General features: G+C 63.9%; 59 protein-coding genes, 4 tRNA genes and 2 pseudogenes (1 of these 65 cut by a window edge). 28 read left to right on the forward strand and 37 right to left on the reverse strand.

Annotated elements, in window-relative coordinates; translation table 11 throughout:
• From ABJ196_RS08090 to ABJ196_RS08135, 10 genes and pseudogenes are all read right to left on the reverse strand, one after another.
• Positions 1–465 (reverse strand): annotated as a pseudogene (locus ABJ196_RS08090) (magnesium transporter); the annotation flags it as partial.
• A gap of 57 nt (positions 466–522) precedes the next feature.
• Complete coding sequence (locus ABJ196_RS08095) at positions 523–711, reverse strand: hypothetical protein (RefSeq protein ID WP_066485986.1); 189 nt, start codon at positions 709–711, stop codon at positions 523–525.
• 258 nt (positions 712–969) lie between these two features.
• Positions 970–1042 (reverse strand) — tRNA-Arg (locus tag ABJ196_RS08100).
• A gap of 167 nt (positions 1043–1209) precedes the next feature.
• A complete protein-coding gene (locus ABJ196_RS08105; protein WP_347306060.1) occupies positions 1210–2784 on the reverse strand; it encodes a DASS family sodium-coupled anion symporter in 1575 nt (524 codons plus the stop codon).
• A 120-nt stretch (positions 2785–2904) separates the two neighbouring features.
• The gene (locus ABJ196_RS08110) at positions 2905–3978 is read right to left on the reverse strand and encodes a tartrate dehydrogenase (RefSeq protein WP_347306062.1); all 1074 of its coding nucleotides are present in this window, start codon (positions 3976–3978) and stop codon (positions 2905–2907) included.
• 9 nt (positions 3979–3987) lie between these two features.
• Positions 3988–4290 carry a DUF202 domain-containing protein gene (locus ABJ196_RS08115; protein ID WP_347306064.1) on the reverse strand — a complete coding sequence of 101 codons (303 nt, stop codon included), beginning with the start codon at positions 4288–4290 and terminating at the stop codon, positions 3988–3990.
• Complete coding sequence (locus ABJ196_RS08120; protein ID WP_347306066.1) at positions 4283–4651, reverse strand: DUF202 domain-containing protein; 369 nt, start codon at positions 4649–4651, stop codon at positions 4283–4285. Before ABJ196_RS08120 ends, ABJ196_RS08115 begins: the two co-directional genes overlap by 8 nt.
• A 192-nt stretch (positions 4652–4843) precedes the next feature.
• Positions 4844–5521: a TrkA family potassium uptake protein gene (locus tag ABJ196_RS08125; RefSeq protein WP_347306068.1), complete on the reverse strand. Its 678-nt coding sequence runs from the start codon at positions 5519–5521 to the stop codon at positions 4844–4846.
• Positions 5514–6866 carry a potassium transporter TrkG gene (locus ABJ196_RS08130; RefSeq protein ID WP_347306191.1) on the reverse strand — a complete coding sequence of 451 codons (1353 nt, stop codon included), beginning with the start codon at positions 6864–6866 and terminating at the stop codon, positions 5514–5516. Before ABJ196_RS08130 ends, ABJ196_RS08125 begins: the two co-directional genes overlap by 8 nt.
• Before the next feature lie 213 nt (positions 6867–7079).
• Positions 7080–7171, reverse strand: a tRNA-Ser gene (locus tag ABJ196_RS08135).
• A 124-nt stretch (positions 7172–7295) separates the two neighbouring features.
• On the opposite strand from ABJ196_RS08135, the gene ABJ196_RS08140 reads away from it, so the two are divergent.
• The 3 genes from ABJ196_RS08140 to ABJ196_RS08150 all read left to right on the forward strand — a co-directional run bounded on the left by ABJ196_RS08140 (position 7296) and on the right by ABJ196_RS08150 (position 10620).
• A complete protein-coding gene (locus ABJ196_RS08140; RefSeq protein WP_347306070.1) occupies positions 7296–8963 on the forward strand; it encodes a thiamine pyrophosphate-binding protein in 1668 nt (555 codons plus the stop codon).
• 27 nt (positions 8964–8990) lie between these two features.
• Positions 8991–10007, forward strand: coding sequence for a histidinol-phosphate transaminase (hisC, locus tag ABJ196_RS08145; protein WP_347306072.1), 1017 nt, complete (start codon positions 8991–8993; stop codon positions 10005–10007).
• 175 nt (positions 10008–10182) lie between these two features.
• Positions 10183–10620 (forward strand): phage holin family protein, encoded by a 438-nt coding sequence (locus ABJ196_RS08150; protein WP_347306074.1) that lies wholly within the window; start codon positions 10183–10185, stop codon positions 10618–10620.
• Here ABJ196_RS08150 and ABJ196_RS08155 read toward each other — a convergent pair.
• A complete protein-coding gene (locus ABJ196_RS08155) occupies positions 10617–10874 on the reverse strand; it encodes a MoaD/ThiS family protein (protein ID WP_347306076.1) in 258 nt (85 codons plus the stop codon). The genes ABJ196_RS08150 and ABJ196_RS08155 overlap by 4 nt on opposite strands.
• Positions 10875–10981: 107 nt before the next feature.
• On the opposite strand from ABJ196_RS08155, the gene glp reads away from it, so the two are divergent.
• From glp to ABJ196_RS08180, 5 genes are read left to right on the forward strand one after another with little or no spacing between them, the layout of a single operon-like run.
• Positions 10982–12145 (forward strand): gephyrin-like molybdotransferase Glp, encoded by a 1164-nt coding sequence (gene glp, locus ABJ196_RS08160; protein ID WP_347306078.1) that lies wholly within the window; start codon positions 10982–10984, stop codon positions 12143–12145.
• On the forward strand, positions 12145–12615 hold the full coding sequence (locus ABJ196_RS08165) for a MogA/MoaB family molybdenum cofactor biosynthesis protein (RefSeq protein WP_257045193.1): 471 nt from the start codon (positions 12145–12147) through the stop codon (positions 12613–12615). Before glp ends, ABJ196_RS08165 begins: the two co-directional genes overlap by 1 nt.
• Positions 12605–13063 (forward strand): molybdenum cofactor biosynthesis protein MoaE, encoded by a 459-nt coding sequence (locus ABJ196_RS08170; RefSeq protein WP_347306080.1) that lies wholly within the window; start codon positions 12605–12607, stop codon positions 13061–13063. The genes ABJ196_RS08165 and ABJ196_RS08170 overlap by 11 nt, the downstream gene beginning before the upstream one ends.
• The gene (locus ABJ196_RS08175) at positions 13060–14061 is read left to right on the forward strand and encodes a ThiF family adenylyltransferase (protein ID WP_347306082.1); all 1002 of its coding nucleotides are present in this window, start codon (positions 13060–13062) and stop codon (positions 14059–14061) included. Before ABJ196_RS08170 ends, ABJ196_RS08175 begins: the two co-directional genes overlap by 4 nt.
• A gap of 55 nt (positions 14062–14116) precedes the next feature.
• Entirely contained in the window at positions 14117–14317 is a 201-nt protein-coding gene (locus ABJ196_RS08180; RefSeq protein WP_347306084.1) for a hypothetical protein, read from the forward strand.
• Positions 14318–14564: 247 nt separating this feature from the next.
• Here ABJ196_RS08180 and ABJ196_RS08185 read toward each other — a convergent pair whose 3' ends face one another.
• The 7 genes from ABJ196_RS08185 to ABJ196_RS08215 all read right to left on the reverse strand — a co-directional run bounded on the left by ABJ196_RS08185 (position 14565) and on the right by ABJ196_RS08215 (position 18564).
• Entirely contained in the window at positions 14565–15179 is a 615-nt protein-coding gene (locus ABJ196_RS08185; RefSeq protein WP_347306086.1) for a CueP family metal-binding protein, read from the reverse strand.
• Positions 15180–15300: 121 nt separating this feature from the next.
• A complete protein-coding gene (locus ABJ196_RS08190) occupies positions 15301–16242 on the reverse strand; it encodes a cation diffusion facilitator family transporter (RefSeq protein ID WP_347306088.1) in 942 nt (313 codons plus the stop codon).
• A gap of 2 nt (positions 16243–16244) precedes the next feature.
• Positions 16245–16628: a metalloregulator ArsR/SmtB family transcription factor gene (locus tag ABJ196_RS08195; RefSeq protein WP_347306193.1), complete on the reverse strand. Its 384-nt coding sequence runs from the start codon at positions 16626–16628 to the stop codon at positions 16245–16247.
• Positions 16629–16774: 146 nt separating this feature from the next.
• Positions 16775–16848 (reverse strand) — tRNA-Cys (locus ABJ196_RS08200).
• Between the two features lie 517 nt (positions 16849–17365).
• A tRNA-Ser gene (locus ABJ196_RS08205) sits at positions 17366–17450 on the reverse strand.
• Positions 17451–17567: 117 nt separating this feature from the next.
• Positions 17568–18221 carry a nucleotidyl transferase AbiEii/AbiGii toxin family protein gene (locus ABJ196_RS08210; protein ID WP_257071632.1) on the reverse strand — a complete coding sequence of 218 codons (654 nt, stop codon included), beginning with the start codon at positions 18219–18221 and terminating at the stop codon, positions 17568–17570.
• Between the two features lie 13 nt (positions 18222–18234).
• The gene (locus ABJ196_RS08215) at positions 18235–18564 is read right to left on the reverse strand and encodes a hypothetical protein (protein WP_257054358.1); all 330 of its coding nucleotides are present in this window, start codon (positions 18562–18564) and stop codon (positions 18235–18237) included.
• Positions 18565–18688: 124 nt separating this feature from the next.
• Between ABJ196_RS08215 and ABJ196_RS08220 the strand changes: the two genes are divergently transcribed.
• Positions 18689–19651, forward strand: coding sequence for an NAD(P)H-quinone oxidoreductase (locus ABJ196_RS08220; RefSeq protein ID WP_257069470.1), 963 nt, complete (start codon positions 18689–18691; stop codon positions 19649–19651).
• Positions 19652–19661: 10 nt separating this feature from the next.
• Here ABJ196_RS08220 and ABJ196_RS08225 read toward each other — a convergent pair whose 3' ends face one another.
• Positions 19662–20909, reverse strand: coding sequence for an aminotransferase class V-fold PLP-dependent enzyme (locus tag ABJ196_RS08225; RefSeq protein ID WP_347306091.1), 1248 nt, complete (start codon positions 20907–20909; stop codon positions 19662–19664).
• A gap of 173 nt (positions 20910–21082) precedes the next feature.
• Here ABJ196_RS08225 and ABJ196_RS08230 point away from each other — a divergent pair, with 173 nt between their 5' ends.
• The 5 genes from ABJ196_RS08230 (at position 21083) to ABJ196_RS08250 (ending at position 25042) form a co-directional block, all read left to right on the forward strand.
• Positions 21083–21931, forward strand: coding sequence for an ABC transporter permease (locus tag ABJ196_RS08230; protein WP_347306195.1), 849 nt, complete (start codon positions 21083–21085; stop codon positions 21929–21931).
• Between the two features lie 12 nt (positions 21932–21943).
• The gene (locus ABJ196_RS08235) at positions 21944–22744 is read left to right on the forward strand and encodes an ABC transporter ATP-binding protein (protein WP_347306093.1); all 801 of its coding nucleotides are present in this window, start codon (positions 21944–21946) and stop codon (positions 22742–22744) included.
• A 302-nt stretch (positions 22745–23046) separates the two neighbouring features.
• Positions 23047–23412 carry a hypothetical protein gene (locus ABJ196_RS08240; protein WP_347306095.1) on the forward strand — a complete coding sequence of 122 codons (366 nt, stop codon included), beginning with the start codon at positions 23047–23049 and terminating at the stop codon, positions 23410–23412.
• A gap of 110 nt (positions 23413–23522) precedes the next feature.
• A complete protein-coding gene (locus tag ABJ196_RS08245) occupies positions 23523–23972 on the forward strand; it encodes a hypothetical protein (RefSeq protein ID WP_347306097.1) in 450 nt (149 codons plus the stop codon).
• A 155-nt stretch (positions 23973–24127) separates the two neighbouring features.
• A complete protein-coding gene (locus ABJ196_RS08250; protein ID WP_347306099.1) occupies positions 24128–25042 on the forward strand; it encodes a glycosyltransferase family 2 protein in 915 nt (304 codons plus the stop codon).
• Between the two features lie 64 nt (positions 25043–25106).
• Here ABJ196_RS08250 and ABJ196_RS08255 read toward each other — a convergent pair whose 3' ends face one another.
• The 5 genes from ABJ196_RS08255 to ABJ196_RS08275 form a co-directional block, all read right to left on the reverse strand.
• Positions 25107–28514, reverse strand: a complete 3408-nt coding sequence (locus tag ABJ196_RS08255; protein ID WP_347306197.1) for an arabinosyltransferase domain-containing protein — start codon at positions 28512–28514, stop codon at positions 25107–25109.
• Between the two features lie 413 nt (positions 28515–28927).
• Entirely contained in the window at positions 28928–30919 is a 1992-nt protein-coding gene (locus ABJ196_RS08260; protein WP_347306101.1) for a galactan 5-O-arabinofuranosyltransferase, read from the reverse strand.
• A gap of 98 nt (positions 30920–31017) precedes the next feature.
• Positions 31018–31779 (reverse strand): decaprenylphospho-beta-D-erythro-pentofuranosid-2-ulose 2-reductase, encoded by a 762-nt coding sequence (locus ABJ196_RS08265; protein ID WP_347306103.1) that lies wholly within the window; start codon positions 31777–31779, stop codon positions 31018–31020.
• Positions 31780–31808: 29 nt separating this feature from the next.
• A complete protein-coding gene (locus ABJ196_RS08270; RefSeq protein WP_066485871.1) occupies positions 31809–33224 on the reverse strand; it encodes an FAD-binding oxidoreductase in 1416 nt (471 codons plus the stop codon).
• Positions 33225–33348: 124 nt separating this feature from the next.
• A complete protein-coding gene (locus ABJ196_RS08275) occupies positions 33349–33627 on the reverse strand; it encodes a hypothetical protein (RefSeq protein ID WP_066485863.1) in 279 nt (92 codons plus the stop codon).
• Positions 33628–33646: 19 nt separating this feature from the next.
• Here ABJ196_RS08275 and ABJ196_RS08280 point away from each other — a divergent pair, with 19 nt between their 5' ends.
• The 8 genes and pseudogenes from ABJ196_RS08280 to ABJ196_RS08315 all read left to right on the forward strand — a co-directional run bounded on the left by ABJ196_RS08280 (position 33647) and on the right by ABJ196_RS08315 (position 40687).
• The gene (locus tag ABJ196_RS08280; protein WP_347306106.1) at positions 33647–34111 is read left to right on the forward strand and encodes a hypothetical protein; all 465 of its coding nucleotides are present in this window, start codon (positions 33647–33649) and stop codon (positions 34109–34111) included.
• 52 nt (positions 34112–34163) lie between these two features.
• On the forward strand, positions 34164–35039 hold the full coding sequence (locus ABJ196_RS08285; protein WP_347306108.1) for a hypothetical protein: 876 nt from the start codon (positions 34164–34166) through the stop codon (positions 35037–35039).
• A 134-nt stretch (positions 35040–35173) separates the two neighbouring features.
• On the forward strand, positions 35174–35563 hold the full coding sequence (locus ABJ196_RS08290; protein WP_347306199.1) for a GtrA family protein: 390 nt from the start codon (positions 35174–35176) through the stop codon (positions 35561–35563).
• 16 nt (positions 35564–35579) lie between these two features.
• Complete coding sequence (locus ABJ196_RS08295; protein ID WP_347306110.1) at positions 35580–36038, forward strand: GtrA family protein; 459 nt, start codon at positions 35580–35582, stop codon at positions 36036–36038.
• 244 nt (positions 36039–36282) lie between these two features.
• Positions 36283–38259, forward strand: coding sequence for a beta-glucoside-specific PTS transporter subunit IIABC (locus ABJ196_RS08300; RefSeq protein WP_347306112.1), 1977 nt, complete (start codon positions 36283–36285; stop codon positions 38257–38259).
• Between the two features lie 36 nt (positions 38260–38295).
• Positions 38296–39705 (forward strand): glycoside hydrolase family 1 protein, encoded by a 1410-nt coding sequence (locus tag ABJ196_RS08305; RefSeq protein WP_347306114.1) that lies wholly within the window; start codon positions 38296–38298, stop codon positions 39703–39705.
• Between the two features lie 74 nt (positions 39706–39779).
• Positions 39780–39893, forward strand: a pseudogene (locus ABJ196_RS08310) (CAT RNA binding domain-containing protein); the annotation flags it as partial.
• Between the two features lie 191 nt (positions 39894–40084).
• Entirely contained in the window at positions 40085–40687 is a 603-nt protein-coding gene (locus ABJ196_RS08315; RefSeq protein ID WP_347306116.1) for a PRD domain-containing protein, read from the forward strand.
• A 9-nt stretch (positions 40688–40696) separates the two neighbouring features.
• Here ABJ196_RS08315 and ABJ196_RS08320 read toward each other — a convergent pair whose 3' ends face one another.
• The gene (locus tag ABJ196_RS08320) at positions 40697–41383 is read right to left on the reverse strand and encodes a DUF6198 family protein (RefSeq protein WP_347306118.1); all 687 of its coding nucleotides are present in this window, start codon (positions 41381–41383) and stop codon (positions 40697–40699) included.
• A gap of 122 nt (positions 41384–41505) precedes the next feature.
• Positions 41506–42372 carry an alpha/beta hydrolase gene (locus tag ABJ196_RS08325; RefSeq protein ID WP_347306120.1) on the reverse strand — a complete coding sequence of 289 codons (867 nt, stop codon included), beginning with the start codon at positions 42370–42372 and terminating at the stop codon, positions 41506–41508.
• A 40-nt stretch (positions 42373–42412) separates the two neighbouring features.
• Between ABJ196_RS08325 and ABJ196_RS08330 the strand changes: the two genes are divergently transcribed.
• Positions 42413–42946 carry a hypothetical protein gene (locus ABJ196_RS08330; RefSeq protein WP_347306122.1) on the forward strand — a complete coding sequence of 178 codons (534 nt, stop codon included), beginning with the start codon at positions 42413–42415 and terminating at the stop codon, positions 42944–42946.
• Here ABJ196_RS08330 and ABJ196_RS08335 read toward each other — a convergent pair.
• Both ABJ196_RS08335 and ABJ196_RS08340 read right to left on the reverse strand, forming a co-directional pair.
• Positions 42943–44499 carry a CotH kinase family protein gene (locus ABJ196_RS08335; protein WP_347306124.1) on the reverse strand — a complete coding sequence of 519 codons (1557 nt, stop codon included), beginning with the start codon at positions 44497–44499 and terminating at the stop codon, positions 42943–42945. The genes ABJ196_RS08330 and ABJ196_RS08335 overlap by 4 nt on opposite strands.
• A 537-nt stretch (positions 44500–45036) precedes the next feature.
• Positions 45037–46968 carry a M13-type metalloendopeptidase gene (locus ABJ196_RS08340; RefSeq protein ID WP_347306126.1) on the reverse strand — a complete coding sequence of 644 codons (1932 nt, stop codon included), beginning with the start codon at positions 46966–46968 and terminating at the stop codon, positions 45037–45039.
• Between the two features lie 32 nt (positions 46969–47000).
• Between ABJ196_RS08340 and ABJ196_RS08345 the strand changes: the two genes are divergently transcribed.
• Genes ABJ196_RS08345 through ABJ196_RS08365 form a run of 5 tightly spaced genes read left to right on the forward strand, consistent with a single transcriptional unit; the run spans position 47001 to position 50339 of the window.
• Positions 47001–47585, forward strand: coding sequence for a hypothetical protein (locus tag ABJ196_RS08345; protein ID WP_347306128.1), 585 nt, complete (start codon positions 47001–47003; stop codon positions 47583–47585).
• Positions 47582–48427, forward strand: a complete 846-nt coding sequence (locus ABJ196_RS08350) for a PrsW family intramembrane metalloprotease (protein ID WP_347306130.1) — start codon at positions 47582–47584, stop codon at positions 48425–48427. Before ABJ196_RS08345 ends, ABJ196_RS08350 begins: the two co-directional genes overlap by 4 nt.
• Before the next feature lie 10 nt (positions 48428–48437).
• Positions 48438–49154 carry an acetolactate decarboxylase gene (gene budA, locus ABJ196_RS08355; protein ID WP_347306132.1) on the forward strand — a complete coding sequence of 239 codons (717 nt, stop codon included), beginning with the start codon at positions 48438–48440 and terminating at the stop codon, positions 49152–49154.
• Positions 49155–49196: 42 nt separating this feature from the next.
• Positions 49197–50072 carry a shikimate 5-dehydrogenase gene (locus tag ABJ196_RS08360; protein ID WP_347306134.1) on the forward strand — a complete coding sequence of 292 codons (876 nt, stop codon included), beginning with the start codon at positions 49197–49199 and terminating at the stop codon, positions 50070–50072.
• A gap of 15 nt (positions 50073–50087) precedes the next feature.
• Positions 50088–50339: a hypothetical protein gene (locus tag ABJ196_RS08365; RefSeq protein ID WP_347306136.1), complete on the forward strand. Its 252-nt coding sequence runs from the start codon at positions 50088–50090 to the stop codon at positions 50337–50339.
• Here the strand turns inward: ABJ196_RS08365 and ABJ196_RS08370 are convergent.
• The 9 genes from ABJ196_RS08370 to ABJ196_RS08410 all read right to left on the reverse strand — a co-directional run.
• Positions 50336–51223: a hypothetical protein gene (locus tag ABJ196_RS08370; protein WP_347306138.1), complete on the reverse strand. Its 888-nt coding sequence runs from the start codon at positions 51221–51223 to the stop codon at positions 50336–50338. The two genes, ABJ196_RS08365 and ABJ196_RS08370, sit on opposite strands and share 4 nt — an antisense overlap.
• Positions 51224–51233: 10 nt before the next feature.
• Positions 51234–51614 (reverse strand): MGMT family protein, encoded by a 381-nt coding sequence (locus ABJ196_RS08375; protein WP_347306140.1) that lies wholly within the window; start codon positions 51612–51614, stop codon positions 51234–51236.
• Positions 51604–52434, reverse strand: coding sequence for a VOC family protein (locus tag ABJ196_RS08380; protein ID WP_347306142.1), 831 nt, complete (start codon positions 52432–52434; stop codon positions 51604–51606). The genes ABJ196_RS08375 and ABJ196_RS08380 overlap by 11 nt, the downstream gene beginning before the upstream one ends.
• A complete protein-coding gene (locus ABJ196_RS08385) occupies positions 52434–52721 on the reverse strand; it encodes an RNA-binding S4 domain-containing protein (protein WP_257045216.1) in 288 nt (95 codons plus the stop codon). The genes ABJ196_RS08380 and ABJ196_RS08385 overlap by 1 nt, the downstream gene beginning before the upstream one ends.
• Before the next feature lie 157 nt (positions 52722–52878).
• A complete protein-coding gene (locus ABJ196_RS08390) occupies positions 52879–53208 on the reverse strand; it encodes a YbjQ family protein (protein ID WP_347306144.1) in 330 nt (109 codons plus the stop codon).
• Entirely contained in the window at positions 53205–53420 is a 216-nt protein-coding gene (locus ABJ196_RS08395) for a hypothetical protein (protein ID WP_347306146.1), read from the reverse strand. The genes ABJ196_RS08390 and ABJ196_RS08395 overlap by 4 nt, the downstream gene beginning before the upstream one ends.
• Positions 53420–54142, reverse strand: a complete 723-nt coding sequence (locus ABJ196_RS08400; RefSeq protein ID WP_257054394.1) for an SDR family oxidoreductase — start codon at positions 54140–54142, stop codon at positions 53420–53422. Before ABJ196_RS08400 ends, ABJ196_RS08395 begins: the two co-directional genes overlap by 1 nt.
• A gap of 78 nt (positions 54143–54220) precedes the next feature.
• Positions 54221–54913 carry an alpha-ketoglutarate-dependent dioxygenase AlkB gene (locus ABJ196_RS08405; RefSeq protein WP_257071604.1) on the reverse strand — a complete coding sequence of 231 codons (693 nt, stop codon included), beginning with the start codon at positions 54911–54913 and terminating at the stop codon, positions 54221–54223.
• Positions 54914–54940: 27 nt separating this feature from the next.
• On the reverse strand, positions 54941–55198 hold the end of the coding sequence (locus ABJ196_RS08410) for a DUF3800 domain-containing protein (RefSeq protein ID WP_347306149.1). The gene runs 480 nt beyond the window's last position; only the last 258 of its 738 coding nucleotides appear in the window; its start codon lies off the right edge, out of view — the gene reads right to left on this strand; it ends in the stop codon at positions 54941–54943.

The raw sequence follows: 55198 nt of genomic DNA on the forward strand, positions 1-55198 counted from the left end.
CGGATACAGCGTGGGAACCTCCGGCGACATGCGGCGGCCCACCGAGCCCTTCTCATAGCCCAACACCACGCCCGTAATGTCACGGTCCGGTTTATTAAGCGAGCGCAGCAGGCGATCCGCAATTTCCACGGGCAGCTCATCGAGCAGCGCCACGCGGTCCTCGGGCTCAAGTGCATCGAAGTACTCGAAAACCTCGGCGTTGCCCAACTCATCGATAACGTCCGCCTGCTGGACGAAGTCCATGGCGTCGAATACCTCGATGGCTTTTCGCCGCGGCAGCAGCCGCAACACCAGTGCAGCGCGCACCGGATTGCAGCGCTCCACAATGGCGACGACATCCCGAATAGGCAGACTCGTGGCCAAGGACTTGAGCTCCTGCGCCTGACCTGGGTCGAGCTCATCCTCGCTGCGCAGCATAATCTCGAGCTTGTCTACGTTATCGAGAACCCGCTGTTCTTTATTCATGCGCACCACCGCTTATCGCCGCGAACTAATCGCCCCCACCTTACCCCGCCCTAGTAGTTAGTCACGAAAGTTATCATCACGCTTCTTGCGCGCGTAATTCTTCTGCCGGTCCTCGCGTCCTACGAGCGGCACGACGGCCAGCCCCACGACGATGCCTGCAAGCAGCCACCAGAACGTTCCCGTGGCAATCCACATAATGCCGCCCAGCACGGCGCCACCGATAAGACCCGGGGTCCACTTGTTCATCGCTCGTCTCCTTCTGCCCGCCGGACACGCCTGTTGGCCTTATCCTAATGCCCCATGCTTTCCCCGACGGCGCTGGGCCACCACCATAAGACCCGTCATGTTGAACACGGCGGGCACTATCGGGCGCACTAGCCTCATTTTCAGCGTCACACTCCTGATAACGCGCCCGAAATGTAAGCGCCCCTACCCCCACGCTGCAGCACGGGCGGATGGAACACGAAGAAACCCGCTAGCCTTGCGGCCAGCGGGTTTGTGCTGTGCGCCCGGAGGGATTCGAACCCCCAACCTTCTGATCCGTAGTCAGATGCTCTATCCGTTGAGCTACGGGCGCTAACCATTGCCTCGAGCGGTTGGTGCTCTCTGTGCAACGAGGAATAACTATACCCACGGCTTTGAATTGTGACAAATCGCCAGGCCAGTCAATGTTTTTACCTACTGTTTACCCGGGGCGGACCATACAAAATACCCCGCACGAGGCGGGGCATTCGCAGAAAGAGGTTAAGCAGTGAGGCCAAAGACCGGGATGGCGATGAAGTAGACGGTGAGTGTGATGAGCACGGTACCGATGATGTTGAGCCAAATACCGCCCTTGATCATGTCGCCAATCTTCACGTGGCCAGAGCCGTACGCAATGGCGTTCGGCGGGGTGGCGACGGGGAGCATGAACGCACAGGTGGCGGCGAGTGCGACTGGGATGCAGAGCACGAGGACGTTGATGTCGCCGTTCGCCGTGAGGCCAATACCCACGGCGACGCCGCCCATAATCGGCAGGAAAGTCGCGGCGGTTGCGGTATTTGAGGTGATTTCCGTAAGGAAGAGGACCAGGAAGGAAATCGCGGCGATGAGGAAGATGACGGGCAGGGAGCCCAGACCCTTGGCCAGCTCACCAATCCACAGGGACAGGCCGGAATTATTGAACATCGCGGACAGGGACAGGCCGCCACCGAAGAGGAGGAGGACGTCCCACGGCATGTCATTGGCCGTCTTCCAGTCAAGCAGGCGCACGCCGGACTTGAAGTTGGCCGGCAGGATGAAGAGGATGAGACCAGCGGCGATACCTACGATGGCGTCGTCGTAGCCGGACTCCTTATCAAGGAAGAACGGGAGAGCAACCCACGCGACAGCGGCGCACAGGAAGATGATGGCGGTGGCGATCTGCGGGCCGGTCCACGGACCCATGGCCTTGATTTCGTCGTTGATGAGCTCCTTGCCGCCCGGGATACGATCCATCTCCGGCTTGAAGATGGTCACGAGCAGGAACCAGGCGATGAAGAGGAAGACGATGGCAATCGGCATGCCGACGATCATCCACTTGCCGAAGCTCAGGTCGATGTCATGCGACTCACGCATGTAGCCAGCGAGCAGGGCGTTCGGCGGAGTACCGATGAGCGTGCCCAGCGAGCCGATGGACGCAGCGTAGGCGATGCCGAGCATGAGCGCGGTCGCGAACTTCTTCTGGTTAGCCATGCCGCCCACCGTGTCAGCGGTAAGCGTCAAGACGGACATGCCAATAGGCAGCATGACCACGGCGGTCGCAGTGTTGGACACCCACATGGACAGGAAGCCCGTGGCAAGCATGAAGCCGAGCACGAGGCGCTTCGGCGACGTGCCAACGACCTTGACAACGGCAAGCGCCATGCGGCGGTGGACATTCCAACGCTGGAGGGCCAGCGCGATAAGGAAACCACCCATGAACAGGAAGATGGTCGACGACGCGTACGGCGAGCCGACTTCCTTAATCGTGCCCACGCCAGCCAGCGGGAAGACGACGAGCGGGATGAGGGCGGTGGCGGCCAACGGAATGGCCTCCGTCATCCACCATGCGCCCATAAGGACGGTAACGGCGGCGACGGCGCGCAGGCCTTCAAGCGTGTAGGTCTCCTCCGGGTCAGCGCCGGAAGACTGCATCACAGTCTCCACGGCGTTGGACGGGAAAAAGAGCCAAATGAGTGCGGCAAGAACAAGACCGACAATGAGGCCGGTGAATTCACGGCGCCATTCGAAAGTGCCGAGGGGCTTGTCGTCTTCGCCCTCGGCATGGGCGGTCGATGGGTGCGTTTGTGGGGTGGTCATGGTGCTCCTGGAAATGAGATACACGGCGGCGTTCACCGCGTGAGACACGCATTACCATAAACCACGCACTAGGGTCGGGGCCACATCGCGCCACCCCCACGTCGACCCCACGGCGGGCCGTTAGTCCGCCAGTCGAGCCGCGATTGCGGCCCCCAATTCGGAGGTAGTCGCGGTGCCGCCCATATCGGGCGTCAAACCCTGGCCCTCGGCGAGGACGGACTCGAAGGCCGCGATGACGGCATCGGCAGCCTCGCGCTCGCCGAGGTGATCGAGCATCATCGCGCCGGCCCAAATCTGGCCGATGGGATTGGCAATCCCCTGGCCAGCGATGTCTGGGGCCGATCCGTGGACGGGCTCGAAGAGGGAGGGGAACTCGCCCGTGGGATTGATATTGCCTGACGGCGCGATGCCAATGGTGCCGGTGCAGGCCGGGCCGAGATCGGACAAAATGTCACCGAAGAGGTTGGAGGCGACCACCACGTCGAAGCGGTCCGGGTGCATGACGAACTGGGCCGTGAGGATGTCGATGTGATATTTATCCACGCTTATTTCCGGGTAATTCTCCGCCATGGCTTCAACGCGGGAATCCCAATACGGCATGGTGATGGCAATGCCATTCGATTTCGTCGCGGACGTGAGATGCTTGGCGTCGCGACGTTGCGCGAGGTCGAAGGCGTATTTCAGGACGCGGTCGACGCCAGTGCGGGTCATGACAGTTTCCTGGATGACGGTCTCGCGATCCGTGTCCGGGAACATCGTGCCGCCCACGGAGGAGTATTCGCCCTCGGTGTTTTCGCGCACGACCCAGAAATCGATATCGCCGGGCTCACGGCCGGCGAGCGGCGAGGGCACGCCGGCGAGCAGCTTCACCGGACGCAGATTGATGTACTGATCGAACTCGCGGCGGAACTGGAGGAGCGAACCCCAGAGGCTCACGTGGTCCGGGACCGTCTCCGGCCAGCCCACGGCACCAAAGTAGATGGCGTCAAAGCCACCCAGCTGCGCCTTCCAATCGTCCGGCAACATCTGTCCGGTGCGCTGGTAGTACTCCGCCGAGGACCAATCGAACTCGGTGAACTCGAGCTCTAGGTCGAATTTCTCGGCCGCCGCGCGCAGGACGCGCAGGCCTTCGGGCATAACTTCGGTGCCGATTCCATCACCGGCGATAACAGCGATCGTGTACATGCGCCCCATTGTGCCCGCTTAAAGCGAGACCAGGCCAAGCAGTGCCAACCCCACCGTCAACCCCGCGAGCCCCGCCAAGGTTCCCGCACCCGGCAGGCCCTCCCCCGCTGCGAGTCGCCGATCCACGGCCCCGGCGCGCGCCCGCGCGGCGAGATACAGGCCACCCGCGGCCACAGCGACGATGACGAGTGCCCACGAGACCGCGAAGCCCGCCGCGCGCAGCGTGAGCAGCAGCGCGCCGACCGCCGCGAGCGCCGTGCGCTGCCACGACAGGCGGGTGCGCTCAGGCTGCATCCCGACGTCGAAGAGCGCGCTAGGCACGGGCTTCTCCGTAGAGCAGAACGCCGGCGATAACAAGGACGGCGAGCACCAATACCGGTAGCGCGAAGCTGCCTGGCAACGGTGTTCCCTCGCGCATGGCACGCTCGCAGCGCACCCAGTGCAGCCACGCGGCCACCGGCAGCACGAGCGCCGCAATGAGCATGACCACGCTTACTGCGCCAGTCACGCGGTCCGGCAAGTCGAGCTCTAAGGCGCGCAACGCCACGCCGCCAGCAATGAACGCGAGCGCCGTGCGCGTCCACGCGAGGAACGTCCGCTCATTGGCCAGGCTAAAGCGCGGGTCCGGCTCCTCGCCACGCCCGTAGACGGCGCGCGGGAACCGCTTGTCGGGGTTGCTCATGCCCCGCAGTCTAACGCGGCAGACAGGCGTGCGCCCCGCCGGCCGTCGAACGACCGCGGGGCGCACACTGAGTTGTGGCACGTTTTACCACCAGCCGAGCACCTTGAACCAGGCGCCGCCGACCACGAACCAGATGAGCAGGAAGGACAGGGAGCCCAGGAAGCTGTAGCTCCACTACTGGCCGGCCGCAGCTTATCCTTCCGTGAACTTCTCCAACGCCGCCGGCGAGCCCGCCGCCACGATGAGGTCGTTCGCCGTGAGCTCGCGACCATCAGTAAGCGGCAGCCACCGCCCCAGCGTGCGCACGGAGACCAACTGCACCTTGTACTCGCGCAGCACCTTGGCCAGGTCGAGCGGCTTGCCCTGCACGCGCGCGGGCGGCACGAGCTTGGTCACGCCGTAGTCCTGCGCGATCTCCGCAAAATCCTCGAAGCGGCCGGACAGGAGGTGTGCGATGCGCCGACCGGTATCGCGCTCCGGGCGGATGACGTGATGGACACCGATCTTGATCAGGATGCGCGCGTGCGCCTCCGAGTCCGCCTTCGCCCACACGTCGCGCACGCCCAGCTCCACCAAATTCGAGGCCGTCAAGATAGAGGCCTCCACGTCCGAGCCGATGGCGACAACGGCCCGCTCGACCTCGTCGATGCCGAGCTGCGTGAGCACGGCGGCATCGGAAGTATCTGCCTGCACGGTCTGCGTGAGCTCGGGCGCCATCTCGCGCACCAACTTGTCCGAAGCGTCGATGCCGAGCACCTCCACGCCATGGTCCATGAGCTCGCGGGCCAACGCGTGGCCGAAGCGGCCGAGGCCCACGACCACGACGGGTGCGATGTCGATGGTCTTCCGGGAACCAAAAATATTAACCAATGAAGGGCCTTTCCTCGGGGTAGCTAAAGCGCTGCGTGACCGCGCGCGCGGCGAGCGCCGCGATGAGTGTGGTGGGGCCGACGCGGCCCAAATACATAATGAAACACAGGATAATTTGGGACGGTGCACTCAGCGACGCGGTAATGCCGGTGGATAAGCCCACCGTCGCAAACGCGGAGGTCACCTCCAGCATGACCTGGTCCGCGGTGAACTGCGGGTCGAAGGCGCGCAACAGGCCCACGCCCACCGCAATGACGGCGATTCCAAAAAATGCCAGCACCAGCGCCTGGCGCACCGCCGCAGTGGGGATGCGCCGGTGTCCGATGGCGACGTCTTCACGGCCGCGAAATTCCGACACCATCGCCGCAAGGAGCACACACGCCGTCGTGACCTTGATGCCGCCGGCCGTACCCGCCGAGCCGCCGCCGATGTACATAAGGACATCCGTCCCCATGAGCGTCACCGGGTGCGCCTGGCCATAATCAATCGCATTGAAGCCCGCCGTGCGCGGCGAGACCGCCATGAAGAAAGCATTGAGCAGCCGCTCCCCCGCCGGCATCCCCGCCAGGACGCCCCGGCTTTCCGATGCCCACATGAACGCCGTCCCACCCACGACCAGCACCGCAGATGCCCACAAGGTCATGCGAGCGGTCACCGATGCATGGTGGACGCGTGCGCGCACCGTAAGCCGCGCGCGGACGCGGCGCAGGAACTCCGCGTGAACCGGATAGCCGAGACCGCCGCCGATGATCGCCGCTGCCAGCGGCAGTAGAATCCACGGGTCCGCGGCAAAACCCACGAGGTTATCCGAGTACGTGGAAAAGCCCGCGTTATTGAATGCGGAGACCGCGTGAAACGTGCCTTCCCACACCGCCTGCGGCCCGGTCCAGCCGTAGTGCGCCATGCCGCGCACACCCACGACGAGCGCCACGGCCGCCTCCGCTGCAAAGGTGAAGAGAAAGGTAAACGTGAGCGTGCGCCGAATGCCGCCTTCGACGATGGGGCGTCCCTCCGCCGCGCCCGCGGCACGCGCCTTGAGGCTCACCCGCCCGGTAAGCAGCATGCCCGACAGCGACGCAAGCGACATGATGCCCAATCCACCCAGCTGGATGAGCGCCAGGATGACGCACTGGCCGAAATGCGTCCAGTACGAACCGGTGTCCTCAACGATGAGCCCGGTGAGCGACACCGCCGAGGTCGCCGTGAAGAACGCTGGCAAGAACGGCGTCCAGTGCGGCACGTGCGCCGAGATGGGCAACATGAGCAACAGCGTGCCCGTCAAGATGAGAGCCATAAACCCGACCGCGGTGAGCCGCGCGGGTCCAAGCCACGAGATTTTCACCAGCCGATCCTAACCCCAGCGCGTTCCTGCCGCCTAGTTATGTGACGCAGTTTCCTCGACGCAGCTATGCTTCCCCTCCCGATGTCAGTTCTTCGTTCACGTCGCCGCACATTGGGCCCTCAACGAGGCCACTTAAACAAGGAACGGACACCCTCACCCCCGCGTGGCGCCTTGGCCCACACATGCGACAACCCCCGGCGAGAACCGGGGGTTGAGTGGCGGAGACGAGAGGATTTGAACCTCCGGACCTGCGCAAGCAAGTCAACTCCTTAGCAGGGAGCCCCATTCGGCCGCTCTGGCACGTCTCCAGATACTCGAAAGTATCACACGGAGACTTTACCTGAGGGCCGCCCCTGCACACAAAAGACGGCCCCCTTTATGTCAACGCGTCATAATAGACGGCAGCACTCACCGTCTCGAAAGGAGCACTGCATGCAGACGACCGTGGGCGAATTCCTCCTCCGCCGTCTCAAAGACATTGGCATTACCGAAGTCATCGGCGTGCCTGGCGATTTTAACCTGAGCTTTTTGGAACAGCTGCGCGACGCAGACGGCATCCGTTTCGTGGGCGCCTGCAACGAGCTCAACGCGGCGTATGCGGCGGATGGTTATGCCCGCTCGCGCGGCGTCGGCGCGCTGCTCACCACGTACGGCGTGGGCGAGCTCTCCGCTCTCAACGGCATTGCGGGCTCGCGCGCGGAGCACATCCCGGTCGTCTCCATCGGCGGCGCCCCGCCGCAGTACGCCACGGAGTTCCGCTGGAACCTCCACCACTCCCTCGCGGATGGCGACTTCGCGAATATGCTCGAGGCCATCGCGCCGTTCACGGAGGTCGCCGTGCGCGTCTCCCCCATGAACGCCGTCGAGGAAATCGATCGCGCACTGCGCACCTGTCTGCGTGAGAAGCGCCCCGTCCACATCCAGCTCCCCTCAGACATCACGCATCTCACCATCGAGGCTCCCGATGCCCCGCTCGACACCTCCCTGCCCGCCTCCGACCCCGAGCGCCTCGAGGCCGCGGCCGCACGCATCCTCGAGGCCCTCGCCCACGCCGAGCACCCAATCCTCCTTATTGACCAGGACGCGGACCGCCACGGTTTTACCGAGCCTCTCCTGCGCCTGGCGGAGAAGGCACAGATTCCTTTCGCCCAGATGTCCTCCGGCAAGGCCCTCCTGCCCGAGAATCATCCGCTCTTCATCGGCACCTACAACGGCGCGGCCTCCGCACCCGGCGTCAAGGACCGCGTGGAGCACTCGGACTTCCTGGTGACCACCAACCCGCGCTTCATCGAGGTCAACTCTGGTTCGTTCACGCACGAGCTTGACCACGCGCTCGTGGTTAACCTCGGTGACCAGCACGCCAGCGTTGACGGCGAGTACTTCGTGGGGCTCACCACCCGCGAACTTATCGATGCCCTCATCGACCGCGCCCCCGAGCGTCCCGCCACCCCGCGCGAGCCCGCCCCGGCCACGGAGACCGCCGCGCCCACCGGTCCGCTCACGCAGGCCGAGCTGTGGCCGCGCATGGCCCGCTTCCTCCGCGAGGACGACGTCGTCATCGCCGAGGCCGGCACCTCGCATATCGGCCTGAGCGCCCAGCAGCTGCCCGCGAACGTCAAGTACATCAACTCGCCCATCTGGGGCTCCATCGGCTTTACCCTGCCCGCAACGCTCGGCTCTCAGCTTGCTGAACCGGGCCGCCGCCACGTCCTCTTCATCGGCGACGGTTCCTTCCAGCTCACCGCCCAGGAACTGTCCACCATCCTGCGCGAGGAACTCAATCCCATCATCGTGCTCATGAATAACCGCGGCTACACCATCGAGCGCTACATCCTAGGCATGGAAGACGAGTACAACGACATCCAGAACTGGTCCTACGGCGCGCTGCCGCAGGTCTTCAAGCCGGATACGACGATGAAGTCCTACACCGCGCAGACCTTCGAGGAACTCGAGGAGGCGCTCGCCGCCATCGAGTCCTCGGACGCCGGCGCGTTCCTCGAGCTGCACCTTCCGCCTGCCGATGCCCCCGCCGGCCTCAAGGCCTTCGGCCCGCTCACCGCCGAATTCGACTACGGCCCGCGCGGACCCCGTAACCCGTAACCGCACCTAACCACTAGAGTGATAGAAATGATTCGCCCAGACCTTTCCTCCCTCCCCGCCTACGTCCCCGGCAAGCGCCAGGAAGACGCCCTCAAGCTCTCCTCCAACGAGGCCACGCAGCCGCCGCTGCCCGCCGCCGTCGACGCCATGGCCGCAGCTGCCGCCGGCGCGAACCGCTACCCGGACATGGGCGCCGTCGCCATCCGCGAGGCCCTCGCCGAGCACCTCGGCGTCGCCTTCGAGCAGGTTGCCGTGGGTACCGGTTCCTCCGCGCTGTGCCAGCAGCTCGTCCAGGTCACCTGCGCCGACGGCGACGAGGTTGTCTTCCCGTGGCGCTCCTTCGAGGCCTACCCCATCTTCGCCCAGGTCCACGGCGCCACCCCGGTCGCCATTCCGCTCAAGGACGAGGGCGTGGATCTGGAGGCCATAGCCGCCGCGATCACCGACCGCACACGCCTGATCTTCATCTGCAACCCGAATAACCCGTCCGGCTCCATCGTGACCCGCGCCGAGTTCGCTGAGTTCATGGCCAAGGTCCCGGCCGAGATCACCGTCGCCCTCGACGAGGCGTACACCGAGTACCTGCGCGCCGAGGACACCCCGCTGGCCACCGAGGACATCGCGAAGTACCCCAACCTCGTGGGTCTGCGCACCTTCTCCAAGGCCTACGGCCTGGCCGGCCTGCGCATCGGCTACGCCTTCGGCCAGCCGGACATGATCGAAGCCCTCAACAAGGTGTCGATCCCGTTCTCCGTGAACTCCGTGGCCCAGGCTGGCGCTCTCGCCTCCCTCGCCGCGCAGGATGAGCTGAAGCAGCGCACCGATACCGCCGTCGCCGAGCGCCAGCGCGTCATCGAGGCCACCGGCGCGTACCCCTCCGAGGCCAACTTCGTGTGGCTGCCGGGCGAGACCCCAGAACTCGCCGCCGCGCTCGCCGAGCAGGGCGTGCTCGTGCGCTCCTTCCCCGAGGGCATCCGCATCACGGTGACCACCCCGGAGGAGACCGATCAGCTCCTCGCTGCCTGGAAGGCCGTCCGCGGCTAATCTGCGCGTCCTCGCTACCTCGCAACGTGAATGAGTCGCGACATTTCTTGAGATTTTTCGACGACTCATTCACGTTGCGCGTTGTCAGGCGGCTCCGCGGAGCCCGAGCCGTTGCAGCGACGGCTCTGCGCGCTTTCTCAGGCAGTCCGCAGGGACGGCCGGTAGTGTCACACCCATGAAAGCCCTGTGGAACTTCGCACTCAACGTCATCGCCGTCGCCCTCGCCTTATGGGTCGTTGTCTCTTTCGTCCCCGGCATCGACATCGTGCCGCCCGCGCTCGCTACGGGCGAGCCAGGCATCGGGTCGACCAATGAGGCGGGCTCCTCGTCGACGTTCCTCGCCGTCGCGGCCGTTTTCGTTCTCGTCAACGCAGTCATCACGCCGGTGCTGCGGTTCCTCGGCGCACCCCTTACCTGCGCCACACTCGGATTGTTCGCGCTCGTCATTAATGGCGCGACGCTGCTCATCACGGAGTGGGCGTTCAACTCCCTTGATACCTCGCTGGGTCACCTCGACATCGACGGCTGGCTGCCCGCCATCCTCGGCGCGGTCGTGCTCGGTCTCGTCTCAGGCGTGGTGAATTTCTTCACAAGCCCGCTGCGGGCTCGCTAGCCCCCGGCGAAAGGCGGGAGGATATCCACGCGCGCGGCGCCGTCGAGGACGGCGTCGCGTTCAGCGTTTTTGCCATCGATGAGGAAGGTGCACCGCTCGAAGACCTGCGCAAGCGTCATGCCAGCCTCGGTGGTGCCGGTATGCGCGGCCGCGAGGGCATCGAGAAGCTCGCCAAGGGAGGCTGCGGGCTCCGCAGACTCCTGGGCGGTACCGGCGGCGGCGCGGGCCGCGGCAAAGTAATGAATCTCAAGCATGCACCCCACTATGCCAGCTCAGAACACGCGAGAAAAAGCCTAGACTTGTAGACGATGTGTCCCCACCGGGGTTTCACCCACGGATCCCCCTTGTACAAGGAGTTGCCATGCGCACGTACGAAGAACACTTGAGCGCCGTCCGCGCCGTCGTCACCGCACCGAACGTCGTCACGCGTTCCCTGCTGGAAGCCGATGGCATGGTCCTGGCCAAGTCCATCAACGCGACCTACAACTCCCCGCGCTTCGATAACTCCCAGATGGATGGCTACGCCATCACGGACCCAGCTGGCGGCACGCTCACTGTGGGCGCCACGGTCGCCGCGGGTGACACGGCTGCGACACCGCTCAAGGAGGGCATCGCCACCCCAATCATGACCGGCGCCAAGGTGCCGGAGGGCACCAAGGCCATCGTGCCGGTGGAATTCTGCGAGCCGTCCACCTTCGTCGAACAAGGCGGCACCGTCACCATCCCGGCCGTCAAGGAAGGCCAGTACATCCGTAAGGCCGGCTCTGACGTCGAGGAAGGCAAGTTGCTCATCCCCGGCGGCACGCGCCTGCTCCCGGCCGCTATCTCCGCGCTCGCTGGCCAGGGCTACACCGAGGTCGAGGTGTACGCCCCCACCCGCATCGTCGTCGTCACCGGCGGCGCCGAGATCGGCACCGCCAACCTGTCCGCCGGCCAGATTCCGGACTCCAACGGCCCGATGATCGCCGCGCTGTGCAAGGAGTACGGCATCGAGGTCGTCGCCTACGTACGCACCAACGATGACCCTGGTATCCTGCGCTCCGATCTGGAAGGCGTCGTGCGTCTCTACCAGCCGGACGCCATCGTCACCTCCGGCGGCGTCTCCCACGGCAAGTTCGAAGTCGTACGCCAGGTCTTCGAGGACAACGGCTGGTTCGGCCACGTCGCCCAGCAGCCCGGCGGCCCGCAGGGCCTCGCCCACTTGGGCGATGTTCCGGTCATCTGCCTGCCCGGTAACCCGGTCTCCACGCTCGTGAGCTTCCGTCTCTACGTCGGTCCGGTCCTCGGCCACTCGCGCCCGCCGTATATCTCGCGCATCATGCAGGACGTGGACGGCCTCGAGTCCCGCGACCAGTTCCGCCGCGGTGTGCTCTCCCACTCGCCGGAGGGCATGGGCCAGGCCGAGCTTCTCCCGGGTGCAGGTTCCCACCTCATTTCCCAGGCTATGTCCGCCACCGCCCTTATCCGCATCCCCGCTGGCGCGCACCTCAAGGCCGGCGATCCAGTTGAGGTCTTCCCCATCTAATGGCACGCACCGGAATCGTTATCGTCGCCTCCACCCGCGCCGCCGCGGGCACGTATGAGGACCGCTCCGGCCCCATCGCCGTCGAGTTCCTGCGCGCGCAGGGCCTGGAGTGCGCCGATGCCTCCGTGGTTCCCGACGCGGACATTCGCGCCGCTGTCGACCAGGCTTTCGCCGAGAACCCCGCGGTGATCCTCACCTCGGGTGGCACGGGACTCAGCCCCGATGACCAGACGGTCGAGGCCCTCGAAGCCCACCTCGAGCGAACCTTGCCGGGAATTGCCCACGCGTTCTACGCGGCATCGGCACGCGTGCCCACCGCCCCGCTCTCGCGCACCGTCGCGGGCACGCGCGGGACGACCTTCGCCATGGCACTGCCCGGCTCGACGGGCGGGGTCAAGGACGGCGTCACGGTACTGGAGCCTATCCTGGGACACATCATTGAACAGCTCGAAGGGAAGCATGAGCACTGATCCACAGTACGTAGCAGAGCAAACCGGCCTGGTCATCGACGCTTTTATGACGGACGAGACCATCGACACGGCCGCGGCAGTTGCCGCGACCACCACGCCTGCCATGGGCGCGACCGTCACCTTCGACGGCATCGTGCGCGACCATGACGGAGGGCGCGGCGGCGTCGAACTGCTCACCTACACTGCGCACCCCAGCGCGGATGCGGAAATCAAACGCGTCGCCGCTGAGGTCATCAGCTCCCACCCCAACGCCCGCCTGTGGTGCGCGCACCGCACGGGCGATCTGCACGTCGGGGACTCAGCCTTTGTGGTTGTCGCCGCCGCCGCGCACCGTGCTGACGCGTTCCATGCCGCCGAGGACTGCGCCAACCGCGTCAAAGCCGAGGTGCCCATCTGGAAAGAGCAACGCCACGCCGACGGTTCCGCGAATTGGGTAGGTCTCGAATGAGCGTTCGCTATGCCCGGCAGGAGGCCCTCTGGGGCGAGGAGGGCCAGGCTAAGCTTGCCCGTGCCACCGTCGCCGTCATCGGCGCCGGAGGGCTCGGCTCCCCCGCGCTGCTCTACCTCGCCGGCGCTGGCGTGGGCCGCATCCTCCTCTTCGACGATGACGAGGTCTCCCTGTCCAACCTGCACCGCCAGGTCATCCATGCCACGCCGGACGTGGGACGCCCGAAGACCTCATCCGCGGCCGAGACAATCGCCGCGCTCAACCCCGCCGTCACAGTCGAGACCTTCGGCCGCCTCGAGTCCGCTACCGCGCTCGAGCAGCTGCGTGGCGCGGACGTCATCCTCGATGGCACCGACAACTTCGACGCGCGCTACCTGTCCTCCTGGGCCGCCCACGAATTGGGCATTCCCCATATCTGGGCCTCCATCCTGGGCTTCGACGCGCAGCTGTCCGTCTTCTGGTCTGGCCACGGCCCCGTCTACGAAGACGTCTTCCCCACCGCCCCCGCGCCCGGCTCCGTGCCGTCGTGCTCGCAGGCAGGCGTGCTCGGCCCCGTCGTGGGCATCGTCGGCTCCGCCATGGCCCTCGAGGCCCTCAAAATCATCACCGGCGTCGGCGAGCCCCTCATAGGCAAGCTCGGTTATTTCGACGCCCTGTCCGGCACGTGGGAGTACATCCCGCTCGTCACCTCGGGCACCGTGCCCACCCAGCCTGACGATGCCCCCGAAGTCCGCGCCGTTCCCCTCGGCGCCCGTCTGATCGACGTGCGCACCGCCGAGGAACGCAAGCAATCCGTCATCCCCGGCGCGGAGCACTTCCTGCTCAACCGCATCCTCGCCGGCGAGAACCCCGACCTCGACCCCGACGAATACGCGGTCATCCACTGCGCCTCCGGCATCCGCTCCGCCCAGGCCGTGGCTCTCCTGCGCGAGCGCGGCTTCACCAACGTCGTCTCGCTGCGCGGCGGGATTAATGCGTGGTTGGAGCAGAATTCGTAGTGGCCAGCACCGTTATCTACCGGTAGCGTCGCTAGCGCGCGAAAGGAATACCGCGATGACCACCTCCGCAGCACCGCTCGTCGTAACCGCCCGCACGTGGTACGGCGGCTGGGCCCTCACTATCGACAAGGACAACGCCACGAGCACCCTGCGCCTCGAGGACGCTGAAGCACAGGTTCGCGATTACCTCGATACACTCGAACCCCACGTCGATCACTCCACCGTGCACGTACTCGTCACCGTCGAGCACACCTAACCCTGAATATCGATCCCCACATACGCACTAGGCACGCATCTCAGTTAAGAAAGGCCCTAGACATCACATTTCTAGCCTATCTGTACCGCTCATGACAGCCAATGCCTTCACTCCTCATCGAAGGCCCAGGGGTCGGCGGTGGTGACTTCGCTCATGGGACTGCTTCCCTTCCTATGACACGTCGCGTGCGATAGACCGCGCACACCACAACGCCCTACCCAGTGGGGGTATTTCCGTGGTGCTAGTTTCAGACCAGTCGCATCGTGGTCAGGCAGGTTTGCGCATCGTCGCCGACGGTCGAAAGTTCGGAGGTGGCGGTCTGGCCGTCGTGGGTGATCGAGATCGATGTCTCGATGCCTCGGGGCAGCCAGATCCCGACGAAGCCGTTGTCGAGGGTTCTCAGCTCCTCGTCGAGGATCGTCTCGCCGGTCGTCGCATCCGTCACCGTTACGGCCACGTCTGCGTTGCGCAGCTCACCCAGGCATCCGGTCGGGCTGTGGTAGTAACAATCATGGGTCTGCGACCGATATGGGGCAACGGATACGTAGATCTCGTCACTGGGCAACCGCACCTCTGTCGCGTGCTCGTGATGATCGGTGAGCGTGACGGTCTCCGCAGTGATCGACGTGGTCAATGTCTCCGTGCGCTCGTCCAGCGGGATCGCATCGAGCGTTTCGACCAGCTCCCGCACGTCGAGGCCTTCGAGACCATGCTCGACAAGAATCTCGGCCCCGCTGGCCGAGGTGGCTGAGGGCGAGTCGTTGGCGGCCGCGCATCCGGTGAGCAGGAAAGCACCGATCACGACGGTGATTGCAGCGGTTTTCTTCCCGCCGTACTTCGGCAATGACCTGAGGTTCTCCATGGGATTCCTTCTCGTGCCTGCCCGTGGTGCCTATTGACCATAGTACCCCATAGGGGTAGTGCCTACCTGTGTGATGCGGAAGCGCCCCCGCCCGGTACGAGCCCGAGAGGGGGCGCTGCGTTCAGTCGTGCTTGCTGACTTCCGGTTCATGTTTGGCAATGTGCTCAGTCTCGATCTGGAAGGTCGAGTGATGGACGGAGACCTGGAAATGTCCTGCGACGCAGTCTCTAATCTCTTGGAGCATCTGAGCGGCATGACCGTCGGTGAAGCACTCGTCGGCGACAACGACGTGGGCGGTCAGGGTCGGTAGGCCGGTCGCCACAGTGGAGGCGTGCAGATCATGGACATCCTGGACGTGGTCGAGTTCGAGGATGTGTGAGCGGACTTTGTCGAGGTCGAGGCCCTTAGGAGTGAACTCCATGAGGACGCCGATGGTCTCACGCATCAGCTTGAACGCGCGAGGCACGATCAAGCTGGCGATGAACAGGCCGGCGATGGCGTCGGCCTGCGTGAACCCGGTCGTGGCGATCACGATCGCCGCGATGATCACTCCGAGTGAGCCGAGGGCGTCGTTGAGGACTTCGAGGAACGCGGCGCGCATGTTGAAGTTCGAACCGCGGCTGGAGGCGAGGATGATGATGGCGATGGTGTTCGCGACCAGGCCGATAATGCCGAAGATCAGCAGTTCGCTTGCGGGCACCTCCGGCGGCTCGAACAGTCGCCGGATGCCTTCGATGGCGGCGTACGTGCCCACCACCAGCAGCAGTGCCGACTGCCCGAGGGCTGCGATCACCTCGATACGCCGGAACCCCCAGGTGCGCTTGGCGTTAGCGGGTTTGAGCATCAGCGTCCCGGCAATCAGTGCAACCAGCAGACCGAAGGCATCGGTGATGGCATGGGCGGTGTCGGTCAGCAGTGCGAGGCTGCCGGTGATGACCGAGCCGATGGCCTGGGCAACGACGATCGTCGCGGTGATCGAGAATGCGATCCAGAGTTTCTTGCGGAAATCTCCAGGGTGCCCGGTCTCGCTGGCGGCGGGGCCGTGATTGTGTCCTGCCCCCATGTCTACTTCTTCTCCGTATCTGTCGCGTGGTGGATATGTGGGAGTCGCAGGTGCGTGCAGAGCAGGGCCTGCGTGCCGGTGGCATCGAGGAGGCATTCGGCAGCGGCGATGAGGGTACGCAGGAGCTCGGGCTGCGTCAGCGAGTACCAGGTGGAGCGCCCTTCCGGGCGCATCGTCACCAGGCCGCACTCAACGAGAAAGCCGACATGTTTGCTCACCGTGGACTGGGCCAGGCCCATGTGCTCGACCAGATCGCGGACCCGGTGCTCACCCGAGGCGAGGTGCTGCACGATCGCCAACCTCGTCGGTTCCGCAAATGCCTGGAACAGGTGGGCGTACGCTGCCGTCGCCACCTCGTCGAGGGCTGCCCCCTCCTGTTGAATCATAGACATATGGCGATTATATCGCTCTATAGCGATATAATCGAGTGTGATGTGTCACTCGATGGGAAATGAAGCTCAGAGGTCTCGGCGCGCCCGAGGGTGGACTGCCGGCCTCCTGCAACGCATGCTCTATTGGGCTCAGCGGAAAGTGGAGGTGCCTACGGGACCCGAACCCGTGTAAAAGGTTTTGCAGACCGCTGCCTATCCTCTCGGCCAAGGCACCAAGTCGCCGGCGAGATCAGTCGCCCGGCGTGAGGCCGGCAACCAGGTTGAAGGCGCCGGTGAGTAAATCGGCGCGTTAGACCGTCATGGAAGGTATTCAACCATTCACCAACGGTAACGGCGGCTGCCTGTTGGGCCTTCTTTCGTTGTGCCGGTGATGTCCAGGTGTCAAGGTCGATTAGGCGGCGTTCATCGGATAACCAACCATCGGCGTCAATACGTGTAGGGAAGGAACGTCCCAGTGTATGACGGGCACCATCCGGGCCAAGATAATCGGCGTAGAACCGCTTCCCCTTTTTGGCGACCTTGCCAAAGTCGCGCGGTGAACGGCGATTCTATTTCGTGGTGGCCATGGTGGTGTCTCCATTCAAGGGAATGGGAAGAAAATTCCCTTAACTTTCCCTTCATTACATCATTTTGTGGCTATACCTGTCCCTATTTGACAAAATGGATAATGCCGTTGACCAGCCTAGACAAAGCAAACCCCAGTGAACAGTCATCAGGGAAAATGATAGTTGCGGAGACGGAGGGATTTGAACCCTCGGTGAGTTTCCCCACGCTGGTTTTCAAGACCAGTGCATTCGGCCGCTCTGCCACGTCTCCTCGTCACAACTGCAGTCGCAAGCGACCACAGAACGTAACTGCTTTAGCCTACTAAACCGTGGGCCGCGATTCATACTCGGACCATCAACAACCCCAAGTATGCCCCAGAGGCTTGCGCTATTCGGCTCTGTAAAGCCTTTCAACTTCCTGAGCGAAGCTTTCAACCCGCCGGGTAATCCCCAACCATTCGTCCTCTGAAACCCCATATCGTTCAACTCTCTGCGCTGTTATTCCAGAGATTGCTCGCAACGCGACAAGGAAATACTTCGCATTGAAACCGGGATCGGCATGTGTGGCAAGCTCAAAGATTCTCTCGATTGAGTAGTCCGAACTGCCGATAATTGCGTCAAGATCCAGAAAATCGCGGGGAAGCGCTCGCCCAAACACTGCAAGTACTTTGTTAGCCACGGCGTCATCCCTGTGCAGGACTGGGCCAATGGCTAACATGACCCCTTCAGCTTTTGCACGCCAATCCAGTCCCATCTCCAGAACTACAGAATCACCTTCGGCAGACTCCAACTGCATTGATGCAAAAGTCTCAAACTGTCTACGGACTTCACTCGAAATTCCAGCATGTTTCAACGCCTCGCGGACTGACATAACCGCAGAGGAAAAATCCGCCGGATCGGCGTTATTCGTAAACAGATCAACGTCTTCTGTAGGCCTATCCGTCATTCCGTGTTCTCGAAGGGCGCTGCCCCCTGCTAATACAAACCCCAAACTGCTGCTTGCTTTCAAGGCGATCGTTGCAACTTGACGCTGAAAGCTCAATTGCGGCCGCATACTAACCACCCAATTGCGGGAAACGATCCTCCCACATTGCACGGGTCATGCGGTCCCCCGTCATCTTTGGCCATACGCGCAATAGCGTGTTCTTATTGATGATCATTCTTAGTTCTTCCAGCGTTGCCGTACCCAACGCTTCCGAATAGACATCAGCGCAGGCCTCATCATCGCCCGCGTCCAAGACATAAAGCTGCTGGGAAGCCCACATCACCGAAATCGGAATCTCCATCAATCCCGATGCCGGTCCGCGCAGCTCATCAAGCGATTCTGGAATCACGATAGGACGGCGGAACGTCGTGCCTCGGGGGACGGTGGGATAAGTCGCCATCACCAACTCCTTTCTCGCTAGCTGCGTGAATGTGTACGTACCCACAGTCTAAAAGAATCCCCAGTCAAAGTCAGCGCCCCGAAAGCCCGACGCGCGGCGGGAAGAAAACGCTAGTTTGGGGTGCATGCACGCAGTTATTCAGAAGGACTTAGAAGACCCCCGCTCGCTCGAACTGGGCGAAGTGGATACGCCAGAGCTCAAGCCCGGGGAAGTACTCGTCGAGGTCAAGGCCGCCGGTGTCAACCGCGCGGACCTCCTCCAGGCGCGCGGGGCGTACCCGCCGCCCAAGGGCGAGTCGGAGATTATCGGTCTCGAGGCCGCTGGCGTCATCGTTGACGCAGGTGATACCGACCGCCAGGTCGGCGAGGAAGTCGGCGCGCTGCTCGCCGGCGGCGGTTATGCCGAGTTCGTCGCCGTGCCGGAAGGCCAGCTGCTGCCCATCCCGAAGGGTTTCAGCCTCGAAGAGACCGCCGCGGTCATCGAGGTCGCCTGCACGGTGTGGTCGAACCTCGTCATGGCGGCGGGGCTCAAGGAGGGCCAGACGATTCTCATCCACGGCGGTGGCGGCGGCATCGGCACGTTTGCCATCCAGGTCGCCAAGGCGCTCGGCGCGAAGGTGGCTGTTACTGCAGGCTCGGCAGCAAAGCTCGAGCGCTGCCGCGAGCTTGGCGCAGACATCCTCATCAATTACAAGGAGCAGGACTTCGCTGAAGAGCTCAAGAACCAGTGTGACGTCGTCCTCGACATCATCGGCGCGAAGTACCTGAAGCAAAACCTCAAGGCACTCGCCGTGGACGGCCACATGGTCATCATCGGTATGCAGGGCGGCACGAAGGGCGAGATCAACCTCGGCGTCGTCCTCAACAAGCGGCTGACCATTCAGGGCACTACGGTGCGCGGACGCGACCGCGCGGACAAGGCCGCCATCGTTGCCGAGACAGTGAAGAATGTCTGGCCCATGCTCGAGGACGGCCGCGTCACACACGCCCTCCACGCGACGTTCCCGCTTGCCCGTGCCGCCCGCGCCCACGAGGCGCTCGACTCCGGTGAGGTCACGGGCACGCTGGTGCTCACGAACGCCGACTAGCCGGGAAGACTTACGCCAGCGAGGCGACGACGCGGGTGAGCTGCTCGATGTCGTTGTGCGTATTAAACGGGCCGAGCGCTACGGTGACGGCGCCGCCGAGTTCGTCGATGCCCATATCACGCAGCAGGGGCGTGGCCGGGGCGAGCGTCGTGACGAGCCGGTTGTCGAAGAGACGACGGTGGACGGTCTCGGCCGGCACGCCGCGGACGGCGAAGGAAAGGCGCGGGAGGCGGTCATCGGAAGCCTCGGCGGCGGCCTCACCGGTAGCGCCGAGGATGTGGACCTGGCTCAGCGTGCCGAGATAGATATAGAGGTCTGCGCGGAGATCATCGAGGTAGGCCTCGAGGGACTCCATCGAACGGCGCAGGCGCACGCGGCGAGAGCCACGGTCGCCGCCGGCGAGGGTCGCCATATGGTCGACGAGCGGACCGACGCCACCAGCGAGGCCCGCAGAGACGGGGGTCTCGAGCTTCGCGGCGGTGTGCGCTGTCTGGCCGGGGCTGAGAGCGTCGAGGCGGCGGAACATTGCGGTATCGCGAAAGACGAGCGCGGCAATCTGCGGGCCGCCGAGCTGTGCCAAGTCAATGCCGAGGATGTCCGCACCGAGGTCGTCCATATCGATGGGACGGTACGGGGCGAGCGCAGTGACGTCGAGAAGCGTCCAGGCACGGGAGCGCGAGCGGACCGTCTCGATGATGTCGTGGACGGGTGCCACGGTGCCAAGCAACTCGTGCGCGGCGGAGAGGGACACGAGGCGCGTGGAGCCATCGACAAGCTCCGCGTACTGGAAGGCGGGCAGCTCGCCGGTGCCAAGATCCGGCTGGGCCCAGCGCACGGTCGAGCCATGCGGACCGTGGGCGAAGGCGGCGTAGAGCGCCGGCGGGTCGAGCTTGGACAGCACCACCGAGGACTGGCGGCGCAGCAGCGGACTGAGTGCCCGGGCGAGCGACTGGTAGAGCACGGGCAGGGAGGGGCCGAGCACGACGGCTTCGGCACGCGCGCCCACAAGATCGGCGACGGCCATGCGGGCGGTCTGAAGATGCTTCTCGCCCTCCAGCATGCCGGCGACGGGGGCTGCGGAATGGGCGCCCACGGGGGCATCGGCAGACACCACGGCATTCGCGGTGCGGAAGGCGCGGGCGACGCCGGAGGCAACCTTCTCCGCAATCTGCGGCGCGGCGTGCGCGTTGAGGTACGTCCAGCCGTCAGCGAGTCCCGTATATAAACCACGAACACTCGCCGCGTCATAGGCAACCATGGCAACTCTTCCCTTCCGCGCTGACAACTTCCCCACTCTATACCGTTCGCACCAGAATGTGTTTCTTGCAGCTCATCGCCTTTTCACGGCGGGCCACTCCCACTGGGGACCTCGGAGAGGATAGGGTATGCCACGTGCATGACAATAACCAACTGCGCGCCGATATCGCCCGCATGACTGCCGTCACCGACCAAGGAGAGATTCCTCCTTCACAGTCGATGACCTTCAAGGCAGCCTTCGCCGATCTCATTGAGGGTGCGCGCCAACGCGAGCTCTGGTTCAAGCTCGGCGTCCAGGACATCAAGCAGCGCTACCGCCGTTCCGTCCTGGGTCCTTTCTGGATCACCATCGCCACCGGCGTCATGGCCGCCGCGCTGGGCCTGCTCTACTCCTTGCTGTTTAAGATCCCGTTGAGTACGTTCCTGCCCCACGTCACCGTGGGCCTTATCATGTGGAACTTCATCTCGGGCGCCATCAAGGAAGGCGCCACCGTCTTCATCGACAACGAGGGCCTTATTAAACAGCTCCCCGCGCCGCTCTCGGTCCACGTCTACCGCCTCGTGTGGCGCCAGACCCTCTTCTTGGGCCACAACCTCATTATTTGGCTCATCCTCCTCGCCATCTTCCCGCGCCACCTGGGCTGGGAGTTCTGGCTGTTCATTCCAGCTCTCGCCTTGTTGCTAGTCAATGGCGTGTGGGTGTCCATGTTCTTCGGCATCGTGGCCACGCGCTTCCGCGACGTCGCGCCGCTGCTCGACTCGCTCACGCAGCTGCTCTTCTACGTCACGCCGATTGTGTGGATGACCTCGACGCTCAAGGACAACGCCTCCGTATCCTCGCGCGCGCGTCTGGCGGAGCTTAACCCGCTGTACCACTACATGGAGATCGTCCGCGCCCCCATGATTGGCCAGCCTGTCGCGGCCTACCACTGGTGGATCGTCATCGCCTGCACCATCGGCGGCGTTCTGCTCGCCGCCCTCGCCATGCGCCAATGGCGCTTCCGCGTCTCCTACTGGGTATAAGGACTTCTCACCATGGTTTCCATCGATACGTATAACGCCTGCGTCGATTTCCCCATCTTTGACGCGAAGTCCCGCTCCTTAAAGAAGGCCATGCTCTCCACCGCCGGCGGTGCGATTGGTAAGAACGCTTCCAACACCGTCGTGGTCGAGGCTCTCAAGGACATCAACCTGCACCTGCGTGAGGGCGACCGCGTGGGGCTTGTGGGCCATAACGGCGCCGGCAAGTCCACGCTGCTGCGCCTGCTCTCCGGCATCTATGAGCCCACCCGCGGCACCGCGGACGTGCGCGGGCGCATCGCGCCGGTCTTCGACCTGGGCGTGGGCATGGACCCGGAAGTTTCCGGCTACGACAACATCATCATCCGCGGTCTCTTCCTGGGCCAGACCATCAAGCAGATGAAGTCCAAGATGGATGAGATCGCGGAGTTCTCTGAGCTCGGCGACTATCTGGCGATGCCGCTGCGCACCTACTCCAACGGCATGCGCGTGCGCCTCGCCCTCGGCGTCGTCACCTCCATCGAGCCGGAAATCCTCCTGCTCGACGAGGGCATTGGTGCTGTCGATGCCGCGTTTATGGCCAAGGCCCGCGTCAAGCTCCAGGAAATGGTGAAGAAGTCCGGCATCCTCGTCTTCGCGTCGCACTCCAATGACTTCCTTGCCCAGCTGTGCAATACCGCCCTATGGGTCGACCACGGCGAGATCAAGGAAGTCGGCGAAGTTGCCGACGTTGTCGAAGCCTACGAAGGCCCCGGCGCCGGCGAGTACGTCCGCGACCTTCTTAAGCGCTTTAACGAAGAAAAAAATAGGGACTAAGAACTTCCCACTTACCCTTTCGCCGCCCCGCAGCTCCGTTTTAAGGAAGTCTGCGGGGCCCTCTTTTCGCAGGTAACAGCGTAAACATACTTAGCGTGACCTTGCCTTTTCGTCATTTGTGCCACGGTCACCTTCTGCCCCCAGATTAAGTTAATTCACACCTCATCCACCTAGGAATATACTTTCTCCGAGAAAAGACTTACGAATCCCACAGGAATGGTCTAAGCTCTAGACCAGTTCCGCAGGGAGGTGTCCTTGCGAGCGTGTCTATCTTTCCATTCCCTCTTACAAGGAGTTTCTCCATGAAGCGTTTCGCTGCTGGCGCCGTTGCCGTCGCTACCGCTCTGTCCCTGTCCACCGGTGCTGCCTCCGCTAAGGAGCCGGGCGAGGCTATTCTTGACGGTTTCGTCGAGGAGTTCACTTCCGCACCGCACTGGGGCTCCTTCAAGACCAGCTCGAAGATGACCTCCGACGAGGATGCCAAGGGTTCCGGCGAGGCTTGGGGCAACTTCTACAAGTCCTCTTACGAGAACGACCTTAACGCTGGCTACAAGGCCGGCACCACCGCTGACATCCTCTGGGGCTTCGGCATCGCCGCTGCTGTCCTGGCTGCTGGCGCCGCTGCCGTCAACGCCGGTGTTATCCCGGGCGTTTCCCTTCCGTTCTAATTCTCGATAATTTCGAGGATTAATTTCCGGAATTCAAGGCCTTGCTTGGTTACCATGCCAAGCAAGGTCTTTGTCTTTTCAACTATCTTCTCTTTCAAGGATTGACGACCATGAAGCGTTTCACTGCGGGTGTTCTGGCTGTGGCCACCGCCCTGACCCTGTCAACCGGCGTCGCGGGAGCGGCCGACGGCAAGACCTCGTCGGAGGTCACTGATGGTGAGGTAGGAGCCGCCATCACCAAGGCCGTAGCCAAGGAGGCTTTCGGCGGCGAAGGGTTTGGCTCTTCTATCGATGTAGCTGCAGACGTTATCTCTTCCAAGGCGGAGAAGGGCGAGATTGGCAGCTCCGATATCGAGAATCTCAAGAATGCGGCTGACCGGGGCTCGTCGGACGAGTTCCTCGTGTCGACCATCAAATCGGACGTGGCGAACGACTGGAAGATTGGGCAAACACTCGACATCATCCTCGGCGTGACGATTGCGGCTATCTCCGCACTGCTGGTCGGCGGCGCGGCGGTGGGCGCGGATGCCGCAGGCATCATCGACATCCCGGGGCTCTAAGCACCCGCACACATCACACCGGCACACATCCTAGTGTGAATGAGTTGGCCGAAAAATTGAAAAATCGGCATGACTCATTCACGTTATGAGCACGACGTCGGCTGGCGCGGGGTGTCTAGAGGGGGCATCGAAAAGCTGGTGGCAGAATGGGAGCCATGACTGTTAAGACCCTTTCCGCGGCGGGGACAACTGCCGCTGTCATCGTCACTCACCAGCGCGTGGAGCTGCTGCGCGCGTCGTTAGAGCAGGTCGTAGGGCAAACGCACCCGGTGGAATGGGTCATCGTCGTCGACAATGGCAATGAGGCTGCGGTGCGTGAACTCGTGGAGTCCATGGCGGGCGAACGCGCGGTGTACATCGGGTCAAAGACGAACCTCGGCGGCGCGGGCGGCTTCGCGCTGGGCTTCTTGAAGGCGCTGGCGCTGGGCGCGGATGCCATCTGGTGCGCGGATGACGATGGTCGTCCGGCGGACTTCGGCGTGCTGGAGGAGCTCTACCGCGTGGCGGAGGCGAACTCGTTGCACGAGGTCTCCCCCGCCGTGTGCAATATCAACGAGCCGGAACGCCTGGCGTTTCCGCTGCGCCAGGGAGTGGTGTGGCGGCGCCGGATGGATGAGCTGGAGGGGGATTTCCTGCCGGGGATCGCATCGCTGTTCAATGGCGCGCTCATCTCCGCGGAGGCAATGGAGATCATCGGCGTCCCGGATTACCGCCTGTTCATTCGCGGCGACGAGGTCGAATACCACCGCCGCCTGGCGAATTCGGGGCTGTCATTTGGCACGGCGCTCACGTGCGCGTACTTGCACCCGGACGGCTCGGACGAGTTCAAGCCGATTCTGGGCGGCACGATGCACACGCAGTACCCAGCGGGTGAGTTCAAGCGCTTCTTTACCTACCGCAACCGCGGCTACCTGTTGTGGCAGCGCGGCATGCGCAAGCTCCTGCCGCAGGAATTCGCGCGCTTTGGTTGGTTCTTCCTCGTCCAGCAGCACGACCCGAAGGGCTTTATGGAGTGGCTCGCGCTGCATAACCGGGGGCGCAAGGAAGACTTCCGTAGGCCGGGGCAGTAGCCACCCGGGTTCATTGAAAACAACGAAAGCCGCCGGATCTCCGGCGGCTTTCGGCATTGAAGGGCTACTTTTCAGAGCCCTCCGGGCGAATCTTCATCTCAGATTCCTTCCACAGACCCGAGCGTGTGATGATCTCGTGGTCGATGGAGGCGAGGTCGGGGGCCTCGCCGGCGGAGTTGGTGCGCAGCTCGTACTTCTTGATGGAGCCCCAGTCGCGGGCCCAGTCGTGGTTGAGGTAGGCCGGGATCTCGTAGTCGTAGTTCACGGCCTCCGCGGTAGCCATGGCGCCGCCGCCAGAGAAGGACTGGAAGTCCGTGAGCGAGGTCTGCGCCGCCGCGTCCGGAAGGATGCGGTACTCGGGGATCTCGGCCACGCCGGCGTAGTGGTCGAAGGTGCGCTGGCAGGGGAACTGCAGGGCCGTGGACCAGTCGAGAAGGCCCGGGGTATCGGAGCCGATGACATTATTGAGGGTGTCCAGGGTGGGTACGCGCGGCGGCGTGATGGCCAGCCAGTCTTCCTCATCGAGGGAGTCATCCGTAGCGACGAGGCGCACGACGTTCGCCTCGGAGGGGAGCTGGTCGAGTGCCATGCGGAGGTTACGCCACTGCGGGGTGGCGCCGACATCGGACAGTTCGGCCTCGCCGATGTCCTTGATGGAGCCGCCGTCCTGCGTGCCGTACTGGAGCGTGAGCTCCATGCCGTCCTGTTCAATGCCGTTGACGTCGTGATGGTAGATGTTGCCGGCGGCGGAAACGACGAGGAGCGGGGCGGCGTCGGTTGCTTCAGGCAGCTTAAACCACTGGGACTTAAGGCTGGCGGTGCCTTCCTGGTCCTCGGAGTAGGAGCCGGTGATGGGGACCTTGGTGTAGTCCAGGTCGAAGGGCAGCGCAATGTGGGAGCCGTTGACGCCCTCCTGCGCACGCTCGCCGGAGGTAGCCTGCTTCTCCTGCTCGCTGCGGTTGGCGGACTCGCTCTCCGTCTTCGTCGAGGCCGTGCCGTCCGTCTCGCCGGTCTGGTCGTTCTCGTCGACCGCGCCGCCCAGGGAGCGGTCGGCGCCGGAGGACGCCTGGGTCGTATCCGTGCTCTGCGACGTGGACGAGTCGCCGATAGCACCAACGGAGGCGGAGTTCTGGTACTCAGGTTCGATGGAGGACGGCACGCTATCCGGGCCAAAGCCCGTGGAGTTCGGGTCGTCGAGCGACTCACCCAGCGTGCCAGCAATCGGCTCGAGGAAGGAGTCGTTCGTATTCGTCTCCACGAGGGTGGCGTCCGCCATGGAGCAGGTATTGCCCGCCAGCGAAGCGAGGTTGCCCTTGCCCACGGAGTAGGCGTCGCCCTGGGAGACGTAGGCCTTAGCGAAGGACGCCATGGAGAAGGCCACGACGCCAATACACGCGATGGCGATGGGCGCGGACATGACGCCGGCCCAGCGGCTCACGCGGTCAGACTCGGCGGCGCGGAAGTCCTCGTCGCTCGTGCCCGCGGCGATCGCCTTGGTGCGGCGCGACTCGCGACGGAAGGACTGGATGATGCCGATAGCGAGGATGACCAAGCCGATGGCGAGCACCACCGTGTTCGCCTCAATGGCCTTGAACTGGACGGTGCGGTCCCACCACGGAATGCCGAAGGAGGAGACGTACCACCAGGCGTTCCAGCCAGCCAGGGAGATGGCAAGGAGGAAGGTCACGGCGGCCAGGGCGAAGGTGCGTGCGCGGGAGGAGCGCAGGGCGATCTGAGAGAGCACGACCGCGCCCAGGGCGGCGACGACGCCGGCGACACCGGCGTAGATGCCGAAGTGGTGCGTCCACTTCGTCGGCGTGAACATGAGGAAGAACATGCTCAGCGCGATGATGAGCAGCAGGCGCGCGGTGGGGCCAGCCTCAGCGCCCACGACGCGGCGGTTCTTGATGAACGCGTAGATGATCAGCGCCAGGCAGAAGAGCATGGTGAACATCGCAAAGCGGCGTGTGAGCGAGCCGTCCACGGACTCCTGGAAGAGCGTGGTGTAGCGGACATACTCGGAGTACCACGGCAGCGCGGGGCCGACCTGGGAGCGCACGGAGGTGGACTCAAGGACGGTGGCGAGCGTTTGGTCGTGGAAGACCGCCACCATAATCGCGGTTCCGGAGGCGAGGAACGCGGAGACGAGCGGGGCCCAGCCCAGCCCGGTGGCTTTGGCACGCTCGCCGAGGAAGGCAAACAGCTGCGGCAGGCAGACCAGGAAGATGCCCACGGCGAACAGACCCGTGGGGCCGACGGCCAGCGTGATCGTCGCGATGATGGTGCCGATAGCCGCCGGCAGGAGGCGGCGCGTAGCGATGGAGCGCTCGAAGGACGCCCACGTCAGCATGACGCCCAAGGCGACCATAGGCTCCGGGCGGATGCCGTTGTTATACGGCAACCAGAAGGCCAGGAACATAAACGCCGCGGTCCAGTGGGCGACGCGGCGGCCGTTAACGAGCTCGCCAAAGCGCGGAAGGATCTCGCGCGAGAGGACGAACCAAATGATAAGCGCCGCGATAAGCGACGGCAGTCGCATGAAGACCGAGGAGGTCGACACGTGCGTGAGCGCCGCGAGGAGGTCGTAGTACGGGGAACCGAAGGGGGCCTCAGGCACGCCGTACCAGCGGTAGTAGTTCGCCATGTAGTCCGCGTGACCGCTCACGCGCGCCATGGTGAGAATGAAGCCGTCGTCCGAGGTATTCGAACCGAAGATGTGCCAGAACGCGAGGATGGCGGCGACCACGCCATCGAGCGGACGGACCTGCTTCCACGTCTCCGGCATAAAGCCGAAGCGCTTGCCGTCGAGGCGGTCAATACGCCACAGGCAGAACAAGGAGATGAGGACCATGAGCAGGCCGAACCACATGGCAATGGTCTTCACCGTGGACGGCGAGGAGGTAAAGCGGGAGTTGACCTCGACGTCGACGCGCATATCGCTGAGCGCTGCGCGAGCCTCCGGCGTGTTATCAATCTCGGTGTAGGTACCGGTGACCTGCGGACGCTCGTCGTCTTCGGTCTCTTCTTCGTACTTGCCCACGTCAACGCGCACGGAGTCGCCATCCGCCGCGATATGCAGCACGGCATCATCAGGCAGGGCCGCGACCTCGCTCTTGTCGAGGGAGAGGATGACCGTGTCGAGGGAGGCGACCGTAAGGCCCCGCTCCTCGTCGTAGCGGACGAACATGCCGCGGTTGGTCGCCTTCTCCGACTCGGGCGGCACCGTGCCGTAGAGCAGCGACTGCCCCTCACGCAGGTACTGCGTCGCTGCGATGGGGATGTCCGCATCAATCTTCTCCGGCGCCACCGAGATGAGCGGCGAGTTGATCGAATTGAGCGAGTCATTCTGCGGCCAGTGCACGCTGGACTGGACCTGGTTGACCGGCAACAACGGCAGGGCCACAAAGGCCAGGAAGCCAAGAATGCCGGAGACGAGAGCAGTCCACTTCAGCCACGCCGGCGCAGTCTCCATGCGCACGGGTTGCGAAGCAACGCTCGATGCTGGGCTTTCGGTCGATAAAGTCACCCAGATAGTCTAAACCACCTCGCGCGGTTCGCCTTATCTCTGCGCAGGTGATCCCGGCCCCAAAGCCCTAGCCGCGTGGGCCAGCTCCGCATCTGCCGCCCGCAGTTCCGCCTCGAGCTGCATGTCCGTGAGCCCGCAGGCGGTATGCACCACGACTGTGGCCAGGCGCAGTTCCTCCGTCACGCCTACGGCCATGTGCGGATGCTCGACCGAATGCCCCAGCTCCGCCGGGGAAAGCTCGCCGCGGGCCTCCCGCAGCACCCGATACATCACCATGCGGGGTCGCGCGCCACTCCTCTATCGCCGAACTCTCGGCCAGCATTTGAGGGCGGGCGCAGCGGGTCTGTCATGACTGTCTACTACTGGGTGCGCACGGCGACGACGAACGGGCCGATCTGCTTGACGTCCCAGCCCTCGGCGAAGACCTCCGGGTTGTAGAAGATCGCGCGGTAGCGCACGTTGGGCTGGTTCGGGTAGATATCCTCCGCGAGGTGGATCTTGTAGCCGTCCGTCTCCGCACCGTCCTCGGCGACCTCGCCGCGGAAGATGATGGCGGACGGCCCCTGCCACTTGGCGCTATCGAGCGACGCGCGGAATTGCTCGGGGTTCTGATCCCAGGACTCGCGCGCCCACGTTTCCATCTGCGCGCTGCGCTCGCGGAACTGTCCCAGCGGGTTGGCGTAATGCGCGGTAAAGGCGTTGAAGCCGTGGTACGGGTAGTACGCCATAAACAGCTTCTCGTCAGTCATGATGACCGTGCCGTTCGGCGTGTAGCCGTGGTCCACGATGAAGTCATTGATCTCCCCGTACTTCGAGGCCGCGTCCGGGGTGAATTGGTCCGCGCGCTCGCCATTGCCGTCCGTATCCGAGTACGCGTGGTCAATGGCATCTTCGTTGACGCGCGGAATCTGCTGCACGTAGTAGATGCCTGACAGCAGCACGACCACCACGAAGGCCGTGGTAATCGCGCGGTTCGTCGGCACGTCAAAGCGCGCCGGATACAGGGAGTGAATGCCCACCAGCCGTGCCTCCGCCAGACCCAGAATGCCGGCGGTGGCCATGAAGAGCACGACGATGATCTCCAGGCGGAAGCTGAGCAGCGTCGTACCGGCGAGCGTCACCACCATCGAAGCGACGATCCATGCGTAGATTCCGCCGAGCGCGAAAGCAAGCGCCCGCACCTCGGCATCGGCAAGCCGGAGCGCCAGGAAAATGACACCGATGAGGCACAGCGCACCGATGACGCTGGGCGAGAGGAACGGCACGGGCAGCTGCGTGCCCTCGCTGGGCAGGTAATGCTGCGCGGCAGACTCGGGCGGGACGCCGCCGCGCAACGCCGACATGACGTAGGGACCCCACGCGACGGCGGCGATGGCCAACGAGGTCACGCCGATGATGACGAGCCGGACAATCGGCAGCCACCGGCGCTCATAAACCGCAGTGATGACGGCGAGCAGGGAAACCACCGTGAGCGCAATGGCCCCGGTAAACAACGTGTAGAAGGTCGCCGAGATACCCAGGAAGAGGGCAAGGCCCGCCGTCGCGGACCACGAGCCATGAAAGGCACGTTGCGCGAGCAACGCCGCCGCCGGCGCGCCCATCGCAATGACCGCGGAGTACGGCTCTTCCGCGCCGAGCGTGAGCGTGACCGCCGTGGTCATCACAGCAATGGCCGTCGCCACAGGCAGCGAGCCCACGAGGTGCTGCCAGATCGGCACGAGGATGGAGCCTGCCACCGCGAGCGAGATGAGTGCCCACGGCTGGAAGACCTCCCAGCCCGGTAAGCCCAACACCGCCGCGAGCCGGCCGCCTAGCCAGAACCAGCCCATGGGATAGAACGTGGGCATGTCCAGGTAGTTCATGTCCGCGTAGCCGCCCTGCTCCGTCGTGCGCGTGAGGAACTGTGTGCGGAAGACCTGGTCGACCTGAATGCCGTCGAGCCACAGCTTGGTGGCCGAAAGCGGAATTCCTACCGCAGCGATGACGATGAACGCCGGTGCCATGTAGGAGAAGAAATACGTGAGCGCCACGCGCCACTGCGGCCGGCGGCGTTTACCGTGGTACTCATCCGAAATCCACCATGCGAGCAGCCCCGCCACGATGACAAGGGTGAGCACCACACCCGCCGTCGCGAGCGCGCGCGTGACCATAGAGGTACTAAACGCCGGCAGGTGCGTGCGCTTGAACACGATCCACGCCACGAGCGTCACCGCAAAGGCGCCCACACCGGCGCTCGAGAGCCCTAAGAGCGTGGAGCGCAGAGAGAGCAGATCGGACGCATAGTTTTCGGTGCGCATCTGGGGACGCAGAATGGTACCCCGGCGGCGCGGCTGAGCGGCGGCAGTAGTCATGAGTTCCAGTGAACCACATTCCCCACCGGAATCCGGGATCGCGAAACCCCCGCGACCACGTCACAGTCGACGAGCGGGCGCGGGGGTTGCGGGTCGTTCTAGAACGGCAGCTTGCGGAAGATGGGCTGCGGGATGAACTTAAACGCCAGGGAGACGTACTGGAACAGCGGGTGCACGAAGATGGACTCCTTGTTGTGCACGACTGCGTCGTACGTGGCCTTGGCAACGTCGGCGACGTTGACGGTGAGCGGTGCCTCGCCTGCGGCGGCGGACATCTTGGTGCGCACCTGGCCCGGGCGCACGACGAGCACCTTGGCGCCAGACTCGCGCAGCGCCTCGCCGAGGTTGACGAAGAAGCCGTCGACACCTGCCTTGGACGCGCCGTACACGAAGTTAGAGCGACGCACGCGCTGGCCTGCGACGGAGGACAGGGCGACGATGGTGCCGTGGCCCTGCTTCTTCAGCTTCTGGCCCAACAGCACGCCCACGGACACGGGTGCCGTGAAGTTAGTCTGTGCGGAAGCAACAGCCTGCGCCTGGTCCTGCCACAGCGCTTCCTGGTCGCCCAGGGTACCGAAGGCGATGATGGCAACATCCACGTCGCCGTGTGCAAACGCGGCGTCGATGACGGCCGGATGGGAGTCGAAGTCCGTGGCGTCGAAGTCGACAACCTCGACCTGTGCGCCCTGGGACTCGAGCTGTGCGCGGGCCGCGTCGATACGCGGGGAATCCTTGCGCGCGGCGAGCGTGACGTGCGGGGTGCCGCCGTGGGAGAGGAACTCGGAGACGATGCCCAGACCGATCTCGGAGGTACCGCCCAGAAGCAGGATGTTTTGTGCCTGGCCTACTGCATTCAGCATGTTCTTTTCAGGTCCTTTCGGGGTGGTTTCTAGTGCAGCTCGAGACGGCGGGACATGTCAGATGCGAAGACGCCGGTCGGGTCGATCTCGTTGCGGGTCTTCAGCCAGCCCTCCATGCCCGGGTACATCTTGTGGAAGTTCTCGGCGGAGGTACGCGACTCCTTGGCCAGGTACAGGCGGCCACCGAACTCCATGACGCGACGGTCAAGGTCGTCGAGGAAGGCACCCAGGCCCGGCTTGATGGGGAAGTCCACGCAGACGTTCCAGCCCGGCATGGGGTAGGACAGCGGAGCCTTGTTCCCCGGGCCGAAGAGCTTGAACACGTTGAGCGCCGAGTAGTGGCCCGAACGCTGCATGTCTCGAATGATGTCCTTGAACGGCTCAACGGCCTCGGTGGGCACGACGAACTGGTACTGCAGGAAGCCATTGGAACCGTAGCCACGGTTCCACTCACCGATGAGATCGAGCGGCTGGTAGAACTGCGTGAGGTTCTTCACCTTGTTCCGGGCCGGAGCACCCATCATGTAGTAGGCCTCGCCAATCGCCATGAGCGACAGCTTGTTCATCGTAAAGTTCGGGAAGATATCCGGCACCGTCATCAGCTGCGGCGCGTTGAACTTGAGCGGGTCCTTGGCCAGCTTCGGCGCGAGCTCCTCAAGCTGTGCCAGCGTGGCGAGCGAACCACGGGAGATGGTCGAGCGGCCCAGCTTCGGCTCCGGGGAGATGACGTCGAACCATGCGGACGAGTAGGTGTAGTTCACCTCAGAGCCGTCCGAGTGGAAGGCCACGGTCTCATCCAGGTTGTTCGTGCGGTCCGTATCCGCGATGAAGTAGGCGGTCTCCGTCTTCGTCATGCGAATACGGGCGCGCAGGATGATGCCGGTAAGGCCCATGCCACCCACGGTGGCCCAGAACAGCGTACCGTCCGGATCATCTGCAGAGCCTTCCGGCTCCAGGTGGAGGACGCGGCCGTCGGCCACGAGCAGCTCCATGGAGACAACGTGGTTGCCGAAGGAGCCGGCGGAGTGGTGGTTCTTGCCGTGAATATCGGGGCCAATGGCGCCGCCGATGGTGACCTGGCGGGTGCCCGGCAGAACCGGAACCCACAGGCCGTACGGCAGGGCAGCCTTCATGAGCTGGTCCAGGGTGACGCCGCCGTCGACGTCGACAATGGCGGATTCAGGGTCAATGGAGTGAATCTTGTTGAGCGGCTGCATGTCGATCACGAGGCCGCCGGCGTTTTGTGCCGGGTCGCCGTAGGAACGACCCATGCCGCGGGCGATGACGCCGCGCTTGAGGTGCTCGGGCTTGTCGGAGTTGTCGTCCGCCACCTGGGCGACGGCCGCCTGGATGACCTCAACGTCTGCGGTGGACAGGACGTGAGCGGAGGTGCGGGCAGTACGTCCCCAACCATGCAGGGACTGTTCGGTGGTGTGTAGTTCCATCTCTTACTCTTTGCTCGACGGATAATGCTCCATCCAGCCTACCCACGTGTGAGCCCGCATGACACGCAGGACCCAAGTGATATACGGAACAAACCGGGCATTCCCATGCCCGATCAAAAAACCTTTAATACAAATCCATGAGGTCACGGATTTCCTTGGGCAGCTCCTCCTGCGTCTCAATCACGGGGCCGTCATACTCCCGCAGAATGTCGTACACGCGCTGGCGCGAGGTCGAGTCCATGATGGGCAGTTCCTGCGCCATGAGTCGCGTCATAAAGTCGCTGAGCGGCGCCGTCGTATTTTGTGTTGCCTGGTAGGAGCCGTTGCGACGGTCGTCCTCCGTGCGCTCGTCCTGGGCTGCCTGCTGCGCCGGCGTCATATGCTCATGCTTATCGGAATACATGCCGTCTAGACTATCCCGCATGATCGCTCCGCAAAATAAGACCGATAATTATGCCCTCGACGACACGCTTGCCGGCCGCATCGCGCAGGCCGCCGCTGTGGGAATTCTCACCGCGCTGCCGGACTACCTCAAGTCCAAGGTCGGTCTCACGGTCGGCTACCTCACCGGGTTCACCGCCTTCGGCAGCCTCGTCGCCTTCGCTAACGCCCAGAACGAGGACGAGCGCGATGACGCACCGCTGACGGTCGAGCCGGCATCCCCACTCAAGACGTACGGCGCATTCCTTGTCCTCCTCGCTCTACTCGCCGTCGGCGCGTTCCTCAACGTGAAGATCGCCCGCGGCATCGTCAGCTTCTTGCGCAAGCGCGGCGCCACCAAGCCCTGGAGCCTCACCGGCGCGCTGCTCGCAGCGCTCACCTTCGCCGTCTCTGAGGCAGAAGCCCGCGGCCTCGACAAGCAGTCGTCCAACGACACGTCCCGCTAACTCAGCTCGGCGCCCACGGCGCGGGACCATCAAAGTGGTTAGGCTGGGGCCCATGTCCTCCCCCATCATCGATCTCGAACAGGCCCGCGCGCGACGCCAGCCTGCCGAGTCGACCATCATCGTCCAGGTCGCCCACGTGCGCACGGACGCGGAGGTCCACCGCCAGATTGGCATCAACGACGCGCTCACGTTTGAAGAGTTCCACGAGGTTCTCACCACGTGCTTCGCGCTCCCCAACGAAGACGCGCCCTGGCATTTCTTTGAGCACGACGCCGCCCGCGGCGCGCGTATCGATCCCACCCACCGCGTACGCGACTTCCTGCGCCGCCCGGGCCAACACATCGACTACGTCTGGGGCCTGTGGGACTTCACCATCACCGTCGCGGAGGTCTACCTGCGCGACGCTGACACCCCGCGCGCGCTGTGCGTCGGCGGTTCCGGTTCTTTCGATGTCCCCTTCGATATCACGGCGATTAATGCTCAGCTCACCGGCGCTACAACCATCAACGCCGTCCTCGAGCAGGTCCGCCCCGAGGTCCGCGACGCCGTCGTGCGTTCCCGCCTCTTCGACTTCGTGCCACTCCTCCAGGCGCTCGATCTCACCCGCGAGGTGAGCCTTCCCACCGCCACGCTGCAGGCGCTGGCGAGCCTGCCCCGCGAGGTCACGCTCGAGGGCCGCGACGCCTTCTGGTCCACCGCCCTGGCGCTCACCTGCATGGGCGACAAGCAGCTCACGGAGTCCGTCCTCACCACCACGCTCGAGGCCCTCGGCTGGGTCGATGACTCCGGCGCGCCCTTGCTTGCCGATGCCGCCCTGAACCTCTGCGCCGATTCCCTCGCCGTCCTCACGCAGGTCCGCGCCACCGGCCCCGAGGCCCTCGCCCCGGTCGACCGGCTCGACCTCTTCCGCGCGCTTCTTCGTCGTTAACCATTCCGCAGGCCCGCGGCAGGTAGGCTATCAGCGTGGAAAATACCGCGCAGACCCCCAACCCGCAGCAACCCGACGCGCACGATGCCGCCCTGAGCACGGACGACGTTGTCAACGCGACGCCCGGTAATTCGCTGCGCACCCAGCTCGTCCGCTTCGTGTCCGTGGGCGTGTTTACGGCCATTCTCGACTTTGGCCTCACCCTCATCCTCACGCACTTGGGCCTCCACCGCTCCGCGGCGAAGGCCATCGGCTGGGTCTTCGGCACCATCGCGGCCTACCTCGCCAACGCCCGCTGGACCTTCGGGGCGCAGGTCTCCGGCCGCACTGCCACCGCAGTCGGCCTCCTCTATATCTCGACCTTCGCGGTGCAGAACTTCCTCTACTGGGCCACGAACGCCCCGCTTATCGCCATGGGCTTCGAGGGTGCCGTCAAGGACACCATCTCGTTTGTCATCGCCCAGGCGGTCGCGACAATCACCAACTTCGTTATCCAGCGCGTCTTCATCTTCAAGGGTAAATAAGACAGGACCCACCGCCATGGATTCCGCCGCCGATCGCCTTTCGCGCTCCAACTCCCTGCAAGCACAGGGCACGAAGTTCGCCATCACCGGCGGCATCTCCGGCGTCATCGACGTCGGAATCACCTGGCTGCTCCAGATCGGCCTCGACCTCCTCGGCGACACCTCGGCCCGCACCGTCGGTTTTATCGTGGGCACGCTCACCGCATACCTGCTCAACCGCCGCTGGACCTTCAACGCGAAGGCCTCCACCCGCCGCTTCCTCGCCGTTGCCGCAACGTACGCACTCACCTACGCAGTCAACATCGCGCTATACAAGTGGTGCTTCGAGTTCCTCGACAACGATCTTGCCTGGCCCAGCTCCTGGGCCCTCGTGGTCGCCTATGTCATCGCCCAAGGCACCGCGACGCTCATCAACTTTTGCGTGCAGCGCTGGGTCATCTTCCGCTCCACCCGGAAGAACTTCGTCGTGGACTAACGGCTCTTATCCTGCATGATCAGATTCACACACAGTGCTTATTGTGTTCGTTGCCCGCAGCCACTAACGTGATTCTCAACGGCACCTTCAGTGCCACCAATCCAACTAGGGTTGTCATCCTCACCGTGATGGGGAGCAAAACCTGGACGGATCATCTGCGCATGAGCGCACATGGTTCGGCCAGGTTTTTGTCATTTTCATGGCAGGATGAAGGCCCGCATAGAGTAGAAAGAACCCACCTCTCATGGCAACAAAGGTTGATTATCCGGCCTTGGCCAAGGACATCTTGGCTGAAGTCGGCGGGGAATCCAATGTGAACTCTGTGGTGCACTGCGCCACGCGTCTGCGCTTCAAGCTCAACGATCGCGCCAAAGCAGATGACGTCAAGATCAAGTCTCTTCCCGGCGTTATCACCGTCGTCGAGTCCGGCGGCCAATTCCAGGTCGTCATCGGCAATAACGTTCCGCAGGTCTACGCCGGTCTGCCCAAGAGCCTCCAGGAAAACTCCGCAAAGTCCGGCGAGGCAGCCGAATCCGAGTCGAGCAGCGTCCTCGGCAAGGCCGTCGATATCGTCTCGTCGATTTTCGCCCCTATCCTCGGCCCCATGGCCGGCGTTGGTATTTTGAAGGGCCTCCTTGCCCTCTTCGCCGCATTCGGCTGGATGGACAAGACGGGAACGACCTACAGCATTCTTTATGCTGCGGGTGACGCACTCTTCATGTTCCTGCCCCTCATCCTCGCGGTCACCGCCGGCCGTAAGTTCGGCGCCAATATCTACACCGCCATGACACTCGCTGGCGCACTGCTCTACACGCAGCTGCAGGCCGTGTCCGTCGTGGTTGACGGTGAAGTCACGCAGATGACCCTGAACGCCTTCGCCAAGGCAGGCAACGAGGTCACCTTCGTCGGCATTCCTATCGTCTTGCAGAACTACACCTCGACCGTCATCCCGATCATCCTCGCGGTGTGGGTGCAGTCGCTCATCGAAAAGCAGATCAGCAAGGGGCTCCACGAGTCCGTGCGTAACTTCCTCACCCCGATGCTCACGCTGGCAATCATGGTCCCGCTGACGCTGGCCACCCTGGGCCCGGCAGGCGTCTGGATTGGCGATATCCTGGCTTTCTTCCTCTCCGGCGCGTATGACTTCTCGCCGATTATCGCGGGCGCCCTCATCGCAGCACTGTGGCAGATCATGGTGATCTTCGGCGTCCACTGGGGCATCGTCCCCGTCTTCATCAATAACGTGGCCGTCAACGGCGTCGACCCGCTCAAGGCCGCGTGCTTCCCGTCCGTGCTCTCCCAGGCTGGTGCCGCACTCGGCGTGTTCCTCCGCGTGAAGGACCCGAAGGAAAAAGGCCTGTCGCTCTCTGCAACCCTCGCCGGCATCTTCGGCATTACTGAGCCTGCCGTCTACGGTGTGACCTTACCGCGCAAGCGGCCCTTCGTCATCGGCGTTATCTCCGCCGCCATCGGTGGCGCACTCGTCGGCGCCATGGGCGCCAAAGTCTACGGCACCGGCGCACCGGGCCTGCTCACCCTGCCCATTGGCATCGACCCGTCCGGCGAATCCAACACGATTGGCTGGCTTATCGCCGGTACTGCGCTCTCCTTCGTCCTGGCCACCGTTGGTACCTACTTCTTCGGCTTTACCAAGGAAGACCTAGAACGTGACGCCGCCGCTGTGAAGGCTGCAGAAGCCACCAACGACGGCGACGATGATGACGTCGAGGTTTCCCCGGTTACCGGCGAATTCGCCTCCCGCGCCCTGCGCGCTCCCGTCAACGGCAACATCATTCCACTGGCAGAGGTCTCGGACCCCGTCTTCAGCTCCGGCTCGATGGGCGAAGGTGTTGGATTCCAACCCACCGATGGCCGCATCGTCGCACCGTGCGACGGTCTCATGAAGGTCGTCATGAAGTCCGGCCACGCCTACGGCATCCGCACCGCAGAAGGCGCGGACATCCTCATCCACTTCGGCGTCGATACCGTGGGGCTTGGCGGCGAGGGCTTCGAGGCACTCGTCAAGAAGGGCGATTCCGTCAAGCAAGGCGACGTGCTCGCAGAAGTCGATATGCAGACCATGCGCGAGAAGGACATCGACACCACCACCATGATGATCGTGACGAACTCGGATAAGTTCGATGTCGCACGCACCGCGGGCGGCACGGTCGACGATGCTTCCGCCGTCATGACAATCAACGCCAAGACCGTCACCGCCTAAACCGCCGTCACTATTTCAAGGAGTAAGTGATCATCAATGGAGTACAAGCAGCTACCGGATTTCCCCGAGGATTTCCTCTTCGGCGCCTCGACCTCGGCCTACCAGACTGAGGGTGCCTGGAACGAGGATGGCAAGGGTCCGTCCGTCATCGACCTGCGCACGGATTTCCCCGAGGGAACCTGTGACTACACGGTGGCCACGGACACTTACCACCACGTGGAAGAAGACGTCGCCCTCTTCGCAGAGATGGGGCTCAAGGCCTACCGCTTCTCCATCGCATGGACCCGCATCATTCCGGACGGCGACGGCGCGGAAAACCCGGCTGGCATCGCGTTCTATCACAAGCTCATCGACGAGCTCCTCAAGTACGGTATCGAGCCCATCATCACGATGTACCACTTCGACCTGCCTGCGGCCCTCGACGCCAAGGGCGGGTGGGGCAACCGCGCCACCATCGACGCCTTCGAGCGCTACGCGAAGGTTCTCTTCCGCGAGTACAGCGAGAAGGTCCGCTACTGGCTCACCATCAACGAGCAGAACATGATGATTTTGCACGGCGATGCTCTGGGCACAGCCGGAATAGGCACAAGCAACTCCAAGAAGAGCGTGTACCAGCAGAACCACCACATGTTCATTGCGCAGGCGAAGGCCATGATCGCCGCGCACGAGGGCTACCCGCAGATCCTCATCGGCCCGGCACCGAATATTTCCCCGACGTACCCGGCGACCTCGAACCCAGAGGATATCGTCGTGGCCGAGGACTGGATGGCCATCCGCAACTGGCTGTACCTCGATCTCGCGGTCCGCGGCCACTACAACGGCATCGCTTGGGCCTACCTCACCGAGCGTGGCTGGGAGCCGGACATCGAAGACGGCGACATGGACATCATCGCCGCCGCGCACCCGGACTTCATCGCGTTTAACTACTACAACTCGCAGACCGTGGCCGCCATCAAAGAGGGCGAAGCCATCAATGACGGCTCCGGCGACCAGCAGATCGCGCGCGGCGAAGCCGGCCTGTACAAGTCCGTGCAGAACCCGTATGCGAAGGTCACCAGCTTTGGCTGGGGCATCGACCCGCAGGGCTTCCGCACCGTCATGCGCCGCATCTGGGACCGCTACCAGCTCCCGATGATCGTCACGGAAAACGGCCTCGGCGAGTTCGATGAGCTGACCGAGGGCGGTAAGGTGCACGACGATTACCGCATTGAATACCTCTCGAAGCACATCGAGCAGATTCAGTACGCGCTCAAGGATGGCGTCAAGATGTTCGGCTACTGCCCGTGGTCCGCGATCGACTTGGTTTCTACTCACCAAGGCGTGGCGAAGCGCTACGGCTTCATCTACGTGGACCGCACGGACACGGATCTCAAGTCCCTCGCCCGTATCCGCAAGGATTCCTTCTTCTGGTACCAGCAACTTATCAAGGAGCATAAGCTCCCTTAAGCTCGTTCCTTGCGTACGCGGTGGCCCGGCTCTCAGTAGAGTCGGGCCACCGTCATGTCTTAGGATGCATAAATATGACAACGACTGGCTGGAAGATCGTCCAGGTCTTCAACAATAACGTCGTGCTCGCCGAAAACCCCGGCAAGCAGCCACCTCAGGCTGTACTCATGGGCACGGGGATTGGCTTCGGCGCACGCAGAGGCCAGCATGTCGACGCATCCGCTATCCACGAAGTATTTGCACCCCAGATGCCCGGGGCCAACGAACAGCTCGCACGCCTGCTGTCAGAGCTCCCACCAGAGCTCCTTGACCTCGCCCGCGAGCTTGCCGATGTCGCCTCGCTGCTCTGTGGCTTTCCCGTCACCGATGCCTTCGCATCATGCTTGCTGATCACATCAATGCGGCCATCGACCGCACCCTTCAAGGCATCGCGCTGCCGAACCCCATGCAATGGGAGATCCGCCAGCTCTATCCGCGCGAATACGAATTTGGCGTGCGCGCGCTCGCACTCATCAAGCAATCGACGGGCGTACAGCTCGCTGCGGATGAGGCGATTTCCCTAGCGCAGCATGCGGTCAACGCCCAATTCACCTTGGCGGGTTCTTCCACGCAGCGCTCCCCCGCAGACATGATGTCCGGAATGGCACAGACTGCCCAGTTCACGCAGCTCCTCGCCACCATCCTCGATATTGTCGAAAATGCGCTCGACGTACCGCTCGACCGCAACTCAATGGCCACCGCGCGTTTCATTACCCATCTGCGGTTCCTGCTCCACCGCCTCGTGGGCGAGCGCGGCACTCCGCACGAACCGGAGCCCGGCATGCTCGCGATGGCCGATTCCATGATGAAACAGTATCCCCAGGCCTATCGCATTGCTGGACTCGTGGTCATCAAGCTCGAATCAACCCTCGACACCAAGTGCTCGGAGGACGAGATTCTCTACCTCACCCTTCACGTCGCGCGACTGATGATGAAGGCATAACGCAGTGCCTTAGGCTCCCGGCCGATGGGTGCCGATGAGTCTTTCCATCGTAGGCAGCAAGCGCCCCATAATCGGACCGACAAGCGCGGAGATCAGCGTGGCCTCACGCACCGTGTCGAAATTGTCCAGGAACGCCAGAGTCAGCACCACGGTCACGATGACGCAGAAGAGATCGAAACCGAGCTTCACTGTGGAAAAGCGCAGGCCAAAGACCGCTGCCATGGCGTTGACGATTCCGTCGGCTGGCATGTAGAGCACGTTCGCCGCGACGACGAGGGAAAGGCTCACCGCCACGATGAGCATGCCGATCACGGCCACCAAGAGCTTGCCCCCATAGTTCACCGTCATCGCGTCTGCGATCGGATGCAGCAGGTGAACCCACACGTCCAGCATGACGGACGCATAAAGCGTGACAGGGATCTGCAGCCATCCCGACCGCGGAAAATTACGGCGCAACAGCAGCAGCTGCACAATAAAGTAGAGGCCGTTGAGGATAAAGAACCACGTGCCGAAGGACAGCGGCGTGAACTTGCTCAGCGCCAACATCGGCGCAGAAATCGATGCGGTACCCAGGTGGCTCAGACTCATAAATGCGGTGCCAGCCATAAAGAACGTCAACGTCGCGATAGACACGACGAACATACGCACGGTGTACCAGCGGTCGCCGTGTTCCGCGGCGGAAGGCGTCGTTGCCAAGGGAGGGACCTCATTTCCAAGCGCATGTGGAAGTCAATGAGATCACTGTACGCGGTCATACCCGCATTTTCTCAGGGCGGGGTATCACTCGATATCCCCGCCCCGTGTCGTGCTTGCCCGCGTTACGCTGCGACTTTCTTAAGGAACTCCGCCGTGTCCTTAATGCGCTGACGCGCCACGGCCGGCGTAGAAATACGGTGCCGCGCCACATAATCCGCGGTCTGCGCGCCCGGCAGCTCCACGCGCCCGGCGATTTCATCTTCCGTCGCAGTTTGGATGAGCGTGTTGGGGAGGGCATCGGGAAGCTCATAGCCCGCACGCAGCTCATCCGGCAGATTGCCGAGTGCTGCAAAGTCCGGGAAGGTGAGCAGGTACGCGTCGGCTTTGACCAGCGCCGCGAGCGCGCCGCCGGAGGAATAGCCCCACACGGTCACGTGTCCCGGCAGCGCATCGATCGCCGCCTGCACGACCTTCACCATGTCATCCACGGTGTGTTCCGGCGCCAGCGGGTAATCAATGTCCACGATGGTCGTTCCGGACAGCTGCGCGGCCGCCGCGACCTCCGGACGCCATTGCATCTCGAGCGCCTGACCGTCGCCGCGCCACCAGCCGCCCGAATGCAGCGACACGGCGTACGTGCCGTTCGGCTCGCTCGGGGTAAAGACGCGGCCGTGCTCGTTGTCGCTCACGGTCACGCCGTCCGTAAACGCCGTGCCCGGCATGGAGTGGTCCACCGCCGTCCCCAGCACCATCATCGAGGCCTGGACAATGCGATCCGGCAGCTTCGCGCAGTAATTATCCGCCTCCGGCGAGCCGCCACCGGCCCACGGCGGGCGGAAATCCGGCAGCTCATAGTGCGCGTCGATGTACGAGCCCAGCTGCTCGAGCTGCTCTTTCTCGCTGAGCTGGCGGTCCTGGCCGCCAATCTCCCAGGACTGGCCTTCAGCGAGTTCGGCGTGCGGTACTTCCTGCGGTTGCTTGTCAGTCATGCGCCCCAGACTACCTGCCTGGCGCGCTAAGCTGGCCGGCATGACTGAAGCGACCGTACACCCCGAAGCCACCCTCTCGCCTACCAAGGACGAGCTGTGCGCCGAGTTCTCCACCATCACGGAGCGTCTCGGTTCGTATCGCGCGGTGGATCCGGACGGCGAGGTGGGCATCGAGGTCATCATCGGCCACACCTTCTCCGGCGAGCTGGGCCAGCTCTTCTTCTCCTATCGCGCCGCGGATAACGCCACCAAGAAGGAAATCGCACGCATGGAACACTCCGTGCTCGGCGCGCGCTCCGTCGCCTTCGGCGCCGATGACCGCGTGGCAAAGGCTGAGTTCAAGAGGATCGTCGAAGAATCGGACGTATCCGCGGGCTTCGTCGACCGCGAGGACAACGACAACCCCCAGCGTTTTACCGCCTATGGCACCGGCGGCGAGGGCGAGTTCTTTTGCTATTCCACCCTCATCGACGAGCCGAAGGCCCCCGGCCAATTGCGCGTCATCGATCACGAGACCGGTGCCGACTACCTCGCTGGTGCCGTCGTTCCGCGCGCCTCGCGACGCAAGGCCTAGGCCTTCTGAGTGGCCAGATAGTCCTTGCGCTGCGTGATGAATTCCTGCAGCTTGTCCGCGGCCGAGTCGATGTCTGACTGCGGCGTCCCGTCCGTCGCCGGAACCTGCGAGCGCAGGTTCTCCAGCGTCTTTTCAGCGAATCCCGAGCCATAGATCTGCTCGTAGAGGTCCCAGTACGCCTGGTCATAGACGGCCTTGAATTTCTCGGACGCCAGGAAGCGCGTCTTGAGCTCGTTGCCGCTCATCATGCCGCCCTTGCCGCCCTGCTGCTCCTGCTTGTCCGCGGTCTGGGTGGCTGCGGCGTCTGCGGTGGTGGAGGCGGCGGCATCGGAAGGCTGGGCCTGCTGGCGGTGGCCGCCACCCATGGATGCGGACTCGTCCGGGGACTGCTCCGCAGTATTCTGCATCGACATGTCGAGGTCCCACGACACGACGAAGATCTTCTTCGTCTCGTTGTCGTACCAGAGGTAGTAATTCTTGCCGGGGCCGGCCATGTCATCGCTGTTGACGAGCAGGTTCTGGGTGGCGAGGTACTTCGCGAAGGAGTCGACGTCGACGTAATCCTCGAGGTGCGCGTCGAATTCGGTGTCGTCGGCGGAGTCCATCCACGTGAGCAGATCTACGATGGGTTGTTCATTCTCCACGTCGTCATCCTTGGACTCGATCTTGAACTGATCCTCGTAGGTTTCCGGGTCATCGCCCTGGTAGGTAAAGGAGCTTTCGGAGTCCGCCTTGTAGAGGATGCCGTCGCCAAGGCGGGCCGCGTAGTACTCGTCAGGATTCTCCAGCGCGATGCGAGTGAGCGTCTCGCCGCCATTGACCGAATACGTGAGGTACGTGTAGCGCTGCGAGGCCTGACCGGTTTCGGCGGTGGCCGAGAGCGCCGTCGCCTCGTTGAGCGACGGAATGCCCGAGCGCAGCGAGAACTGGGACATGCCTTGGTAGACGCGGCCGTCCTCATACTTGTCGAAGCTGATGAGCAACGGCCAGGTGGTCACGTCGCTTTCGTCGATGCTGGAGCCGGACATGCCGCCGCCTTGCGGGGCCCCGCCAGGGCCACCCTGACCACTGTCGGGCGGGGTGGGCTTCTCGCCGTCCGTGGGCATCTGCATTCCTGCGGGAGCCTGACCGTCGGCATTCTCACCAGGCGCTTGTCCGCCGCCCGGCATACCGGAGTTGCCGCCGAGAGTGCGCAGGGAGGAGTTGCCCTTGAGACGCACGCCGACATTCTCGATGGTCGTGCCGTCAATCGTGATGTTGGCCTTCACCCAGGTCTTTTCGTCGCCGCTTTGGTAGTCCTCAAGCATGGTGTCGATGGCGTCCTGGTCAATATCGAGGGAAACCTCGTGGGACTGCGACAGATCAAAAAGGTCGGGGTTGTCCGCGCCGACGTCGGTGGTGTCGTCAAGGAGATCGGCGAGCTGCGTGGTCTGCACGGACGTGGCGGATGCGGTGCTGGTCGTGTCGTTCGCGCTGCACGCGGCCAGGGAAATGGCGGTGGCACCGGCGACGATGCCGGCGATGATCTTTGTGCGCAAGGTCAAGCGCTGCATGGGAGTCCTCTCATACGTGATGTTCGGGTATGAGACTTATTTAAAGACACCCACCTGCACGCACCGCGCGGATTTCTGGGCAGGGTTGTGAGAGTTCGAGCCTGGTTTCCTGGAAGCCAGCTGAGCAGTTCCTGTTCCTGCCGAAAATTCCTCGTTTCAATGGGGGCCGGTTCAGGTGGTGAATGCAATGCGACTGGAAGGAGCATTGCATGAACCCCGAGGATGTGAAATCTCCTAGAGAGAAGTACCTGGCGGCCTACCTCCACGCCCCGCCCGCTGCCCGAGATCCGCACGGCGTTGTGGGTGGGGTGTCAAAAAGAATCCTGACACCTCACCCTCGCGTCTCCCAATGACTGGGTGCGCATCGGCGTGACGACGGTCGCGTTCGTCTACGCGCTAGCATCGGCGCGCAGCTCGAAATCAAGCAGCACGACATCAAGCAGCACGAAGAAATAGCCGCAACGCCCGAATAAGAAGCGAAAAATTGAAAATTCTCGACCTTATTCGGGCGTTGTGGCTATCGGACGCCGAAGCGAGCTACCAGATGGTGACGCGGTCCTCGGGCGCGACGTAGGTGGGGGCATCGGAAGGCACGTCGAAGGCCTCGTAGTACTCCGCGACGTTGGCGACGATGAGGTTGCAGCGGAACTCGGCCGGCGAGTGCGGGTCGATGGCGAGGTACTGGGCGGCCATCTCCGGGCGGATGGCGGTGCGCCACACACGGGCCCAGGCGAAGAAGAGGCGCTGGAGGCCGTTCCACTCCTGCTCGGCGAGCGCGGGGTCGGCGCCTTCTGCGGTGAAGGGCTGGACCTGGCCGAGCGGGTCTAGATCGTGATCGGCGCAGTACTTCTTGTACGCCACGACGGCAATACCCAGGCCGCCGAGGTCGCCAATGTTCTCGCCCAGGGTGAAGGAGCCGTTCACGCCGGAAGACTCGATGCCGGCTTCTTTGAGGACGGTGGGCACCTGGCCCTGGTACTGGTCCACGAGCTTGGCGGTGAGCTTCTCAAACGCGGCGCGGTCCTCGTCGGTCCACCAGGAGGTGAGGTTGCCGTCGCCGTCGTACTGGGAGCCCTGGTCGTCGAAGCCGTGGCCGATCTCGTGGCCGATGACGGCGCCGATGGCGCCGAAGTTCTCCGCGACGTCGCCGCCCTCAGCGGACGCGGTGAAGAACGGCGGGCGCAGGATGCCAGCGGGGAACGTGATGTCGTTGGCCACCGGGTTGTAGAAGGCGTTGACGGTCTGCGGGGTGGCGAACCACTCCGTGCGGTCGGCCGGCTTGCCAATCTTGGCCAGCTCGTAGTCGTGCGAGAAGGCGGAGCCGCGGCGGTCGTTTTCGACGGCGTCGTCCGTGGGCTCCAGGCCCTCGTAGGAGCGCCACTTATCCGGGTAACCGATCTTCGCGTTGAACTTGCCCAGCTTCTCCAGGGCGCGCTCGCGGGTCTCGGCGGTCATCCACGGCAGCTCGGAAATACGGGAACGGTAGGCGTCGAGCAGGTAAGAGACCAGCTCAAGCATCTCTTCCTTGTACGAGGCCGGGAAGTGCTTGTCCACGTAAGCCTTGCCAATCTCCTGGCCCACGTAGCCAGCCTGACCAAGGGCACGCTTCCAGCGATCGCGCTGCTCGGTAGCACCGGTCAAGGTCGTGCCGTAGAAATCGAAGTTGGCCTTAGAAATCTCCTCGGTGAGCAGGGCCGCGCGGCCGCGCAGGATGTGCCACGTTGCCCACAGCTGCCAGTCCGCGATGCGGTCTGCGGTGAACAGCGAATCCAGGTGCGTGAGGAAAGACGGCTGTGCGACAACGACGCGGGACTCAGGGAACTGGGCGCCGCGCAGGATCTCTTGCACGTGCTCGGGCAGGTCAGTGAACTCGGTCGGGTTATAGGTCTTCACAGCGTCGCGGGAGGCGACGACGTCCCAATGACCAGCCGCGATGGAGGTCTCGAGTGCGACGATGCGGGTGGCGGCGGCATCGGCAGGCAAACCAAAGATACGGCCGGAATCAAGGAAGCCAAGCATGCGCTCAACGTGCGCGCGGTAGGCCTTGAGGGTCTCAGCGTGGGCCTCCTCGCGGTAGTAGGCCTCGTCCGGCAGGCCGAGGCCCGACTGGATAAGCGTCGCAATCGCATCAGTGCCGCCCGGGTCCTTCTCAATGTACGCAGCCACCGGGCTACCAATCCCGAGTCGGTCCAGCTCACCACACACGCGCGCGAGCTCGTGTGTATCCGCCACGGCGAGGCGGTCGAGGTCCGCGTCGAGCGGGGCCACGCCCGCAGCGTTGAGCGCGTCGACATCCATAAACGCGGCGTAGAACTTCCCGGCGCGGCCGGTATCGTTCTTCACAATCTCGTGTTCCATCTCCTCCGCATCATCGCGCAGCTTATGGAACGTACCGTCCACCGCGCGGTCCGCGGGGATCTCGTGCGTGGCCAGCCAGGGCCCATTCAGAAACTGATAAAGGTCATTCATGCCGCCCCAGCTTAATAGCTAAGGTGGACGCCATGTCCGCTCCCGCTTTCCCCTATCGTCTCCAACCCCCGCGCATGGGGGCAGGGCTCACTGCGGTGCTGCTGAGCGCCGCGGTCCTACTCTTTGCGCCCACGGTCTATTGGCTCACGCTTCCAGACCCACTGCGCCCGGCGGAGCCGCTGGTCATTGGAGACGTCGCCGTGCCCATGGAGTGCACGCCCACGGCCGGGTTGCTGCCTTCCGAGGGCTGGTATTGCGGGGATACGACCGTCACGGTCACGGAGACTCCCGGCGTCGCGGACGCGGAGCTCGCCGCCCGGCGAGCCCTGCGCAATATCGCGTTCGGCACGGACCCCGCTGGCCCCGTCGCAGTCTCCGGCTCGGCCCTCGTGCTTGCCGATGCCCCCACCGGCGCCGCAGCCCTCATCCTCCCGGCCCCAGACGAAGACACGGCCTTCGTCGTCACCTTTGAGGGCGCGGACGCGGCCTCTGTCCTGGCTCCCACGTGGCAGGCGGCGACCGGCGAGGCGTTGCCGGCGACAATCACGGACGAGCTCGCGCACATCGAATCCCACGACGGCTTTGAGCCGGCGCTTCCGCAGGCGGTGAGCGTATGAGTCGCGCCGCCCGCGGGGTCCTCTGGGCTGGTCTGGGCCTGGGCATTGTGGTCTTGGCCCTCTTCGTGTTTCCTATTTTCTTTGTGCTGCCGGGGCTCGCACTGGCGGGCTCGGCCCTCGCCGCCCTCTACACCGCGCTAGTTCTGTGGCTGCTCCACCTCACCCGGCCGGCGTGGCCGGGCGGGCGCGCGTGGGTCGTCGCCGCGCTGCTCTGGGGCTCGGGAACGTCCTTCGGAGTCGTCTCCGCCGCCGGGCTGGGGTGGTTCGACATCATCGACCACTGGCGCTGGGATCCCCTCATCGCGTCCTTCGGCGGCGCCTACCCGGAAGAACCCGCAAAGGCCCTGGGCGTGTTCCTCGTGCTCCTGTCCTTCCGAGAGCTGCGCCGCCCATGGCATGGGTTCCTTGCCGGCGCCGTCGTGGGCCTGGGCTTCGAGACCACCGAGAATCTCCTGTACTCGTTTATGGGAGCGCTCACGGATCCTGTCTCTGACTGGGGCGGCTTCTGGGCTATGTGGGGCCTGCGCGTTGTCGCTGGGCCCTGCCTCCACGTCGTCTTCACGGCCATCGCCGGCTGGGGTGTGGGCTGGGCGCTCTACGCCGCCGGGTGGTCACGCCTGCGCCGCGTGGGCGTTGCCGCGGGTTTCCTCGCCTTCGCCTTCGCAGGCCACTTCCTGTGGAACATCACGCTCGACACGGACGCGTGGTGGGTCTACGCCCCCATGGTGTGTTCCGCACTTCTTACCTATCCCACAGTTTTCCTGCTCCTGCACCGCGCGCGGCGTCTCGCAGCGGCGGATCCGGGCTACGTGGCCGTGAAGGAGGTGCGGACCCGCGTCTAAGCTGGAACGCATGCAACACACGCGCCACTCCATCTTCCAAACCAGCCTCATCACCTCGCTCGCCCAGGGCGTCTACGAGGACGAGATGATGTTGTCCGAGCTCCTCGGTCACGGCTCCTTTGGCATTGGCACCTTCAACAGCCTCGACGGCGAAATGGTCATCCTCGACGGACGCTGCTACCGCCTGCGCTCCGATGGCTCCGTCACCGAGCCCCCGCTCGACGAGCGCACGCCCTATGCCGTGGTCACCAACTTCGTGCCCTCTATCCGCGAGGAGCTCTCCGGCCCGCTCACGCGTGACGAGTTCTCCAAGGTCGTAGACGGGTTCATTCCCAGCTCCAACTATATGTACGCTCTGCGCGTTACCGGGCGTTTTAGCTGGGCCAGCTCGCGCACCGTGGAGCGCCAGGAGCAACCCTACCGCCCCATGGTCGAGGCCACGGATGGCGAGGAGGTCGTGCGTTTCGAGAATTTCACGGGCACCGTCGCCGGGTTCCGCACGCCGCTCTACGAGGCCGCCATCTCCGTAGCCGGCTGCCACGCCCACGTCATCAACGATGAGCGCACGTGGGGCGGCCACCTCGTGGACTTCGTCCTCGAGGAAGGCACCGTCGAGCTGTGCCTGTGCACGGATTTGCAGCTGCGCCTGCCGCTCACGGACGAATTTAGCGCCGCCGATCTGGGCCGCGACATGTCCGAGGAAATCAAACAGGTCGAGCACCACTAAGCTCCGCTAGGCGCCGCGGGAAGTCTGGTTACACTGGGTGCCATGACCGAACACACCCCAGACGTCGAATCCCTCGCCCACGGCACGCCGCGTCTCGTCGCCGGCGGCATCACGAAGGACACGCAGCTGTGCCTGTCGCTGTCCGGCCGCCCTGGCAACACGGGCACGCGCTTCCACAACTATTTGTACGACGCGCTCGAGCTCAACTACGTCTACAAGGCGTTCACGACGGACGACATCCAGCAGGCCATCGCCGGCGTGCGAGGCCTGCAGATCCGGGGTGCCGCGATTTCGATGCCGTGGAAGGAAGACGTCATCGCCCTCGTCGACGAGATGGATCCGTCCGCCGAGGTCATCGAGTCCGTCAACACCATCGTCAACACGGACGGCCATCTGAAGGCCTACAACACGGACTACCTCGCCATCGTCTCCTTGCTGCGTTCCAACCAGCTCGACCCAGCACTCGAGACCGTCGTCCTCGGCTCCGGCGGTATGGCCAAGGCCGCCGTCGCTGCCCTGCGCGACGAGGGCTTCACCCACGTCACCGTCGTCGCCCGCAACACCACCACGGGCCCTGCGCTCGCGAACAAATACGGCTTCGGGTACGCGCCCCAGCTTGGTTCGCTCACACCACAGCTCATCATCAACTGCACGCCCATCGGCATGGAGGGCGGTCCGGAAGCGGCCGACCTGCCCGTGCCCGACGCCGCAGTCCAGGCGGCCGAGGTCGTCTTCGACGTCGTACCCCGCCCCACCATCACGCCGCTGCTCGCCCGCGCGCAGGAACTCGAGAAAATCATCATCACCGGCGCCGAGGTCATGAGCCTGCAGGCCCTCGAGCAGTTTGTGCTCTACACCGGCATCCGCCCCGAGCCCGAACTCGTCGCGCGCGCCACCGCGTTTAGCCGCGCCGTCTAAGTCAAGGAGAACATCATGCTCGCCTGGTTCAATAACGCAGCCGAAGTGAAGCGCTTGCGCGCCGAAGTGCAGCGCCAAGCCGCCGTCATCGAGGATCTCACGCAGCGCCTCGGCCTCGCCGCAGGAGACGTCAACGCCTACGGCGTGAGCGACGCCGAGCGCGCCCTCGTCGCGCAGGGCGAACCCATCAAGGCCATCAAGGCCTACCGCGAGCGTACCGGCGCAGGCCTGCTTGCCGGCAAGCGCGCCATCGACTCCGTGAGCTAGCAGACCTGCGAAGAGCCTGAGGACCCAGCCTGGTCCAGCGCCGCACAGGCCTGCGCCTGGGTCGCGGCGACCTGGTCCTCCGCGTTGCGGATGAACTGGCGCGCCTGGGCACGGAACTGCACGGGGATGCCCGGCAGGATGGAGGCCTCGAGCTGTGAGGGCTGGCGGGTGGCGGGGGCACCGGGACGCGGTGCGGGAGCTGGAGCACCGTCCGGCGTCACACGCACGGCACGGAGGACGTCGAAGGTGAGGTCCGCGGCCGAGCCATAGGTATTCGCCGCGATAACAAAGCCGTTGCCCAGCGAGACGGTCGCATTGACGTCACGCTCGTCGGACCAGCCGAACTTCGTGCCGATAATCCCCGGAATCCGGGACGTGCCGTAGTCCTGCTTGTAGCCATCCGCAGCGACGGGTGCGGCGGTGCGCATGCCGGTGACGATGGGCTGCGCCACCGGGTCGCCGACCATAATCGAGGTAAAGCGCGCGAGATCCTCCGTAGAGGTCGTGGTGTTGCCCCAGTACCCCCGGTAATGGGTCTCGTTCAGGCCGAACTGGCCGATGACCTCCGGAATCGCCTGCGGGTACTTGCGGTCGAGGTCAGACGCGGTGGCGTCCTCGCTGTAGCGAATCATGTTCTCCACGCGGGCCTTATCCTCAGGCGCTCCGTGGTGGAGCACCCAGTAGCCCAGATAGAGCTTGACCAGCGAGAGCGCCGGGCGCGACTCGTGCGAGTTCGCGGTGGAAACCACCACACCATTGTTGTAGCGCAGCGTGACCTGCGTGCGCGCAGCAACGGCGGCGGGATCGAGAGTGGTGGCGGCGACGGCCGGGGCGGAGCCCAGCACGAGGGAGGCAACGAGAACAGGCATCGCGCGTGTAAGCATGCCGAAAACCTTAGTCCTCTTTCCTGTCAACCAGCGCGCGCAGGTCCCGCGCGTCCAGCCCATGCGCCCGCATGTCCGCCTTTCCGGACGCTAGCCTTCCGATGCCCTCGTCCTCCCAGCGCGGCCAGACCCGCTCCGGGTCGTGCGGTGAACCGTCCGCACGCAGCACGCGCCACCAGGGCAGATCCGCGCCGTGCACGCGCATGACCCAGCCGACGTAACGCGCACCGACGCCCGTGGCCTTGCCGATCTCCCCGTAAGTTGTGACGTTGCCCGGGGGAATGCTTGTCACAAGCGCCTGCACGCGCTCGACGTTGGCTTTCGCCTTCTCCGAGCGCGGCGGCACGCCTTCCGCCCAGGCCCCCTTCTGAGAGGTCTTTTTAGAGGTCAAGCAGATCGTCCGACTCGCGCGGGTCTTCCTCCGGCGCATCCTCAACCTCGGTGAGCGTTACGGTCGCGCCCGTCGAGTCCGCAAGCAGCACCATGCGGCCAAACGGCGAATCCCACGGCTCGCGGATAATCTCGCCGCCGAGCTCCACGGCCTTCTGCGCGGCGGCCTCCACATCGCGCACGCCCAGATACGTCTGCCAGAAGCTCGGGACCTGCGGCGGGAACTGGCCCTGCGCGTTCCAGAAGCCCGCGAACGGCGCGCCGTCTTCCTCGGCGGTGGCGTAGACGATGCCATCCATCTCCGGGCCGGTCTGCGTGCGAATCTCCCAGTCGAAGAGCTCGCCGTAGAAGTCCAACGCCTGGTGGAAGTTCGCCGTCGCCGTGAGCTCATGCCACACCGGGGTACCCGGCTCGCCGCCCGCGACGAACTGGTCCGCGCCGCCCGGCTGGATAAGTCCGAACATGCCGCCAGCTGTATCAACGGCGAGCGCCATGTGACCCAGCTCCACCGGCTGCGCCGGAACGAGCACGCGCCCGCCCAGCTTTTCTACCTTCGCCAAGTCCTCATCGATATTTCGCGACAAGAAGTACGTCACCCACGTATCCGGCATGCCGCCCTCCTCGGGCTGCGGAATCATGCCAGCAATGGGCAGGCCCTGAATGCGGGCCATTCGATATCCGCTTGCATCGAGGTTTCCCGAGCCTGCGGGGGACACCTCCCAACCCAAGACTTCTTCGTAGAAACGCGCCGACTTGCGCGTATCCGCCGTGGTGAGGTCAATCCAGTAGGGCATGCCCACTTCAGCTTCGAATGCGGGCATTACATGTTCCTCCACTTTTCGGGATCAAAATCGTCATCGGCCGTGGCCTCGTCGAAATAGTCATCATCCTCGTCGTCCTGCGAGATGACGCGCGCGCACGCGTCGCCGATGCACACCTCGTCGCCCACGTGCACCGCATGGCCACGTGCGGTCTGCGGCTCGCCGTTGACGGTCACCGCACCTTCGGCGATGAGTTCTTTGGCCTCGCCGCCCGTGGCCACGAGGCTGGCCAGCTTAATGAACTGGCCGAGTTTGATGGACTCGCCTTTGATTGAGACTTCTAGCATGCGTGCCAGTCTAGCGGCCCGCGCCGCACACCCCCGCGGCTGCCAAAAATCTTCGTTTCACGCCTGCCACGACAGGGTTTTCGGCAACCAGCGTGTCATTACCGAAAATCCTCTTTCCAGGTTTTCGGTAACGAGCCCCTCTGCGGGCGGTGCATGCTTAGCTCAGCGGGCGCAGCTTCACGGCCGTGCCGGTGGCCGTGACCATGAGCATGTCGTTGCTGGCGCCCATGGGCGAGTAGTCGAAAGCGATGCCCACGACGGCATCGGCGCCGAGCTCCGCACCGCGGTTCCACAGCTCGTTGAGCGCGGACTCGCGGGCCCTGACAGCCTCGTCCTCGTAACCCGCGGAGCGTCCGCCGGTAAAGGAGCGCAGGGACGCGCCCAGGTCCTTGAGAAAATTGATGCCGGTGACGGTCTCGCCCGCAATCACCCGAATGTACGACGTAATTTCGTGGCCTTCAACGTTATTCGTGGTCGTAAAAATCATGCCCTCAGACTACCGAATCCCTCCCCCACCATGACGGCTCCGAGCACGACAAAGATCACCCCCGCCACGACGTCGATGTGGACGCGCCACCGCGCGATCCACCGCGTCATGGACCGCGGGGCGACGCGCATGACCTGCACGATGTCGGGCCCGGGCACGACGAGGACGGCCGCCCTCACTCCCAGGAAGGCGGCCAGCGTAGACAGCGGCACTAGCTCTGCGTGCGCGGCTTGAGCGTCATGACGTCGATGTTGAAGTGCGCGGGCAGCGAGGCCACCCAGCGCACGGCTTCCGCGATATCCTCAGCGGTGAGGTTGACCTCGCCGTCGTAGACCGCGGCGGCCTTGCCCGCGTCACCGCGGAAGCGGTTGAGCGAGAACTCCTCCGTGGCCACGCGGCCCGGATCCAGCTCTGTGACGCGGACGTTGTGGTTCTCGATGCGCAGCGCGCGCGAAATGACGCGCACGCCGTGCTTCGCGTTGTTGTACGCGGAGCCGCCCTCGTAGACATTCCAGCCCGCAACGGAGCCCATGTTGATAATGAGGCCGGAGTTCTCCGGGGCTGCCTCGAGCTTGGGCAGCAGCGCCTGTGTCACGCGCACGGTGCCCAGGACGTTCGTGTCGAACATCCACTGCCAGTCCTCAATCTTCGTCTCCGCGAGCGGCTCAAGCCCCTTCGCACCGCCGGCGTTATTGACCAGCAGATCGACACGCGGGAGCACCTCGGCCAGCGCGTCCACGGACTTCTGATCCGTCACGTCGAGCTGCACCGCCGTGCCACCGATGTCCTCGGCGAGCTTCTCTAGGCGATCCATGCGACGCGCCGCGACGACCACGTGCCAGCCGTCGCCAGCCAGCGCACGAGCCGAAGCTTCACCGATACCGGAGGACGCCCCCGTAACGACCGCTACCTTCTTGCCTGCCGGAATTGCCATGGTTCAGGGTCCTTTCGCCGCGCTTACATGAGATCTTTTCCCACATGGTACGCGGTTATCCGTAGCCAGACCGATGAATTATTCGGGAGTCCGCGGCGCCGCATCCACCTGCCGAATGGTGATGTTGATCCGCCCTTCGCGCAGGCCACAGCCTTCCGGCAGCGTCCCGTCGTCCACGCGCACGATGCCGTGGTACGCAAAGCGTTTCGGCCCACCAAAGACGATGAGGTCGCCCGAGCACGCCATGATGTCATCCCACGGCTTGTTACGGTTGTCCGTGTTTCCCATCCGAAACAGCGCCTCGTCGCCGATGGACAGCGAAATCACCGGTGCCTCGGACTCCTCAAAGTCGTCAACGTGCATGCCCATCGCCGAGCCCGGCGGGTAGTAATTGATAAGCGCCATCTGCGGGACGTAGCCCTCAACCCAGGGTTCGAGCTCCGCGCTTACCGATGCCGCCGCCCGCAACGCCGCAGGAGCCAGCCCCGCCAGCGACTCGGGCATGGGCGGCACCTGCGTGCCCTCAATATTGTTGACATAGCGGTAGCTCGCGTAGTGCCAGAAACGCCCCACATGCAGCTGAAACACGCTCATCTGCCCGGACTTGAGCTGCGGCTTGTACATGCCCATCGGCGTGCCTGCGTAAGCCCGCGCCGTCTCGCGAAACTCCCCCACGAGCGCGCGCTGCTGGTCGATATCCAGCCAGCCCGGCAGGTGTGCCACGCCCGGCGCGACCTTCACCGCAGGGCGCGGGAGCGAATCAAAAAGCATGGATCCATCCAATCACTTTTTTGGGATTTAACCTATCCCGTTACGCACCACCACGATTAATTTTGGGGATTTATCGCGTAGAATTACCAGTATTGCAAGGGTCCTTCCAGCCGCGTTGCTGGGTCGGGAGTCTTGCCCCGCGGAGCTCCTGCAGTTCATAACGAACCGCAGGAGCTCTTGCAATTCATTCATCCAGAAAGACGATTCCCTTTTCGCAGTCAGGCCACCACAACGGCTCAAGCGCCATATAGGCATCAACGGCCCCGTGGTCGGCTTTATGGCGAG

Source organism: Corynebacterium sp. SA-MJD20WY100, assembly GCF_039822565.1.
Classification (GTDB): Bacteria; Actinomycetota; Actinomycetes; order Mycobacteriales; family Mycobacteriaceae; genus Corynebacterium; species Corynebacterium phoceense_A.

Bases quoted from the DNA above. Each gene is read 5' to 3' on its own strand.
- ABJ196_RS08095 (WP_066485986.1), bottom strand. From the start codon at position 711: ATGAACAAGTGGACCCCGGGTCTTATCGGTGGCGCCGTGCTGGGCGGC.
- ABJ196_RS08105 (WP_347306060.1), bottom strand. From the start codon at position 2,784: ATGACCACCCCACAAACGCACCCATCGACCGCCCATGCCGAGGGCGAA.
- ABJ196_RS08110 (WP_347306062.1), bottom strand. From the start codon at position 3,978: ATGGGGCGCATGTACACGATCGCTGTTATCGCCGGTGATGGAATCGGC.
- ABJ196_RS08120 (WP_347306066.1), bottom strand. From the start codon at position 4,651: ATGAGCAACCCCGACAAGCGGTTCCCGCGCGCCGTCTACGGGCGTGGC.
- ABJ196_RS08140 (WP_347306070.1), top strand. From the start codon at position 7,296: ATGCAGACGACCGTGGGCGAATTCCTCCTCCGCCGTCTCAAAGACATT.
- hisC (WP_347306072.1), top strand. From the start codon at position 8,991: ATGATTCGCCCAGACCTTTCCTCCCTCCCCGCCTACGTCCCCGGCAAG.
- ABJ196_RS08150 (WP_347306074.1), top strand. From the start codon at position 10,183: ATGAAAGCCCTGTGGAACTTCGCACTCAACGTCATCGCCGTCGCCCTC.
- ABJ196_RS08155 (WP_347306076.1), bottom strand. From the start codon at position 10,874: ATGCTTGAGATTCATTACTTTGCCGCGGCCCGCGCCGCCGCCGGTACC.
- glp (WP_347306078.1), top strand. From the start codon at position 10,982: ATGCGCACGTACGAAGAACACTTGAGCGCCGTCCGCGCCGTCGTCACC.
- ABJ196_RS08165 (WP_257045193.1), top strand. From the start codon at position 12,145: ATGGCACGCACCGGAATCGTTATCGTCGCCTCCACCCGCGCCGCCGCG.
- ABJ196_RS08170 (WP_347306080.1), top strand. From the start codon at position 12,605: ATGAGCACTGATCCACAGTACGTAGCAGAGCAAACCGGCCTGGTCATC.
- ABJ196_RS08175 (WP_347306082.1), top strand. From the start codon at position 13,060: ATGAGCGTTCGCTATGCCCGGCAGGAGGCCCTCTGGGGCGAGGAGGGC.
- ABJ196_RS08180 (WP_347306084.1), top strand. From the start codon at position 14,117: ATGACCACCTCCGCAGCACCGCTCGTCGTAACCGCCCGCACGTGGTAC.
- ABJ196_RS08185 (WP_347306086.1), bottom strand. From the start codon at position 15,179: ATGGAGAACCTCAGGTCATTGCCGAAGTACGGCGGGAAGAAAACCGCT.
- ABJ196_RS08190 (WP_347306088.1), bottom strand. From the start codon at position 16,242: ATGGGGGCAGGACACAATCACGGCCCCGCCGCCAGCGAGACCGGGCAC.
- ABJ196_RS08195 (WP_347306193.1), bottom strand. From the start codon at position 16,628: ATGATTCAACAGGAGGGGGCAGCCCTCGACGAGGTGGCGACGGCAGCG.
- ABJ196_RS08215 (WP_257054358.1), bottom strand. From the start codon at position 18,564: ATGGCGACTTATCCCACCGTCCCCCGAGGCACGACGTTCCGCCGTCCT.
- ABJ196_RS08220 (WP_257069470.1), top strand. From the start codon at position 18,689: ATGCACGCAGTTATTCAGAAGGACTTAGAAGACCCCCGCTCGCTCGAA.
- ABJ196_RS08225 (WP_347306091.1), bottom strand. From the start codon at position 20,909: ATGGTTGCCTATGACGCGGCGAGTGTTCGTGGTTTATATACGGGACTC.
- ABJ196_RS08230 (WP_347306195.1), top strand. From the start codon at position 21,083: ATGACTGCCGTCACCGACCAAGGAGAGATTCCTCCTTCACAGTCGATG.
- ABJ196_RS08235 (WP_347306093.1), top strand. From the start codon at position 21,944: ATGGTTTCCATCGATACGTATAACGCCTGCGTCGATTTCCCCATCTTT.
- ABJ196_RS08240 (WP_347306095.1), top strand. From the start codon at position 23,047: ATGAAGCGTTTCGCTGCTGGCGCCGTTGCCGTCGCTACCGCTCTGTCC.
- ABJ196_RS08245 (WP_347306097.1), top strand. From the start codon at position 23,523: ATGAAGCGTTTCACTGCGGGTGTTCTGGCTGTGGCCACCGCCCTGACC.
- ABJ196_RS08250 (WP_347306099.1), top strand. From the start codon at position 24,128: ATGACTGTTAAGACCCTTTCCGCGGCGGGGACAACTGCCGCTGTCATC.
- ABJ196_RS08255 (WP_347306197.1), bottom strand. From the start codon at position 28,514: ATGGAGACTGCGCCGGCGTGGCTGAAGTGGACTGCTCTCGTCTCCGGC.
- ABJ196_RS08260 (WP_347306101.1), bottom strand. From the start codon at position 30,919: ATGACTACTGCCGCCGCTCAGCCGCGCCGCCGGGGTACCATTCTGCGT.
- ABJ196_RS08265 (WP_347306103.1), bottom strand. From the start codon at position 31,779: ATGCTGAATGCAGTAGGCCAGGCACAAAACATCCTGCTTCTGGGCGGT.
- ABJ196_RS08270 (WP_066485871.1), bottom strand. From the start codon at position 33,224: ATGGAACTACACACCACCGAACAGTCCCTGCATGGTTGGGGACGTACT.
- ABJ196_RS08275 (WP_066485863.1), bottom strand. From the start codon at position 33,627: ATGTATTCCGATAAGCATGAGCATATGACGCCGGCGCAGCAGGCAGCC.
- ABJ196_RS08280 (WP_347306106.1), top strand. From the start codon at position 33,647: ATGATCGCTCCGCAAAATAAGACCGATAATTATGCCCTCGACGACACG.
- ABJ196_RS08285 (WP_347306108.1), top strand. From the start codon at position 34,164: ATGTCCTCCCCCATCATCGATCTCGAACAGGCCCGCGCGCGACGCCAG.
- ABJ196_RS08295 (WP_347306110.1), top strand. From the start codon at position 35,580: ATGGATTCCGCCGCCGATCGCCTTTCGCGCTCCAACTCCCTGCAAGCA.
- ABJ196_RS08300 (WP_347306112.1), top strand. From the start codon at position 36,283: ATGGCAACAAAGGTTGATTATCCGGCCTTGGCCAAGGACATCTTGGCT.
- ABJ196_RS08305 (WP_347306114.1), top strand. From the start codon at position 38,296: ATGGAGTACAAGCAGCTACCGGATTTCCCCGAGGATTTCCTCTTCGGC.
- ABJ196_RS08315 (WP_347306116.1), top strand. From the start codon at position 40,085: ATGCTTGCTGATCACATCAATGCGGCCATCGACCGCACCCTTCAAGGC.
- ABJ196_RS08325 (WP_347306120.1), bottom strand. From the start codon at position 42,372: ATGACTGACAAGCAACCGCAGGAAGTACCGCACGCCGAACTCGCTGAA.
- ABJ196_RS08330 (WP_347306122.1), top strand. From the start codon at position 42,413: ATGACTGAAGCGACCGTACACCCCGAAGCCACCCTCTCGCCTACCAAG.
- ABJ196_RS08335 (WP_347306124.1), bottom strand. From the start codon at position 44,499: ATGCAGCGCTTGACCTTGCGCACAAAGATCATCGCCGGCATCGTCGCC.
- ABJ196_RS08340 (WP_347306126.1), bottom strand. From the start codon at position 46,968: ATGAATGACCTTTATCAGTTTCTGAATGGGCCCTGGCTGGCCACGCAC.
- ABJ196_RS08345 (WP_347306128.1), top strand. From the start codon at position 47,001: ATGTCCGCTCCCGCTTTCCCCTATCGTCTCCAACCCCCGCGCATGGGG.
- ABJ196_RS08350 (WP_347306130.1), top strand. From the start codon at position 47,582: ATGAGTCGCGCCGCCCGCGGGGTCCTCTGGGCTGGTCTGGGCCTGGGC.
- budA (WP_347306132.1), top strand. From the start codon at position 48,438: ATGCAACACACGCGCCACTCCATCTTCCAAACCAGCCTCATCACCTCG.
- ABJ196_RS08360 (WP_347306134.1), top strand. From the start codon at position 49,197: ATGACCGAACACACCCCAGACGTCGAATCCCTCGCCCACGGCACGCCG.
- ABJ196_RS08365 (WP_347306136.1), top strand. From the start codon at position 50,088: ATGCTCGCCTGGTTCAATAACGCAGCCGAAGTGAAGCGCTTGCGCGCC.
- ABJ196_RS08370 (WP_347306138.1), bottom strand. From the start codon at position 51,223: ATGCTTACACGCGCGATGCCTGTTCTCGTTGCCTCCCTCGTGCTGGGC.
- ABJ196_RS08380 (WP_347306142.1), bottom strand. From the start codon at position 52,434: ATGCCCGCATTCGAAGCTGAAGTGGGCATGCCCTACTGGATTGACCTC.
- ABJ196_RS08385 (WP_257045216.1), bottom strand. From the start codon at position 52,721: ATGCTAGAAGTCTCAATCAAAGGCGAGTCCATCAAACTCGGCCAGTTC.
- ABJ196_RS08390 (WP_347306144.1), bottom strand. From the start codon at position 53,208: ATGATTTTTACGACCACGAATAACGTTGAAGGCCACGAAATTACGTCG.
- ABJ196_RS08400 (WP_257054394.1), bottom strand. From the start codon at position 54,142: ATGGCAATTCCGGCAGGCAAGAAGGTAGCGGTCGTTACGGGGGCGTCC.
- ABJ196_RS08405 (WP_257071604.1), bottom strand. From the start codon at position 54,913: ATGCTTTTTGATTCGCTCCCGCGCCCTGCGGTGAAGGTCGCGCCGGGC.